This is a genomic window from Janthinobacterium sp. P210005, from assembly GCF_036231865.1.
GTDB lineage: Bacteria > Pseudomonadota > Gammaproteobacteria > Burkholderiales > Burkholderiaceae_D > Janthinobacterium > Janthinobacterium kumbetense.
The window spans coordinates 1-55,534 of record NZ_JAZARC010000001.1 but is presented as its reverse complement, the minus strand read 5'-3'; the positions used below and the strand labels follow the sequence as shown (position 1 = coordinate 55,534).

The 55,534-nt window shown below is 64.6% G+C and carries 53 protein-coding genes (1 of these 53 cut by a window edge); 28 read left to right on the top strand and 25 right to left on the bottom strand.

Features of this window, described 5'->3' with window-relative positions:
- The 7 genes in view from VPH40_RS00265 to VPH40_RS00235 are tightly spaced (at most 56 nt apart) and all read left to right on the top strand, a layout consistent with a single transcriptional unit that may run on beyond the window.
- Positions 1 to 453, top strand: the 3' portion of a protein-coding gene (locus tag VPH40_RS00265; RefSeq protein WP_251349230.1) for a flagellar basal body-associated FliL family protein. 15 nt of this gene lie to the left of the window's left edge; only the last 453 of its 468 coding nucleotides appear in the window; its start codon lies off the left edge, out of view; its stop codon occupies positions 451 to 453.
- Positions 454 to 486: 33 nt separating this feature from the next.
- On the top strand, positions 487 to 1,230 hold the full coding sequence (locus tag VPH40_RS00260; RefSeq protein WP_077403148.1) for a FliA/WhiG family RNA polymerase sigma factor: 744 nt from the start codon (positions 487 to 489) through the stop codon (positions 1,228 to 1,230).
- A 56-nt stretch (positions 1,231 to 1,286) separates the two neighbouring features.
- Positions 1,287 to 2,201, top strand: a complete 915-nt coding sequence (gene motA / locus VPH40_RS00255) for a flagellar motor stator protein MotA (RefSeq protein ID WP_034757817.1) — start codon at positions 1,287 to 1,289, stop codon at positions 2,199 to 2,201.
- Positions 2,128 to 3,189, top strand: coding sequence for a flagellar motor protein MotB (locus tag VPH40_RS00250; protein WP_289898372.1), 1,062 nt, complete (start codon positions 2,128 to 2,130; stop codon positions 3,187 to 3,189). The genes motA and VPH40_RS00250 overlap by 74 nt, the downstream gene beginning before the upstream one ends.
- Positions 3,190 to 3,205: 16 nt before the next feature.
- Entirely contained in the window at positions 3,206 to 3,496 is a 291-nt protein-coding gene (gene flgM, locus VPH40_RS00245; protein ID WP_034757812.1) for a flagellar biosynthesis anti-sigma factor FlgM, read from the top strand.
- Positions 3,493 to 3,933, top strand: coding sequence for a flagellar export chaperone FlgN (gene flgN / locus VPH40_RS00240; protein ID WP_099664388.1), 441 nt, complete (start codon positions 3,493 to 3,495; stop codon positions 3,931 to 3,933). Before flgM ends, flgN begins: the two co-directional genes overlap by 4 nt.
- Positions 3,920 to 4,672, top strand: coding sequence for a glycoside hydrolase family 73 protein (locus VPH40_RS00235; RefSeq protein WP_180278555.1), 753 nt, complete (start codon positions 3,920 to 3,922; stop codon positions 4,670 to 4,672). Before flgN ends, VPH40_RS00235 begins: the two co-directional genes overlap by 14 nt.
- 5 nt (positions 4,673 to 4,677) lie before the next feature.
- Here VPH40_RS00235 and flgA read toward each other — a convergent pair whose 3' ends face one another.
- Positions 4,678 to 5,325, bottom strand: coding sequence for a flagellar basal body P-ring formation chaperone FlgA (gene flgA, locus VPH40_RS00230; protein ID WP_328572298.1), 648 nt, complete (start codon positions 5,323 to 5,325; stop codon positions 4,678 to 4,680).
- A gap of 254 nt (positions 5,326 to 5,579) precedes the next feature.
- Here flgA and flgB point away from each other — a divergent pair, with 254 nt between their 5' ends.
- From flgB to VPH40_RS00170, 12 genes are all read left to right on the top strand, one after another.
- Entirely contained in the window at positions 5,580 to 5,942 is a 363-nt protein-coding gene (gene flgB / locus VPH40_RS00225; protein WP_034758109.1) for a flagellar basal body rod protein FlgB, read from the top strand.
- Between the two features lie 8 nt (positions 5,943 to 5,950).
- Positions 5,951 to 6,367 carry a flagellar basal body rod protein FlgC gene (flgC, locus tag VPH40_RS00220; protein ID WP_034757795.1) on the top strand — a complete coding sequence of 139 codons (417 nt, stop codon included), beginning with the start codon at positions 5,951 to 5,953 and terminating at the stop codon, positions 6,365 to 6,367.
- A 3-nt stretch (positions 6,368 to 6,370) separates the two neighbouring features.
- Complete coding sequence (locus tag VPH40_RS00215; protein WP_099664390.1) at positions 6,371 to 7,024, top strand: flagellar hook capping FlgD N-terminal domain-containing protein; 654 nt, start codon at positions 6,371 to 6,373, stop codon at positions 7,022 to 7,024.
- Between the two features lie 58 nt (positions 7,025 to 7,082).
- Complete coding sequence (locus tag VPH40_RS00210) at positions 7,083 to 8,261, top strand: flagellar hook protein FlgE (protein ID WP_328572297.1); 1,179 nt, start codon at positions 7,083 to 7,085, stop codon at positions 8,259 to 8,261.
- Between the two features lie 26 nt (positions 8,262 to 8,287).
- Positions 8,288 to 9,016 carry a flagellar basal body rod protein FlgF gene (locus tag VPH40_RS00205; protein ID WP_099664392.1) on the top strand — a complete coding sequence of 243 codons (729 nt, stop codon included), beginning with the start codon at positions 8,288 to 8,290 and terminating at the stop codon, positions 9,014 to 9,016.
- Positions 9,017 to 9,048: 32 nt separating this feature from the next.
- Positions 9,049 to 9,837: a flagellar basal-body rod protein FlgG gene (gene flgG / locus VPH40_RS00200; RefSeq protein ID WP_171985002.1), complete on the top strand. Its 789-nt coding sequence runs from the start codon at positions 9,049 to 9,051 to the stop codon at positions 9,835 to 9,837.
- A gap of 11 nt (positions 9,838 to 9,848) precedes the next feature.
- The gene (gene flgH / locus VPH40_RS00195) at positions 9,849 to 10,511 is read left to right on the top strand and encodes a flagellar basal body L-ring protein FlgH (protein ID WP_180278556.1); all 663 of its coding nucleotides are present in this window, start codon (positions 9,849 to 9,851) and stop codon (positions 10,509 to 10,511) included.
- A 9-nt stretch (positions 10,512 to 10,520) separates the two neighbouring features.
- On the top strand, positions 10,521 to 11,633 hold the full coding sequence (locus tag VPH40_RS00190) for a flagellar basal body P-ring protein FlgI (RefSeq protein WP_070219890.1): 1,113 nt from the start codon (positions 10,521 to 10,523) through the stop codon (positions 11,631 to 11,633).
- The gene (locus VPH40_RS00185) at positions 11,630 to 12,022 is read left to right on the top strand and encodes a flagellar biosynthesis protein FlgJ (protein ID WP_369812162.1); all 393 of its coding nucleotides are present in this window, start codon (positions 11,630 to 11,632) and stop codon (positions 12,020 to 12,022) included. Before VPH40_RS00190 ends, VPH40_RS00185 begins: the two co-directional genes overlap by 4 nt.
- An 81-nt stretch (positions 12,023 to 12,103) precedes the next feature.
- The gene (gene flgK, locus VPH40_RS00180; protein ID WP_099664394.1) at positions 12,104 to 13,465 is read left to right on the top strand and encodes a flagellar hook-associated protein FlgK; all 1,362 of its coding nucleotides are present in this window, start codon (positions 12,104 to 12,106) and stop codon (positions 13,463 to 13,465) included.
- A 10-nt stretch (positions 13,466 to 13,475) separates the two neighbouring features.
- Positions 13,476 to 14,387, top strand: a complete 912-nt coding sequence (gene flgL, locus VPH40_RS00175; RefSeq protein ID WP_099664395.1) for a flagellar hook-associated protein FlgL — start codon at positions 13,476 to 13,478, stop codon at positions 14,385 to 14,387.
- A 5-nt stretch (positions 14,388 to 14,392) separates the two neighbouring features.
- The gene (locus tag VPH40_RS00170; protein WP_251349175.1) at positions 14,393 to 15,436 is read left to right on the top strand and encodes a hypothetical protein; all 1,044 of its coding nucleotides are present in this window, start codon (positions 14,393 to 14,395) and stop codon (positions 15,434 to 15,436) included.
- Here the strand turns inward: VPH40_RS00170 and VPH40_RS00165 are convergent.
- The 3 genes from VPH40_RS00165 to VPH40_RS00155 all read right to left on the bottom strand — a co-directional run bounded on the left by VPH40_RS00165 (position 15,433) and on the right by VPH40_RS00155 (position 19,162).
- Entirely contained in the window at positions 15,433 to 17,598 is a 2,166-nt protein-coding gene (locus VPH40_RS00165; protein WP_328572296.1) for a putative bifunctional diguanylate cyclase/phosphodiesterase, read from the bottom strand. The genes VPH40_RS00170 and VPH40_RS00165 overlap by 4 nt on opposite strands.
- Positions 17,599 to 17,716: 118 nt before the next feature.
- Positions 17,717 to 18,562: a DUF5672 family protein gene (locus tag VPH40_RS00160; protein ID WP_251349177.1), complete on the bottom strand. Its 846-nt coding sequence runs from the start codon at positions 18,560 to 18,562 to the stop codon at positions 17,717 to 17,719.
- Between the two features lie 144 nt (positions 18,563 to 18,706).
- On the bottom strand, positions 18,707 to 19,162 hold the full coding sequence (locus VPH40_RS00155) for a hypothetical protein (RefSeq protein WP_289915618.1): 456 nt from the start codon (positions 19,160 to 19,162) through the stop codon (positions 18,707 to 18,709).
- Between the two features lie 182 nt (positions 19,163 to 19,344).
- Between VPH40_RS00155 and VPH40_RS00150 the strand changes: the two genes are divergently transcribed.
- The gene (locus VPH40_RS00150) at positions 19,345 to 19,812 is read left to right on the top strand and encodes a PACE efflux transporter (protein WP_099664399.1); all 468 of its coding nucleotides are present in this window, start codon (positions 19,345 to 19,347) and stop codon (positions 19,810 to 19,812) included.
- Here the strand turns inward: VPH40_RS00150 and VPH40_RS00145 are convergent.
- Entirely contained in the window at positions 19,788 to 20,669 is an 882-nt protein-coding gene (locus VPH40_RS00145; protein ID WP_099664400.1) for a LysR family transcriptional regulator, read from the bottom strand. The two genes, VPH40_RS00150 and VPH40_RS00145, sit on opposite strands and share 25 nt — an antisense overlap.
- Before the next feature lie 74 nt (positions 20,670 to 20,743).
- Between VPH40_RS00145 and VPH40_RS00140 the strand changes: the two genes are divergently transcribed.
- Positions 20,744 to 20,947 carry a DUF3460 family protein gene (locus tag VPH40_RS00140; RefSeq protein WP_099664401.1) on the top strand — a complete coding sequence of 68 codons (204 nt, stop codon included), beginning with the start codon at positions 20,744 to 20,746 and terminating at the stop codon, positions 20,945 to 20,947.
- A 25-nt stretch (positions 20,948 to 20,972) separates the two neighbouring features.
- Here the strand turns inward: VPH40_RS00140 and VPH40_RS00135 are convergent, their stop codons facing one another.
- Complete coding sequence (locus VPH40_RS00135) at positions 20,973 to 21,722, bottom strand: YcbK family protein (RefSeq protein ID WP_435526471.1); 750 nt, start codon at positions 21,720 to 21,722, stop codon at positions 20,973 to 20,975.
- A 125-nt stretch (positions 21,723 to 21,847) separates the two neighbouring features.
- Entirely contained in the window at positions 21,848 to 22,681 is an 834-nt protein-coding gene (locus VPH40_RS00130) for an EAL domain-containing protein (protein ID WP_289898379.1), read from the bottom strand.
- A 234-nt stretch (positions 22,682 to 22,915) separates the two neighbouring features.
- Between VPH40_RS00130 and VPH40_RS00125 the strand changes: the two genes are divergently transcribed.
- Positions 22,916 to 23,728 (top strand): class II glutamine amidotransferase, encoded by an 813-nt coding sequence (locus VPH40_RS00125; protein WP_328572295.1) that lies wholly within the window; start codon positions 22,916 to 22,918, stop codon positions 23,726 to 23,728.
- A gap of 66 nt (positions 23,729 to 23,794) precedes the next feature.
- Here the strand turns inward: VPH40_RS00125 and VPH40_RS00120 are convergent, their stop codons facing one another.
- The gene (locus VPH40_RS00120; protein WP_099402317.1) at positions 23,795 to 24,325 is read right to left on the bottom strand and encodes a GNAT family N-acetyltransferase; all 531 of its coding nucleotides are present in this window, start codon (positions 24,323 to 24,325) and stop codon (positions 23,795 to 23,797) included.
- 462 nt (positions 24,326 to 24,787) lie between these two features.
- On the opposite strand from VPH40_RS00120, the gene VPH40_RS00115 reads away from it, so the two are divergent.
- Positions 24,788 to 25,843 (top strand): sulfate ABC transporter substrate-binding protein, encoded by a 1,056-nt coding sequence (locus VPH40_RS00115; RefSeq protein ID WP_099664405.1) that lies wholly within the window; start codon positions 24,788 to 24,790, stop codon positions 25,841 to 25,843.
- Positions 25,844 to 25,905: 62 nt separating this feature from the next.
- On the opposite strand, the gene VPH40_RS00110 is transcribed toward VPH40_RS00115, so the two are convergent.
- Positions 25,906 to 26,406: a hypothetical protein gene (locus tag VPH40_RS00110; RefSeq protein ID WP_328572294.1), complete on the bottom strand. Its 501-nt coding sequence runs from the start codon at positions 26,404 to 26,406 to the stop codon at positions 25,906 to 25,908.
- Between the two features lie 175 nt (positions 26,407 to 26,581).
- Here VPH40_RS00110 and VPH40_RS00105 point away from each other — a divergent pair, with 175 nt between their 5' ends.
- On the top strand, positions 26,582 to 26,800 hold the full coding sequence (locus VPH40_RS00105) for a TOBE domain-containing protein (RefSeq protein ID WP_034757699.1): 219 nt from the start codon (positions 26,582 to 26,584) through the stop codon (positions 26,798 to 26,800).
- 51 nt (positions 26,801 to 26,851) lie between these two features.
- On the opposite strand, the gene VPH40_RS00100 is transcribed toward VPH40_RS00105, so the two are convergent.
- From VPH40_RS00100 to VPH40_RS00090, 3 genes are read right to left on the bottom strand one after another with little or no spacing between them, the layout of a single operon-like run.
- Positions 26,852 to 27,280 (bottom strand): DsrE family protein, encoded by a 429-nt coding sequence (locus VPH40_RS00100; protein WP_305059971.1) that lies wholly within the window; start codon positions 27,278 to 27,280, stop codon positions 26,852 to 26,854.
- 42 nt (positions 27,281 to 27,322) lie between these two features.
- The gene (locus VPH40_RS00095; RefSeq protein WP_251349182.1) at positions 27,323 to 28,072 is read right to left on the bottom strand and encodes a LytR/AlgR family response regulator transcription factor; all 750 of its coding nucleotides are present in this window, start codon (positions 28,070 to 28,072) and stop codon (positions 27,323 to 27,325) included.
- On the bottom strand, positions 28,069 to 29,310 hold the full coding sequence (locus VPH40_RS00090; RefSeq protein ID WP_328572293.1) for a sensor histidine kinase: 1,242 nt from the start codon (positions 29,308 to 29,310) through the stop codon (positions 28,069 to 28,071). Before VPH40_RS00090 ends, VPH40_RS00095 begins: the two co-directional genes overlap by 4 nt.
- 416 nt (positions 29,311 to 29,726) lie before the next feature.
- Between VPH40_RS00090 and VPH40_RS00085 the strand changes: the two genes are divergently transcribed.
- Complete coding sequence (locus VPH40_RS00085; protein ID WP_099668125.1) at positions 29,727 to 30,605, top strand: serine hydrolase; 879 nt, start codon at positions 29,727 to 29,729, stop codon at positions 30,603 to 30,605.
- On the opposite strand, the gene VPH40_RS00080 is transcribed toward VPH40_RS00085, so the two are convergent.
- Entirely contained in the window at positions 30,606 to 31,538 is a 933-nt protein-coding gene (locus tag VPH40_RS00080) for a DMT family transporter (protein ID WP_328572292.1), read from the bottom strand.
- 109 nt (positions 31,539 to 31,647) lie between these two features.
- Here VPH40_RS00080 and VPH40_RS00075 point away from each other — a divergent pair, with 109 nt between their 5' ends.
- Positions 31,648 to 32,547 carry a LysR family transcriptional regulator gene (locus VPH40_RS00075; protein ID WP_328572291.1) on the top strand — a complete coding sequence of 300 codons (900 nt, stop codon included), beginning with the start codon at positions 31,648 to 31,650 and terminating at the stop codon, positions 32,545 to 32,547.
- Positions 32,548 to 32,554: 7 nt separating this feature from the next.
- Here the strand turns inward: VPH40_RS00075 and VPH40_RS00070 are convergent, their stop codons facing one another.
- Positions 32,555 to 34,477, bottom strand: coding sequence for a methyl-accepting chemotaxis protein (locus VPH40_RS00070; RefSeq protein WP_328572290.1), 1,923 nt, complete (start codon positions 34,475 to 34,477; stop codon positions 32,555 to 32,557).
- Between the two features lie 198 nt (positions 34,478 to 34,675).
- Between VPH40_RS00070 and VPH40_RS00065 the strand changes: the two genes are divergently transcribed.
- On the top strand, positions 34,676 to 35,338 hold the full coding sequence (locus tag VPH40_RS00065; RefSeq protein ID WP_251349187.1) for a thiol:disulfide interchange protein DsbA/DsbL: 663 nt from the start codon (positions 34,676 to 34,678) through the stop codon (positions 35,336 to 35,338).
- Between the two features lies 1 nt (position 35,339).
- Here VPH40_RS00065 and recD read toward each other — a convergent pair whose 3' ends face one another.
- The 5 genes from recD to VPH40_RS00040 all read right to left on the bottom strand — a co-directional run bounded on the left by recD (position 35,340) and on the right by VPH40_RS00040 (position 48,559).
- Complete coding sequence (gene recD, locus VPH40_RS00060) at positions 35,340 to 37,313, bottom strand: exodeoxyribonuclease V subunit alpha (protein ID WP_328572289.1); 1,974 nt, start codon at positions 37,311 to 37,313, stop codon at positions 35,340 to 35,342.
- On the bottom strand, positions 37,303 to 40,986 hold the full coding sequence (recB, locus tag VPH40_RS00055; protein ID WP_328572288.1) for an exodeoxyribonuclease V subunit beta: 3,684 nt from the start codon (positions 40,984 to 40,986) through the stop codon (positions 37,303 to 37,305). The genes recD and recB overlap by 11 nt, the downstream gene beginning before the upstream one ends.
- Positions 40,983 to 44,402 carry an exodeoxyribonuclease V subunit gamma gene (gene recC, locus VPH40_RS00050; protein WP_328572287.1) on the bottom strand — a complete coding sequence of 1,140 codons (3,420 nt, stop codon included), beginning with the start codon at positions 44,400 to 44,402 and terminating at the stop codon, positions 40,983 to 40,985. Before recC ends, recB begins: the two co-directional genes overlap by 4 nt.
- A 75-nt stretch (positions 44,403 to 44,477) precedes the next feature.
- Positions 44,478 to 47,525 carry a CHASE domain-containing protein gene (locus VPH40_RS00045; RefSeq protein ID WP_305051604.1) on the bottom strand — a complete coding sequence of 1,016 codons (3,048 nt, stop codon included), beginning with the start codon at positions 47,523 to 47,525 and terminating at the stop codon, positions 44,478 to 44,480.
- Between the two features lie 143 nt (positions 47,526 to 47,668).
- Positions 47,669 to 48,559 (bottom strand): LysR family transcriptional regulator, encoded by an 891-nt coding sequence (locus VPH40_RS00040; RefSeq protein ID WP_251349192.1) that lies wholly within the window; start codon positions 48,557 to 48,559, stop codon positions 47,669 to 47,671.
- 108 nt (positions 48,560 to 48,667) lie between these two features.
- Between VPH40_RS00040 and VPH40_RS00035 the strand changes: the two genes are divergently transcribed.
- Positions 48,668 to 49,660 carry a cyclase family protein gene (locus VPH40_RS00035; protein ID WP_328572286.1) on the top strand — a complete coding sequence of 331 codons (993 nt, stop codon included), beginning with the start codon at positions 48,668 to 48,670 and terminating at the stop codon, positions 49,658 to 49,660.
- Position 49,661: 1 nt separating this feature from the next.
- Here the strand turns inward: VPH40_RS00035 and cobA are convergent, their stop codons facing one another.
- From cobA to iolE, 6 genes are all read right to left on the bottom strand, one after another.
- Positions 49,662 to 50,426, bottom strand: coding sequence for a uroporphyrinogen-III C-methyltransferase (gene cobA / locus VPH40_RS00030; RefSeq protein WP_305061572.1), 765 nt, complete (start codon positions 50,424 to 50,426; stop codon positions 49,662 to 49,664).
- Between the two features lie 14 nt (positions 50,427 to 50,440).
- A complete protein-coding gene (locus VPH40_RS00025) occupies positions 50,441 to 51,619 on the bottom strand; it encodes a CmpA/NrtA family ABC transporter substrate-binding protein (RefSeq protein WP_289913942.1) in 1,179 nt (392 codons plus the stop codon).
- A gap of 157 nt (positions 51,620 to 51,776) precedes the next feature.
- Positions 51,777 to 52,415, bottom strand: coding sequence for an ANTAR domain-containing response regulator (locus VPH40_RS00020; protein ID WP_099664422.1), 639 nt, complete (start codon positions 52,413 to 52,415; stop codon positions 51,777 to 51,779).
- Positions 52,416 to 52,491: 76 nt separating this feature from the next.
- Positions 52,492 to 53,991 carry a CoA-acylating methylmalonate-semialdehyde dehydrogenase gene (locus tag VPH40_RS00015; RefSeq protein WP_328572285.1) on the bottom strand — a complete coding sequence of 500 codons (1,500 nt, stop codon included), beginning with the start codon at positions 53,989 to 53,991 and terminating at the stop codon, positions 52,492 to 52,494.
- Between the two features lie 13 nt (positions 53,992 to 54,004).
- Positions 54,005 to 54,799, bottom strand: coding sequence for a 5-deoxy-glucuronate isomerase (iolB, locus tag VPH40_RS00010; RefSeq protein WP_328572284.1), 795 nt, complete (start codon positions 54,797 to 54,799; stop codon positions 54,005 to 54,007).
- Positions 54,796 to 55,534 (bottom strand): myo-inosose-2 dehydratase (iolE, locus tag VPH40_RS00005; protein ID WP_328572283.1); only part of this gene is annotated, 739 nt, incomplete at its 5' end. The genes iolE and iolB, both read right to left, overlap by 4 nt.

The following is a 55,534-nucleotide window of genomic DNA, read 5'->3' as shown; positions in this document are numbered from 1 at the left end:
ATAGGCGGCTTTGTCGCCGTGGCCGTGCTGGCCGCCGGCGCCGCTGGCGGCGCCATGTGGTACCTGGCCAAGCCGGTTGCCGGCCATGCCGAGGTGGCCGAAGCCAAGACCCCGCCGCCGGCCACAGGCAAGAAGGCGCGCAAGTTCCTCACGCTGGACAAGGTCATCGTGATGCTGCGGCGCGGCCCCGGCGAAGGTGAAACGCATTACCTGTCGGCCGACCTGGTGATCGCCACCACCGAGGAAAAGGAAAAGCTGACCAAGGACCACTTGCCGCTGATGCGTTCGATCGCCGTCAGCACCCTGTCGAGTTTCCCGATGGACAAGGCACAGACGATGACGGTGGAGCAATTTGCCGAACAGATCAACAAGGCCTTCAATGTCAGCTATGAACGCGAACAGATGGAAAAACCGTTCACCGAAGTCATGGTCGGCAAGCTGATCATTGAATAAGCCAACACGCCAGCCGACCTAGTGGGAGATCCCTTGGCCTATGTAGAGCAATACCAGGAAGCGTATGGCGCCGGCGAATATGCCGCCGCCAGCGCTTGCGCGGCAGTGCTCAGTGTTGCCGAAGAACAACAACATCTGGTGGCGTACTCCCCTTTGGTGAAACGCATCGTGCGCCAGCTCAATTCGCAGGTGTCGGGCGCCATCGACCGCGACGACATGGAACAGATCGGCCTGATGGGCTTGCTCGAAGCCTTGCGCCGCTACGGCGTGCCGGACCAGTCGTTCGGCAGCTATGCCAGCCTGCGCATCCGCGGCGCCATCCTCGATGAATTGCGGCGCCAGGACTGGCGTCCGCGCGCCGTGCGCCAGGAAAGCCACCGCCTGCGCGACAGCGTGCGCGCCCTGACCCGGCGCCTGGGGCGCGAGCCGCTGGAAGCGGAAATCATGGCGGCCCTGAAGCTGACGCCGGAAGCCTTCCAGGAGTACCAGCTGGCGGAAAACGCCGAGCTGATCGCCAGTTTTGATGAAGTGCTGCAGGAAAGCCTGGGACAAGCCGACAGCGCACCGAGCCCGGAAGAGCAATTGATGGTGCGGCGCAGCCTGGAACAGGCGCTGCGCACGCTGGACGAACGGGAACAGCGCGTGATCCAGATGTATTACGAATTCGAACTGAGCTATAAAGAAATTGCCGCCGTGCTAGACCTGAGCGACGCCCGCGTCTGCCAGTTGAACAAGACGGCGCTGGGCAAGATGAAAACCATGCTGCAAGACGCATAAGTTTCAGCACTATCCATCAAATTGACGCAGCACAATGACGCAGAAAGGCAGTTGACATGGTAATTATCGGTATCTTAATCGTGATGGGGTGTGTATTCGGAGGCTTCGCCCTGATGGGCGGCACCGTCCACGCGATCTGGCAACCGGTCGAGTTGATCATCATCATCGGCGCCGCCGTCGGCGCCCTGGTGCTGGGCAACCCCAAGCATGTACTCGGTGAAATGCTGCACCAGATGCGCAAGATCGTCACGCACAAGAAGCAAGGCTCGGAATTCCAGCGCCAGTTGCTGCTGCTGATGTATGAACTGCTGCAAACGGCCGCCGGCGGCCTGAAGGCGCTCGATGCCCACGTCGAGGCGCCGCGCGAAAGCGCCCTGTTCCAGCGCTATCCGCTGGTGCTGGAAGAGCCGAAGCTGCTCGCCTTCATCGTCGACAACTTCCGTTTGATGGCGATGGGCAAGATCAACGCGCATGAGCTCGAAGGCGTGCTGGAGCAGGAACTGGAAGCCATCCACGACGAATTGCTGCAACCGTCGAAATCCTTGCACAAGATCGCCGAAGCCATGCCCGGCTTCGGTATTCTGGCCGCCGTTCTGGGCATCGTGATGGCCATGAATTCCGTGGCCGACGGCGCCGATGCGGCGGAAATCTCGGAAAAAGTGGGCGCCGCCATGGTCGGTACCTTCATCGGCATCTTCTTCTGCTACGGCGTGCTCGATCCGATGTGTAACATGATGAAACAGCTGGTGGGCGAGGAAGGCTCGACCATGGAATGCGTGAAGGTCGTGCTGGTCACGCACGTGGCGGGCAAACCGCCCCTGCTGGCCATCGATGCGGGCCGCCGCCTGGTGCAGCTGAACATCAAGCCTAGCTTCGCCCAGCTGGAAAGCTGGATCAATGCGCTGGAAGATGGCGGCGCCGAACAAGAGCAAGGCCAAGGCCGGGGAGGCCGCCGTGCTAAAGCCGCATGAGAAACATGAACAGGCCATCATCAAGCGTGCCGGCCGCAAGCACGACGACGATGGCCATGGCGGCGCCTGGAAAGTAGCGTTCGCCGACTTTTGCCTGGCCCTGCTGTCGCTGTTCCTCGTGCTGTGGCTGATGGCCGCGCGCGAGCAGCAGGCGATGAAGGAAATCATGATGGATGCGTCGGCAGGCAGCCGCCAGGGCGAAGGCCAGGGCGTCATGCCGGAACAGAAAGGCGGCCCGCGCGGCAGCCTGATCGAGCGCTTCCCCATGCCCCGCAAAGGCACGGGCGACACGCGCACGGAAGGCAAGCAGATGCAGGACGGCAAGGCCGGCACCGCGCCGCCCAACCAGACCAAGGTCAGCTACCAATCGCCGGAAGACTTGCTGAGCCTGTCGCGCGCGCTCGATAAGCTCAGCGATGAAGCGGGATTGAAGAGCAATTTGCAATCCGTGATCACGCCGTACGGCTTGCGCGTCATGCTGCACGACACGGACAAGCAAGGCATGTTCGTGCGCGGCAGCGCCGTGCCGACCGACCGTTTCCGCAAGCTGCTGCGCCAGATGGGCCCCGTGTTTGCGCAAATGGATAACCAGATGCTGATCGTCGGCCACACCGATTCGATGCAATACGCCAATACCGGCTATGAAGGCTTTTCGAACTGGACCCTGTCGGCCAACCGCGCCATGTCGGCGCGCGCGCAATTGTTGATCGGCAGCATGAGTCCGGACAGCGTGCTGCAAGTGGTCGGCATGGCCGACCGCGCGCCGCTGGACGTAAAAAACGCCAGCGCCGGCATCAACCGCCGCATCGAACTGTTAATATTGACGCGTGGCCAGGCTGACAGCATCGCCGCCATGTTCGGCATGGCCGGACAAAAGCCGCAGGGCGAAGAATTGCAAGTGGGCGAACCGGACTCGGGCACCTTGCAGCGCCTGCGCGAGAAACTGGGCTTGCCCGCAAAGAAGGAGCGGGATGAGCATGCAAATTAAGGGCAAGGGACAACGTATGAAAATCTCCTCCGGCAATACCGGTGCTGCCGTACGCAGCAGCGCCGTCGCGCCGGCCGAGGCGATCGCCGAGAACGCGGGCGCCGCCGGCGCCATGGGCGGCTCGTCGGCCGGGGCGGAACTGCAATCGGCCGTGCTGCAACCGGCCATGGCCGCCCTGCGCGCCATGCCCGAAATCGACCATGAGCGCGTGGCCATGCTGCGCGATGCGCTGGCCAAGGGCGAATTGCCGTTCGATCCGTCGAAACTGGCAGGCTTGATCCAGCGTTTCCACGGCGGCGAATCGTGACCGCGCCGCGCAAGGGCATCACGCGCCAGGAAGCCATGCGCCGCGTGCTGCAAGGCATGAAAGACGACAGCATCGGCTATGCCGCCCTGCAAACCGTGCTGGAAGAGCAATTCCAGGCGACCTTGCACCATCAGAGCGCGCAATTGACGGCACTGGCCGACCAGGTCATCGCCGCCGTCGAGCCCCTCGATGCGCGCCGCCGCCAGCGGGTCAGCCTCGTCACTGCCCTGCTGGGCCCGCAAGGCGATATGCCGCAATTGTTTGCGTTATTGCAAGATGACGCGCGCACCACCGCCGAGCGCGACTGGGCTGCGCTCGAGCAGATGGTGCTCGAATGCAAGCGCCTGAATGCCCGCAACAGCGATTTATTAACAGAGCAGTACAGCATCATGCAGCGCGTGCTGCATGGCGAGGAAGATACGTATGCGCCAGGCTGATTTTTCACAGATGGGCGCCATGGCCGCCACGCCGTCGACGATGGCGACGAATGCCGTGCAAAGCAATATGCACGCAACCCCTGCCACGGCAGGCGCCGGCAGCTTCAGCAGCGTATTCCGGCAAGTACAGGGCGAAGTGGCCCGCTTCATCGAACAGGGCGGCGGCAACGCCACCAGCCTGAACCCGCAAGGCCGTGCCTACCTGGAGCAGAGCCAGCCCGTCAATGTGCTGGGCAGCATCAACCAGGGCGGCGAGATCGGCGAAACGCAGCAGCAATTCCTCGCCTCGATCAAGCCATGGACGCAGGAAACGGGCGCGCGCCTGGGCGTGGCGCCGGAAATCGTCGCCGCCCACGCGGCGCTGGAATCGGGCTGGGGCCAGCGTCCGCTGCGCCAGGGCACGGGCGCGGACACAAATAATCTGTTCGGCATCAAGGCCGGCGGCAAATGGCAAGGCGACGTGGCCAGCAATGTCACCACCGAATACGAGGCGGGCAGCGGCACGGCCCTGAAGAAAACGGAACGTTTCCGCAGTTATCCGGACCAGGCCAGCGCCTTCCGCGACTATGCGCAAGTATTGCTCGACAATCCCCGCTACCGCGCCGCCCTGAACACGGGTAGCGACGCGGGCGCTTTTGCGCAAGGCCTGGCGCGCGGCGGCTATGCCACCGACCCCAACTACGCCGCCAAACTGACCCAGCTGGCGACGCGTCTGCAGCGCACGGCCGCCGCCGAGTAGTTTCCTTAACGGCCGGGAAGTTCGGCCGGTTCCACCACGCCCGCATTGACCACCCTGGCACGTATCACTGTGCCGCTGGCGGCGTTGCGCACGCGAATCACCTCGCCCAGCGCGCCCGGATCCAGCGCTTCGCCGGCCATGCTCACTTCCACCTGCTCCTTGCGGGCCACGATATTCACCGCACTGCCCCGCTTGATCAACACGGGCGACGCCAGTTGCCCTTGCCGCAACACTTCGCCGGCACGCAAGCTGCGCCGGCTCGACAGGCCAACGGCGCCGGGCAAGGAGGAAATACTGTCCGGCACCATCGTCACGTCGCGCCGCGCCAGGGTCACGTCGCCCGCCTGCAACGGCGTATTCGCCGTCACTGGGGCGCTCGTCACCGCGACCTGGGCCGTAATGCTGCCGCGCGCCAGCATTTCATAGCGCCAACCGTTGCTTCCAGGACACACTGCCACGAAGCGCATGCGCTGCGCCGAACGGCTGTCCGCCGTTTCCAGCGCGACGGGCGCCGCGCACGCCGGCACGGGGCGCGTGCTTTTGACCACGGCCACTTGAAACTGCGGTTCCAGCAGTCCCGCCGAGGCTGCTTGCTGCACCAATTGCTCGCGCGCCAATTGTTCCACACGCGAAAATATATTGTCGGCTGGCAATTCTGCGCATCCTGCACTACTATATAGGCTGGTCAGTAAAAAGAGGCCCGGAAGCAGTATGTGACGACATTGCGCCTTGTTCCACATCACGGAATAGTTCTCAAAGTAAATCATTGCTAACCTTAATCAAAGATACTGAAGCGGCATGACCTTACCATGCGTCAACATGACCAGGCTGGGATTTTACCTCTGCACCACCTATTTTCTGGCCCGAACCGCAAAAAGCACGATCGAATTCAACACAAAGGATGACCATGGGGATTAATTTCAAGGATGCGCTGGGCGTGCACGCCGATGCACTCGCGCTGCGTGCCGACCGTACACGCGTACTGGCCGCCAACATCGCCAATGAAAACACGCCCGGCTTCCAGGCCATGGACATGGATTTCGGCAGCGCCCTGCAGCAGTTGCAGGACAACGAGGCGGGCCTGCTGTCGACCGATGACGATGCCAGCGCCCTGTACCGCGTCCCCTACCACCCTAGCCGCGACGGCAACACCGTCGAAATCGGCGTCGAGCAGGCGGCGTTCTCGCAGAATGCCACCGACTTCCAGACCAGCCTCACTTTCGTCAACATGAAACTGAAGGGTCTGTCCAAGGCCATTTCCGGACAATAAGGATCAGCATGAGCTTCCAGGACATTTCCAAGATCGCCGGTTCGGCGATGGCGGCGCAAACCGTGCGCCTCAATACCATCGCCAGCAACCTGGCCAATGCCGATTCCGTTGCCGGTTCCGAAGGCGAAACCTACCGCGCGCGCAAGCCCGTGTTTGCGGCCGTGATGGACGGCCCGGGCGCCAGCGGCGCCGGTGGAAGAGTACAGGTACTCGACGTGGTGCAAAGCGATGAGCCGCTGCGCAAGGTCTATGAACCGGGCCACCCGATGGCCAATGCCGATGGCATGGTGTTCTATCCCAACGTCAATCAGGTTGCCGAGATGACCGACATGATGTCGGCGTCGCGCGCGTTTGAAACAAATGTCGAAGTTCTGGGCCGCATCAAGTCGATGCAGCAATCGCTCCTCAAATTAGGTGAAGCATAATCCATGGAAACCAACCTCTTTACAAATAACACCAGCGGCAGCAATAGCAACAGCAATGCCGTCAAGTCGCAAAGCAATGCCACCCAGGATATGTTCACCAAGTTGCTGGTCGCGCAGATCAAGAACCAGGATCCCCTCGCGCCGACCGATCCGAGCCAGTTCGTCAATCAATTGACGCAGCAGGCGCAGACGGAAGCGATGCAAAACCTGTCGGCGCTGACCAGCGCCAATGCCAGCGTGCTGCAATCGATGCAAGTGCTGGCCCTGGGCGCGCAAGTGGGTTCGGAAGTCATGGTCAACACTGAAACGGTCCAGCTCGACAAGAGCAAGGTCAGCGGCACCATCGCGCTGGCCGCCAGCACCACCAAGACCACCGTGACCCTGAAAGGGCTGGACGACAAGGAATACAAGATCGAACTGGGCGCCAAGGCGCCCGGCACGGTGCCGTTCACCATCGATCCCGTGGCCTTGGGCTTGCCTGCCGGCACCTACAGCATGACGGTCAGTACCAGCGGCGCTGAAAAACCAACGGTCGACATTGCAGGCAAGCTCAACAGCGTGCGCCTGTCGTCCAGCGGCAGCATGATTTTGAGCGTGTCGAACCTGGGCGAAGTCAACCCTGGCGCGATCACCGGCTTTAACGGCAAGACGGCCTGATCCGCTCGCCCCTTCGTTTCCTGCACACTAATCTCGTCCTTCACTAAAGGAAGTCAACATGAGTTTCGACATCGCCCTGTCCGGTATCCAGTCCATCAACCAACAGTTGAACAGCACCAGTAACAATATCGCCAATGCCGGCACCTACGGTTTCAAGAGCAGCCGCGCCAACTTTTCGGCCATGTACGCCGGTTCGCGCGCCACGGGCACGGAAGTGGGCTCGATCACGCAAAGCATGTCGCTCAATGGCGGCGTGCTGAACACGGGCCGCGCGCTCGACGCGGCCATCGATGGCCGCGGCTACTTCGTCACGCGCGATGCGCAAAACACCATGACCTACAGCCGCGTCGGCATCTTTTCGGCCAGCAATGAAGGCAAGCTGATCGATTCGAACGGCCGCCTGGTGCAGGGTTATGCCGCCGTCAAGGGCAGCACCACCCTGGGCACCATGGGCGACATGAACATTCCGACGGGCCAGATTCCCGCCGTGGCGTCGACCAAGCTGGCGTATGCCGCCAACATGTCGTCCGAATGGACCATCAAGACCCCGGCTTTCGACAAGACCAATGAATTGAGCTACAACAGCGCCAAGTCCTCGATCGTCTACGATTCGCTGGGCGCCAAGCACTCGGTGGGCCAGTACTTCGTCAAGACGGCAACGGGCGTGGACGTGCACTACACCCTCGACAACGCCGATCTGGGGACGGTGACGAGCATGACCTTCAATACCTCCGGCAAGCTGAACCTGGCCGCACCGGTCAACCTGGCGCTGGGCACGCCGACAGGCGCCGCGCCGCTGTCGATCGCCATCGACTACACGGGCACCACCCAGTTCGCCGGCGAAGCGACCACCTCGACCGACCGCGCCGACGGCTATGCCTCGGGCACCTACACGGGCGTGGAACTGGCCGATGACGGCTCCGTCGTGGCGAAATACACGAACGGCCAGAAGCAAAGCATCGGCGTGATCGCCCTGGCCACCTTCCCCGACGAAGGCGCATTGACGGCCGTCAACGATACCAGCTGGGTCGCCTCGACCACTTCCGGCACCGCCATGTATGACCGTCCGGGCGTCGGCATGGCCGGCAAACTGACGACGAGCTCGCTGGAACAGTCGAACGTCGACATCACCTCCGAACTGGTGGGCCTGATGACGTCGCAGCGTAACTACCAGGCGAACTCGAAGGTCATCTCGACCGAGAACGCCATGCTGCAATCGCTGATGCAAGCGCTGTAATCCACGATACGCAAAGGTAAAGAGCAATGGATGCGCTGATTTATACCGCCATGAGCGGGGCCGACCGTGCCCTGCGGGCACAGCAGGTACACGCCAACAACCTGGCCAACATCGAGACGGGCGGCTTTCGCGCCAACCTGGAAGTGTCCACTGCCCAGCCGTTGCAAAACGGCTATGGCTACGACGACCGCCACATGACGCAGACGCAGTCGAGCGCCGTCGGCACGCGCACGGGCGCCATCAAGGAAACGGGACGCGAACTCGACGTGGCCGTCACGGGCCCCGGCTTTCTTGCGGTGCAGTGGCAAAACGGCGAAGCCTACACGCGCGCCGGCGCCATGGATCTCGATGAAACGGGTGCGCTGACCATCAATGGCCGGCCCGTGCTGGGCGAAGGCGGCCCGATCACGATTCCCGAGCACACCAGCCTGTCGATCGGCAGCGATGGCACGATTTCCATCCAGGTGCCGGGCACCGCGCAAATGCAGACGGTCGACAAGCTCAAGCTTGTCAACGCCGAAGCGGGCGAGCTGACCAAGAACGAGGCGGGCCTGATCGTGGCGCGCAGCGGCGAAGACTTGCAGGCCGATCCGGCGGTACGCATCCGCGACCGCCACCTGGAAGGCAGCAACGTCTCGGCCGTCGAGGAAATGGTCGCCACCATGAGCCTGAACCGCAGTTTCGAGATGCAGATGAAAGTATTCAAGGCCAGCGATTCCATGACGGAATCGGGCAACCGCCTGCTGGGCGCTTGAGCCCCACGCCAATCAATTACTAGGAGCAACACATGAATCCAGCAATGTGGATCAGCAAGACCGGCGTGCAGGCACAAGATGCCAAACTGCAAGCCATCGCGAATAACCTGGCCAACGTCAACACCGTCGGTTTCAAGCGCGACCGCGTCGTCTTCGAAGACCTGTTTTACCAGGTCGAGCAGCAGCCGGGCACGCAGCGCGCCGACAACACCCTCTCGCCTTCGGGCGTACAGCTGGGTAACGGCACGCACATGGTCGGCACGCAAAAGGTGTTTACCACCGGCAGCCTGCAAACGACGAGCCGCGAATTCGACGTCGCCATCACCGGCAACGGCTTCCTGCAGGTGCTGCGCCCGAACGGCGAAGCGGCCTATACGCGCGCCGGCCAGCTGGGCATCAATGAAAACGGCGTGATGGTCAACGCCCAGGGCCTGCCCCTGGTGCCGCAGATCACCGTGCCGAACAACGCCACGGCCATCACCATCGGCGAAAACGGCATGGTCACGGCCACCGTCCCGGGCAATGTCAACGGCACCCAGCTGGGCCAGCTGAACCTTTCCAGCTTCGTCAACCCGACGGGCCTGCTGGCACTCGGTGAAAACCTGTTCCAGGAAACGGCATCGAGCGGCACGCCGACGGAAGGCCGTCCCGGCGAAGGCGCCCTGGGCAAGCTGAAGCAGTTCGCGCTGGAAGGCTCGAACGTGCAGGTGGTCGAAGAGATGGTCGACATGATCGCTGCCCAGCGCACCTATGAAATGAACACCAAGGTGCTGTCGGCCGCCGACAATATGCTGCAATACCTGGCGCAAGCGGCACGCTGATGACAGTCGCCATGAAAGCCACGGCAGCCATGCTGCTGGTATTGATGGCCGGTTGCGCCAGCCAGCCGGCCGCGCCGGTGGCACCGAGCTTTTCCGATACGCCGCTGCCCGTGGCGCCGCGCAGCGCTGCGCGCGGCGGCGTGGCCGGCGGCGTGTTCAATCCCGATGCAAGCCTGGATCTGATCTCGGACAGCCGCGCCTTCCGCGTCGGCGACGTCGTCACGGTGGCGCTGCAGGAAACCACGCAGGCCAGCAAGAAGGCGGGCACCTCGTTCAACAAGGGCTCGTCCGTCGGCGTGAAGGCGGCCAATATCCTCGGCAAGACCCTCCCCAAGACGGGCGTCGACCTGTCGGCCGACCGCAACTTCGCCGGCGACTCGACCAGCACGCAGCAAAATGCGCTGTCCGGCGCCATCACCGTGATCGTGCAGGAAGTCCTGCCGAACGGCTTGCTGCGCGTACAGGGCGAAAAAACCCTGACCCTGAACCAGGGCGAGGAATTCGTGCGCCTGCGCGGCTACCTGCGCGCGGCCGACATCGATTCCAGCAACCAGGTCTCGTCCTTGCGCATTGCCAATGCACAGATCGCCTATTCCGGCCAGGGCACCCTGGCCGAAGCCAATACACCAGGCTGGCTGACGCGCTTCTTCGTCGGCCCATGGATGCCGTTTTAAGGTGACCTCATGAAATTTCGTTCCGCCCTGCCCCTGGCAGCCATGCTGGCCGCGCTCTCCGGCTTTGCCCTGCCCGCCAGCGCCGCGCAAGTGCTGCGCAACCTGGTCAGTATCGAGGGCGTGCGCGACAACCCGCTGGTCGGCTACGGCCTCGTCGTGGGCCTGAACGGCAGCGGCGACACCACCCAGGTGAAGTTTTCCAGTCAGTCCGTGGTCAACATGCTCAAGCAGTTCGGCGTGAAGATGCCGGACGGCGCCGAAGCGAAAAGCAAGAACGTCGCCACCGTCATGGTCAGCGCCGTGTTTCCACCAGGATACCGCCGTGGCCAGGCCATCGACGTCACCGTCTCGTCCCTGGGCGATGCGAAAAGCTTGCGCGGCGGCACCCTGCTGCTGACGCAATTGCGCGCAGCCGACAATGAAACGTATGCGCTGGCGCAAGGCAACGTCGTCGTCGGCGGCCTGAACGCCACCGGCAAGAGCGGCTCGTCCGTCACCGTCAACACGCCCACCTCGGGCCGCATTCCCAACGGCGCCAACATCGAGCGCGAGATCCTCAGCGATTTCTCGACCAAGCCGACCGTCACCCTGAACTTGCGCCACCCGCATTTCGAGACGGCCATCAATATCGTCGAAGCCGTCAACCGCCGCTTTGGCGCCGTCGCCACCACGCGCGACGCCACCAGCGTGGAAGTGCTGGCGCCGGAAAACCCGACCCAGCGCGTGGCCTTCATGGCCAAGCTGGAAGCCTTGAGCGTCGACGTCGGCGTCGATACGCCGAAAGTGGTCTTCAATTCGCGCACGGGCACCGTCGTCATCGCCGAAGGCTTGCGCGTGAAGGCGGCCGCCGTCACGCACGGCTCGCTCAAGGTCGTCATTTCCGAAAGCTCGGCCGTCAGCCAGCCTGCGCCATTCGGCCGCGGCCAGACCACCGTCACGCCGCAATCGAAGGTGTCCGTCGACCAGGGCAACGGCAATATGTTCAAATGGCCGGCCGGCGCCAAGCTGCAATCGATCATCGACGTGGTCAACAGCCTGGGTGCTTCGCCCGATGACATCATGGCAATTTTACAAGCCCTCGACCAGGCTGGCGCCATCGAAGGCGAACTGGTGGTCATATGATGAATATCAACGACAGCAGCAGCGCCCTGCCCTCGGCGCTCGACGACCGCTCCCCTGCGGCCGCCACGCCGGCCGACCCGCGCTATGCGGCTAAGGCCACCGAGGCGGCCGTCAAGTTCGAAGCATTCTTCATCTCGCACATGCTGCGCCAGATGCGTTCGGGCACGCGCGAGATGGCGGGCGAAGACAGCGTCTTCAAGGACCCCATCAACAGCGACATGCTGGAAATGGCCGACAACCTGGTGGCCGACAAGATGGCTGGCCAGCGCGCCTTCGGCATCGCCGACGCCATCCTGCGCCAGCTGCTGCCGGCGGCCGGCGCCCCCGTGGCCGCCAAAAGCACTGTCAATACCGACAATATTGCGGCACCGCTTAATAAATCCGTCTGAAGCGTCGCCTGTACAAGGTAACAACGATTCAATGCTTGCCCACCCGCACGCGCCACACTCTTCACGAAAGAAACTTGCCCAATGAGCATCATCAGCAATGCATTGTCAGGCAGCATCGCCGCCCAGGCCGCACTCAATGCGGCCAGCCAGAACATCGCCAACCTGCAAACGGCGGGCTACACGCGCCAGGGTGTGTTGCTGTCATCGCTGGGCGCCACCGCCGGCGTACGCTCGGCCGGCAATGGCGTGGAAGTGTCCGCCTTGCTGCGCTTTGCCGATGCATATAAAAGCCAGCAAATGTGGCGCGCCGCGTCCGACCAGGGCGCCCGTTCGCAGACCCAGCCTTACCTGACCCAGCTCGAGCGCGTGATGGGCGACGATGCTTCCAGCATCAGCAACGGCATCGACGGCTTTTTCGCCGCCCTCAACGCCTCGGCCGTCGACCCGACCTCGACGCCGCTGCGCCAGCAGATCATCACCTCCGCCGACTCCATGGCGCAGCGCTTCAACAGCATCAGCACCGTGATGGGCAACCAGTTGCTGTCGTTGCAACAGCAACGGGCAGCGATCGTGCCGCAAGCCAATACCACCCTGGCCAATATCGCCGCGCTGAACCAGCGCATCAGCACGGCCACGGCCTCGGGCACGAACGTGTCCTCGCTGATGGATGCGCGCGACCAGCTGATCGACGGCCTGGCCTCGCAAATGGGCATCGACGTCCTCGACCAGCCGGACGGCTCGCGCAATATCGCGCTGAAATCGGGCCAGCCGCTGGTCATCGGCAGCCTGGCCGGCACCTTGACCAGCAGCATGACGAACACGGGCGACCAGGTCCTGAGCCTCGATTTCGCCAAGTCGTCGTACAACCTCGATCTGGTCGCCATCGGCGGCCAGATGGGTGGCCTGGGCGAATTCGAAAAAAATACCCTGAAACCGCTGCAGCAATCGCTGCAAGACATGGCTACCCAGCTGACCAGCAAGGTCAACGCGCAACTGGCCCTGGGCAAGACCATGGCTGGCACATCCGGCGGTCCCCTGCTGGCCTACGCGAATGGCAAGCTGAGCATTACCCCCGGCTTCAACGCCAAGGACCTGGCCCTGTCGTTGACAGGCGCGGCCGGCGACAGCGGCAATTTGCAGGAATTGATCAATATCAAGAATCAACCGATCAGCGTCAGCTGGGTGGGTTCCGTCCTGATGAGCGATGCGGACACGCAGCTCGTCGGCAAGCTGGCCATCTACAGCCAGCAGAACCAGGCCCTGCTGAAGACTTCCAACACGGTGCGCGCGCAAGCCATCGACGACTGGAAGTCGACCAGCGGCGTGAACAAGGACGAGGAAGCGATGAACCTCGTCGAATTCCAGAATATGTACCAGGCAAACATGAAAGTCATTTCCGTGGCGAATACCTTGTTTGATGCCACTTTGCAAATGATGGGTTAAGGAGAAGATCATGCGTGTCGCCAGCAGCCAGTACCAATCACTGATTAATATTTCTCTTCAGCAAAATCAAGAGCGCATCAATTACCTGACCCAGCAGATGGCTTCGGGCTTGCGCATCCAGCTGCCATCGGACGATCCGATCGGCAACGTGCGCATTTCGCGCCTGACGCGCGAGCAAGCCATGGTCACGCAATACCAGGACAATATCGCCACGGTGAAAGTGCGCCTGCTGAAAAACGAAAACTATCTGACCAGCATGGTCACCGACATGGGCCAGGCGCGCGACCTGCTGGTGTGGGCCGCCGACGGCGGCAATGCGCCGGATGACCTGAATGCGATGACGCAATCGCTGATCGCCATGCGCGACAGCGTGCTGTACACGGCCAATCTGAAGGACCAGGAAGGCCGCTACATGTTTTCCGGCACGGATACCGACAAGCCGGCCATCGCGTTCAATCCCGCTGCGGCCCCCGGTTCGCGCTACACGTACAACGGCAACACCGCCACGCAGACCGTGGTGGTGGGCAATGGCGTGACGCAGGCGGCCAACGTCGACGTGGACAAGCTGGAAGTGTGGCTGAACAAGATCGACCAGGCCATCGATACGCTGGGCAAGCCTGGCGTCAGCCCGAACGACCCGGCCGTGCGCAGCGTAGTGGGCGCGGCGCTCGATGGCACCGATGACGGCATGGATTTACTCTCTGGCAAGATCGCCATCTTTGGCGGCGCGCAAAACATCCTGACCACGCTCTCCGGCAACCTGGCCAACGTCTCGCTGTCGAACGACATGGCCTTGTCCGACTTGAAGAAGACCGACATGGGCGCGGCCGCCATCGAGCTGAACGGCTACCAGACGGCCCTGCAGGCAACATACAAGGCGTACGCCAAGGTTGGCACCCTTTCCCTGTTTGATCTTCTCTGACCATCATGCAAATCGTTCAGACTTCCTCCTCGTCCGGCGTCAATGCCAAAGGCGCCGGCACAGCCCGCGTCGTCGATGACGCGTCCGCCGCGGTCAAAAGCGGCGCCAGCGCGCGCAGCGAGGCGCCGGCGGCGAGGAGTTCGACGGCGAGCCTGCAGCGTGGCCTGAGCAACTGGGATCACCAGCTGCAGGGAGAAATTTCTAACGCGCAACAAACCCTCGACTACCTGGACCGCAGCAGCAGCCAGTTGCAAGCGCTGAAGAGCGAACTGGCGGCCAAGCTGGCCGCGCGCCAGGGCCGCGAAGGACAAGTCGAGGCCAGGGTACGCCAGTTCAGCAATACCTGGCGCCAGCGCGCCAGCGCCTCGGGCGGCACGCTCGACGCACAGCTCAGCTATACGAGCCCGCAGGCGGCGCAACAGAACTTCAGCATCCGCGGCCTGACCATGGCCAGCCTGCAGGAAGGCCCGCAGGAAGTGCTGGCCTTTTCCGTCGGCGGCGCGAACCAGGCCTTGCGCTCGGTCAACATCGAACCTGGCTTGAGCCAGAGCGAAATCGTTTCCCGCTTCGACCGCGCACTGATGCCGTCCGGCATCGGCGTCAAGCTGGGCGAGAACGGCGAACTGGTGTTCAGCACCTCGGAAGCGGCCTGGGCCAACGTGCGCGACAGCCTGTCCGTGCGCGGCAGCGGCATCCGCTACCCGACCGGCCAGATGAGCCGCGTGCGCACGGATGCAGAACCTGCCGCCATCGCCCCGGAAGAATGGAATACCGGCGACACGGAAGCCCTGCGCGCCACCTTGCAGCAAGTGGTGCAGGCGCTGGCCCAGTTGCAGGCGGCGCGCAGCTCCGTCAGCCTGGCCCTGGCGCAAGCGACGGGACGGGTGGCCCGCGCGCAACCGGTGCAAGTGCATGTCAGCATGGATACCTTGGCGGAAAACTTCATGGAAAAAGCCCGCCAGCCCGGCTATGAATCGCTGCTGGCGATCAGCTCCGCGCTGGTCGGCATCAGCCGCGAACGCGTCGTCGCGCTGCTGGGCCTGGATTAGAAGCGCCGGCCCGCGGCCAGCATTGCACTCAGCTGCTCCACAGGCACCGCGCCTGAAAATACATAACCCTGCGCATAATCGCAACCGGCGGCCCGCAGCAACTCACGCTGCGCGGCCGTTTCTACCCCTTCCGCCACCACTTTCAGGCCCAGCCCCTGCGCCAGGCTGATGATGGCCGCGCAGACGGCCGGCGCCGCGCCTCCCGCCCCCAGTTCCCGTACCAGCGAAGGGTCGAGCTTGAGTACCTCGAGATCGCCCCGCTTCAGGCAAGCCAGCGAAGTGTTGCCGGCGCCAAAGTCGTCGAGCGCCAGCGCCAGGCCCATGGCGCGGAACTGGCGCAGACGGTCGGCCACCGGGCGCGTCTCGTCGAGCAGCACCGCTTCTGTTGCCTCGATGACGATGGCGCCCGGCGCCAGGCCCGCCCGCGCCAGCGCGTTGCCCCAGTCCTGGTAGAGCGCGGCATCGCAGCGAAATTCCACGGCCGACTTGTTGATACAGATCTGAAACACGGCGCCATGCGCCGCTTGCCACTGCCGCGCCTGGCTTACGACCTGGCGGAAGACCCACTCGCCGATATCGATGATCAGGCCGTTGGCCTCGGCGAAGGCGATGAAATCGGCGGGCAGCAGCAAGCCGCGCAGCGGATGGCGCCAGCGCAGCAGCGCCTCTGCCCGCTCGATGCTGCCATCGCACAGGCGGATGATGGGCTGGTAATGCACTTCGAACTGGTCCTGCGCCAGCGCCAGGCGCATCTCGCGCACCGTCGCGCGGCGCAGGTCGGCCGCCTGCTGCAAGGCCGGCGTGAAGTAGCTGTAGCCGTTGCGCCCTGCGCTCTTGGCCGCATACATGGCCTGGTCGGCATGCCGCAGCAAGCTGTCCGTGGACTCCGCGTCGGCCGGATACAGCGCCACGCCCACGCTGGCCGACACGTGCGCCGTGTCGCCGTCGAGCACGAAAGGCAGGGCCAGCGCCGTCGTCAGCTCCTGCAGCACGCGCTCGATGCCGCCCAGCTGCCGCACGCCGGCCAGGATGACGGCGAACTCGTCGCCGCCCAGGCGCGCGACCGTATCGCTGGCGCGCACCCGCTCGCAGATGCGCAGCGCCGCCTGGCGCAGCAGCATGTCGCCCTTCTCCTGGCCCAGGCGGTCATTCACCAGCTTGAAATAGTCGAGGTCGATGAACAGCAAGGCCAGGCAACCGCCTTCGCGGCTGGCGTGGCGCACCTCGTGCTGCAAGCGGTCGAGCAACAGGTGGCGGTTCGGCAAGCCCGTCAAGGGGTCGAAATTGGCTTGCCGCCAGAGGCGCTCGGACGCCGTGCGCTGCACCGTGATATCGCTGACCAGCGCCAGCGCCCCCAGGTAGGCGCCGCCGGAGTCGAAGATGGGATTGGTGGCCAGGGTGGCCCACAAGGTGCTGCCGTCACGCCGCAGGAACTTGAATTCGTGGCGCTCGACGATGCCATCCTGGCGCCGCGCAATGTTACGCTCCAGGATGGCGCGCCCCTCGTCATCCATGAAGGCGGCCAGCGGCTGGCCCAGCATATCCTCGATCTGGCAACCGAGCATCTGCGCCATCTTCGGATTGACAAAGCTGGTCAGCGCCTGCGCATCGATTTCCCAGATGCCCTCCTCGGCGCTGTGCACGATGCGCCGGAAACGCTCTTCGCTGCGTTCCAGCGCGGCCAGCTTGCCTTCGGCCTGCTCCAGCACCAGGCACAGCGCCTGGCCGTTCGGATCGGCGCTGCCCAGCAGGCTGACGGGCAAGCCGGCCTCGCGCGCGCCGGGACGCCGCCGCACCTGCAGCTGGATGCGCTCGGGCTCGCTGCTATTGAGCACGCGCTGCACGAATTGCTCGAAATCGTGGCGGAACGCCTCGTGCACATACGAACGGAACAGCACGTGGCCAAGGCGCTCGCGCACCAGGCCGAACAATTCGGCCGCCACCAGGTTGACTTGCACGATCACGCCATCGAGACCGAGCACGAAATAGGCGACGGGCGCCAGCAGGTATAAATCGTTGAAATAGGCTTGCTCGCGCTCGGCCTTCACCCGTTCCGGGCTGAAGACGCCATCGTCAAGCAAGGGAGTGGCCGGCCACGGCACGGGGTCCTGGCCATGCAGGGAGGAATCAGGAGCTGAAACCGCATGCGGTGTATTGTCCATGGCTATCCTTTGCACCACCGCCCAGGCGATCAGGCGGATGCTGTCCCGAGACTAGCATGCGCAAGGCTCAGTGTCGAGCGATGCATGGCGGCAGCCGGCGCGGCAGCCGCCCAGACGGCTAGGCGCGCGGCGACGCTGGGCGCGAGCGGGCGTGCGTGAGCGCGTGCATGCCTGTACGCAGGGCAAGCAGGCAGGCATCGCCGAATAGCGCCGCGCCGCCATTGATGCGCCGGCGCAATATCCGGGCCGCCATCCGGTAGCGGCCGGAGCGGTACAGCTGCTTGATCAGCCCGCGCGCGGTTGGCGCATGCATTATGGCATCGTCGCACTTGCGCAGGTAATCGGTCAGTTCCGTGTCGTCCAGCACTTCGCCAAAGTTGAAAAAACCATGGAAACCGAACGTGGGGCCGGCCGGCATGATGCCTTCGAAGGCAAAGCTGGAAGCCAGGCCCGCATCGGCGAACCGCACGCCGAACTCCTCGCGCAGCCGGTCGCCATGCAATTCGCAGATCGCATAGTCCTCAGGATGGGGTTGCGTAATGGCCAGCTGCGGCAAGATGTCATACAGGCGCCGCGAACGCAGCGAGAAGCCGCCATTGCCGACGGCCACCGGGCGATGCGACCACGGTGCGCCGATATAATCGCAGTCGAGGAAAGCGCTCTGCCATTGACGCGCATCAACGATGAAACTGTCCCACTGCATGACGAGCGCATGCGTGCCGCTGAAATGGGCGCCGAGCTCATGCACCATGAATGCCGAATACGCTTCCACGCTCTCGATGGGGGCGATCAGCACCTGGCGTATATGCGGGGGCAAGTCATGCAGGCGGGAAGTGAACAGCAGGCATTCCTTGAAATCGGCGCCGGCCAGGCAGCGCTCGATGGCAAAACTGGCCAGCTCGGGATAACGCGTTTCCACGCACACCAGGCTGATGTCGCGGAGGTCCAGCTTGTCTTTATGCATTACAGGCTTTTCATCGAATGTAGGCGGAAGGCATGCCAGGCGCGGGCATGGCATATTTTGCAACGCCCGCATGATACAGCGCAAACGGGAGCGGGACAAGTGGCATGGAGCATGGCCGCCCGGCCCGGGCGGCGCGCGAGCGGCTCAGCGGCCCATGCCGCGCCGGCGCAAGCCGAAATCATGGCCCACCACCAGCAAGGTGCTGGCCACCAGGCTCGACAGCCCCACGATCAGCTGGATCAACTTATCGTCAGGCAAGATCCACAGCGCCCCATCCGGCGTCTCGCAACCCGTGGCTGCGCTGATCAGGGGAGAGACCCAGGCCGCGTCCGGCGTCACGTCGAGCACGACGGCGCCGTCGGCGCTCGTCTGCATATAGATATCGCCCCCTTCGGCCAGGGTAAAGCAGATGCCCACGCCCGTTTCCGTGGCGCGGATATTGTCCTGCATGCTGCGGTTATGTTCTTCGATCCACACTTCCACGTCGTACGGCGTTTCCAGGTGCTCCCACGGACGGGGACGGAAACGGGGACGTTCGTCCGCGCCGGCGGGGGTATCGGCGGGGGTATCGGGGATGTTGCTGTCTGCTGCGCCTTGCATGCTCGTTGACCTTTTCTGCGGTGATGCGGCGGGACCGGTTGCCTGCCAGCCGCCATTATCCACCGTTCGCGCCACGCACGGTATTCCCACAACGAATCCATCAGAAAAACTGACAGCTATCGACTTCAAACATCAGAACACCTGACTTAAAATATGCGCCATCTCTTCTTTACAGGCTTTACATGCAAGGCATCAAACGCAAAATCGTCTACGTCACCGCCTTTGAAATCATCGGCATGGCCATTTCCACGGCCTGGCTGACCCTGCTTTCGGGCGAGTCGCCCACCAGCACGGGGCCGCTGGCGATCATGATCACCACCATCGCCGTGATCTGGAATCTGCTCTACAACACGGCCTTCGAATACTGGGAAATCCGCCAGGTGTCGCGCACGCGCACCGTCTGGCGCCGCATCCTGCACGCGATCGGCTTCCAGATCACCCTGGTCATCTACCTGATCCCGCTGATCGCCTGGTGGCTCGATATCAGCTTGTGGCAAGCGTTCGTGCTGGACTTCGCGCTGATGCTGATCATCCCGTGCTACAGCTTCATTTTCAATTACTTCTTCGACGGCCTGTTCGGCGTGCCCCTGTCGGCGCAGCAGCCGAAGGAAGAAGCCACTGACGTTCAAGCTGCTTCGCTGAGCAACTGAAGAAAGGACCGCGCCGCCATGCCCAGCGGCCGGTCCTTCATCCACACCAGGTGGATGGGCACGACCAGGCCATTGCCCGTATTCTTGAACGCTACGCAACGCACCCGCCCCGCCGCCAGAGAATGCTGGATGGCCGAGGCGGCAAAGTTGCCCCATCCCAAGCCCGCTTCCACCATGGCCAGCGCCATCGGCAAGCTGTCCGTGCGCCAATAGGACAGCCCCACTACGGGGCGCGCATCGGCCAGGTCGAGTTCGCGGCTGGCGACGATGATCTGGCGCAAATTCACCAATTCCTCGATATACAAGGGCTGACCCGCCGCGCTGGGCGGATGCTGGGTGGAAATAATCGCCAGCAAGGCATCGCTGCCCACCAGCTGGAACTGTTCTTCGTGATTGATGCGCCCGCCTGCGAAAGCCATGCAGGCGCTGATGCGGCCCCGGTGCAGCATGTCGAGCACATCGTCCTGCGGCGCCGTCAGCACTTCGATGTCGAGCAGCGGATGGCGCTGCGACAGCGCGCGCACGGCGGCCAGGAAAGGCGTATGGTCAAGCTCGGCCGCGATGCCCAGCGAAATGCGGCTTTCCAGTCCCTGCGACAATTCCTGCACGTGCAGGTGCAACTGTTTCAACTGCTCGGCGATGAGGCGCGCGTGGGGAAGCAGGGCCAGCGCGGCCGGCGTGGGCACGGCTTCGCGCGCGCCCCGGTCGAACAGGGTGATGCCCAGTTCCGCCTCGATATTGGCCATCGCCATGCTGACGGCCGACGGCGCCCGCCGCAAGGCGCGCGCGGCGGCCGAGAACGAGCCGCCGTCGACGACGGCCAGGAACAGTTCGATGTTATGGCTGGAGAGTTTCATGGGAAGCTGGAAACGGGCGGCGCTTTTCCGCCGCTGGCGATAGAATGAAAGAAATGTCAACAGCAGGAGGAGCCATGACTCGTCCACTTCCCTACCGCCGCGGCGGCTATGTCTCGGAATTCACGCGCTTCATCGACGGCTATCTGCGCGAGCATCCCGAGGCGCAAGCGAGCCAGCGCCTGGGCTGGCGCATTTACTGGGAACGCCCCGTGAATTTCGACGCATGGCGGCGCGCCGGCAACGACAGCGTGCCGGAACCGCCGTATCACTATGACTAGCGTGACTAGCGCTCAGTGCTAACGCTTAACCCTTCCAGGTGCGCTGCAGGCCCGTATCCGCATGGATCCAGCCGCCACGGGGGCCGGAGCGGTAATAGAAGCCCACGCCGCCCTGCTTGAAGCTGCGCACGAGCGAACCGAGCACTTCCGCGTTCAAATTCGCCACGCGGATGTCGGCGGCGCGGCCCGAGATGTGCAGCGACTGGCGCGCGGCCGGCACGCCCGCTTCGCGCAGGCGGCTGTTCGACTCGGCCGTGCGGTAGCCCGACAAGATTTCCAGCGGCTGTTCGATGCCGTAGCGGGCCACGAACGCCTGCGTGCCCCACAGGGTTTCCAGCAGTTTCGGGTCGATGGGCGCCGTCTTCTTGCCGTTCACGTCGCGCAGCAAGTGGCACAGTTCCTGGTAGGCGGAATCGATGACTTCGCCATCTTTCCAGTACAGCAACCTGGCTTTTTCATTGCTGGCCGGACGCACCACTTCCAGGGTGCGGGGCTTGAGCCAGAATTCCAGGTCCAGCGCCTGCGCGTCGAAGATGTCGGGAGGCGGTTCCATCTCGGTGATGGCCGGGCGCTGCTGCGAGGTGATCGAGCGGTCGATGCTGGCCAGTTGCGTCGGCTGGGGCGGCACGCCCGTACGCGGCGCGCGCGGCTTGGCGCTGGCCGAAGCGGAGGCGGGAGCGGCCGTGCGCGAGGCGCAGCCGATGAGAGGAGTGGCAACCAGGCCCAACGCGGCCAGGCCCATACCGTGGTGTAGAAAATTTCTGCGCGATGCCATAGTCAGTCCAATATAACGATGGGAATACTATAGCGTATTGTGCTGCGAAGAAAAACCCTCATTTTCTATCGTCTCTGCCTGTTTCTCACGTATTTTCCGCTGAGCTGGCTTAAGCGGGAAACCGCTCACGCGGCGGCGCCGGCGGCCGCGTCCTGCTTTGCCTGCGCCAGCGCCGTCAATGGCTTGTCGAGCAGATAACCCTGGGCCACGATGGGCAAGCCCGTGATGGCGGCGACGCGCTGCAGCGCAGCCAGCGCGGCCGGCGTGTCGAGGCGCTTGAAGACGACACGGATTTTCGCCGCATGGCACAGGGTGACGAAGCTGGCGACGGCCTGCTCGTCGCTGAGGTTTCCCGCGTCGAGCTTGAACGCATGCGGGTGCAAGCGCTCCAGCATGCCCGTGGCCTCATGCACGCTGGCCACGTTGATGGCCAGGCGGAAACCATTGCGCCGGTAATTGTCGGCCACATAGTTGAGCAGCCAGCCCTGGTTTGGCGTGACCGTCGGCAACTGCAGCACGATGCGCTCGATGGGCAAGCCCAGCGCGTCGAGGATGCGCTGGAAGGCGTGGCCGTGATTGCTGCTGACGGCGCTCAACAGGCGGTCATGCACGTTCAGGTACAGGTCGGCCTGCTCCGCTTCCGCCTGCCGGAAAAAATTAATGGCGTGCAACATGCGGCACAGCCGGTCCAGCTCCACGGATTCATCGTCGCTGGCCGCATGGTCGAGCAAACGCCACAGCGACAAACCCTCGTCCGCCTTCGACACGCTGCGCGCCAGGCCCTCGAACGCCACCAGCTTGCCGCTTTCGAGTTCGCGCAGCGGCTGGAAGGCGCTGGTCATGGTGCAATTGAAAAAGCGCCCCAGCGCCCTGCCCTCCCCGTCGAGCCAGACGCTGGTGCCGGCCTGGGTTTGGTGCGACAAACGGGCCAGGTAGTTTTTCAGGACGGGAAATGGCATACGTGCTCCTTCATCGGGCTGCGCCAGCTGCCCTGATGGGGAAGGCGGCGCCAAAGTGTGCAGAGTAAGGCAGCGCCAACCAAAGGAGAACGAATGGTTTCGCCATTTGATATGCGTCCAGCATATATGGCCGCAACAACGGACAGCGCATAACGATAGTCGGAAACATTCGTTCCGGCGGCCTGTCCCGGCCTTTACTGTGGGCGTGTACCGATACCATCAGGAAGGGCCGCCATGTGCCAGTTACTCGCAATGAACAGCAGCAAGCCAGCGGCGCTGGGATTTTCCTTTGCCGGCTTTGCCGAACGGGGCGGACGCACGGACGAGCACCGCGACGGCTGGGGCATCGCCTATCATTCCAGTAGCGGCTGCACCTTGCTGACGGATCACCTGGCGGCCATCGATTCGCCGCTGGCGGCCCGGGTGCAGCAGCATCCCGTGAAAGCGAAAAACATCGTCGCGCACATCCGCAAGGCCACGCAAGGCCGCATCGCGCCGGAAAACACGCACCCGTTCGCCCGCGACCTGTGGGGCAAGACCTGGTCCTTCGCCCACAATGGCGACTTGAAAACGTGGCGCGCACCCGCCAATGCGCACTACCACGCCAGCGGCGACACGGACAGCGAACAGGCGTTTTGCCACTTGCTGGCCCGCTTGCGCACGCAGTTTCCCCTGGGCGAACCAGCGCGCGCCGACTTGCGCGCCGCCATCGGCGAAGTGGCGCGCGAGATTGCCGCGCACGGCACCTTCAATTTCATCCTGTCGGACGGCGAACTGCTGTTTGCCCACTGTTCCACGCATTTGCACTATGTGATCCGCGAATACCCGTTTTCCGTGGCGCAACTGATCGACTGCGAGCGCAGCATCGACTTTCGCCAGCATAATCACCTGGACGACCGCATCGCCGTCATCGCCACGCATCCATTGACGCAAAACGAGGATTGGCTGGCGTTCGCGCCCGGCGAACTGAAACTGTTTGCCTGCGGCACCTTGCTGCCGGCAAACGATAGCGCGCAACAAGGCGTGTATATCCAGATCAGTTACTGAAGGGAAATATTCAAAGGGAGGAAATGGCCCGCCGCCGGATGGGCGGGCTGAGGTGCAAGACCGGCGTCAGGCCGAATTGCAGTTGCAAAAGCGCTTGCGCTTGGGGTCGCCGCTGGCGATGCCTGCGGGGTCAATCTGTTTCCAGCAAAAAATCGTTTCCACGCCATACGGCGAGCGCACATTGCCCGCCTCGACATACCCTTGCTTGACGAAAAAGGCCTGGCTGCTGGCCGTGCTGTGCAGTTGCAGGGCCTTGATGCCCCACTCGCGCGCCTGCGCTTCCAGCTGCTCCACCAGCGCCTTGCCGGCGCCGCGGCCTTGCGCCTCGGGCAGCAGGTAGCACAGGGCCAGCTTGCCGGCGCGCGTCAGCAAGCCGACGCCGACGACGGCGCCCGCCTCGACTGCGACCAGCGAAAAATTGGTGGGCGACGCGAACCAGCACGCCACCATCTGCGGTGTTTTATTACCCAGCCAGGCTTCCAGGATGGCCGGATCGTCCCGATGATCGAGGCTGCAGCATTCGACGATGGAGCGTCGTAATACGTTGCACGCCTCGAAAGCGTCGGTCGATGTTGCAATACGAATTTCAAGACTCATGTACGCTCACAAAATATTCCAGTTGCCGATGCAGGCGGTTTTACCCCTGTATCGTGCGATTCGACTATACACCAAGCGGCGCTTTCGGGTTTTTTGCCGCACGCCACGGACCGGTTTTGCCTATGGCGCCATGCGTGCAGACTAAGTGCTGATGCGCATCTTGCCCACGAATGTTTCCAGAAATCGATATATGTTTTTTAGCGCAAACGGGAATCGAATCTAAGAGCCTATCCCCGCAGGGAGCGTCTTCTGCTGGCAGCGCATCAGGAGCGCGGACAAGGCGTGAGGAGGACGCGTGGCGAGCCACGCGACGACGAGCAACGCAGTCCCCGCTTCTGAGGGGCGCCAGCAGGGGATGTATTCATCTGCTGGGATAGGCTCTAAGCATATTACGAAAAATTCGTTTCTTTTCCGGCCGGAATTTTAGACTATGTCTATCTATTCTCACAACAAGAGTTCAACATGACCCATTCCAACGCCGTATCGACTGCCGCAGCAACGCTCACCCAACGCTCGCGCCGCTGGTTCCTGGCCAGCGCCCTGGCCGCTTCCGCTGCCGCCATGAGCCTGCCGATGGCCGCCAGCGCCGCCGAACCGGTGGTCTTGCTGAACGCGTCCTACGACGTGATGCGCGAACTGTTCAAGGACGTGAATCCCGCATTTATTGCAGATTGGAAAGCCAAAACGGGCGAAACCATCACCATCAAGCAATCGCACGGCGGCTCCAGCAAACAGGCGCGCTCCGTCGCCGATGGCCTGGAAGCATCCGTCGTGACCATGAACCAGGCCAATGACATCGACATTCTCGTCGACCGCGGCCTGGTGGTGGCCGACTGGGCAAAGAAATTCCCGAACAATGCGGCGCCGTTCTACTCGACCATGGTGTACCTGGTGCGCAAAGGCAACCCGAAACACATCAAGGATTGGGACGACCTGGCCAAGCCCGGCATCAAGGTCATCGTGCCGAACCCGAAAACCTCGGGCAATGGCCGCTACACCTATTTGGCGGCGTGGGGCTATGCCGTGAAAAAAGGCGGCAGCGAAGCGCAGGCGCGCGAGCTCGTTACCAAACTGTTCAAGAACGTGCCCGTGCTCGACGGCGGCGGCCGCGGCGCCACCACCACCTTCACGCAGCGTGAAATCGGCGACGTGCTGGTGACGTTTGAAAACGAAGTGCAATTGGTGCGCGCCGAATTCGGCGACAACTTCGAAGTCGTGTATCCAAGCATCTCCATCCTGGCCGAGTCGCCGGTGGCCGTGGTCGACAAGGTCGTCGACCGTCGCGGCATCCGCAAGGAAGCCACGGCTTACCTGCAATACCTGTACTCGGAGCCAGGCCAGGAACTGGTCGCCAAGCACTATCTGCGCCCCCGTTCGGCGGCAGTGGCGAAGAAATACGCAGCCAGCTTCAAGCCGATCACCCTGTTCACCATCGATGACGTCTTTGGCGGCTGGAAACAAGCGCAAAAGAAACATTTTGACGATGGCGGCGAGTTCGACAAGATTTATCAGAAGTAAGCTTGCGCCACATCAATAAAAAAACCGGGACGAGTCCCGGTTTTTTTATTGCCGCCGCCGCGTCACTGCTTTTTCAGCAGCAGCTTGAATTGCGGCAGCCAGCGCCCGTCCACCAGCATCTCGCTGGCCGCCTCGTAGGCATCGCCCGACGGCGTCCAGCGCACGCGGTACGTCAGCGCCTTGCCGCTGGCGCCCACGTATTGCGTGGCAGGAAAATCGAGGCCGCCGTCCGCCGGCAGCATCGTGCCGCGGCTGTAGCCGCCGCTGTTTTCCACATACAGAAAGGCCACCTTGCCTTCGGCGGCGTCGTGGTAATACGTGGTTTCGCCCACGTAGTCGGGCTTGCCGGGACTGCGCACCGTGTGCACGTCGCGCAGCATCCGGCCGCCATACAGCCACTGGAAACAGTGCTCATCCGTCTGCTTACCACCAGGAAACTCTCCCTTCCAGCAATGCCCGGCCAGGAAAGCCATCGGCTGCAGGGCAGCGACCGGTTGCGCCACTGCGGCAGAGGTGGGCAACAGCAGGGGCAATAACAGGAACGACAGCAAGCATGGACGCATGGCAAACCTCCGCGTGGATAGACGGACGAGTATAGGCGAATAATATGCTTGCGGCGGCATCCGCGCACCATTTCCGCATATCGATATGCGCATCGATTCGTGGTCAAAAGCGCGCGCGCGCCGTACTCTGGCCATGTCGCGCCGCACGGCGTATTACGGGTACAAAGGAAATATCATGGCTATCTCGGAAGTGAATGTACGCAACCAGTTTCGCGGCAAGATCAAGGAAATCATCTTTGGCCCCGTGGTGTCGGAAGTGGACGTGGAAACGCCGCACGGCATCGTCACGTCGGTGATCACCTCGCGCTCAATCAAGGACCTGGACCTGAAAGTGGGCAGCGAAGTCATCGCGCTGGTGAAATCGACGGAAGTGTCGATCGCCAAGATCCAGTAAGCATCGCCTGTCCATGCGCCGCGCCGTTGCCATCTGGCAACGGCGCGTACGTCAGGGCTTGATATACACATAACCTTCCTGCGCCTGCAGGCGGCTCAATTCGGCCACGCCCGACGGCACGATGACGGCTTCGGGCAGCACGCGCTGGCGGTCGATATTGCGTCCTTGCAAGGTGTTATTGCAGACGCGAAAACTCACTCCCCGCTTGACCAGCTCGCGCACCGCCACGTCATACGGAGTGCCCTGCTTGTCGATGGCGCCGTCGAGCAGGAAGTCGATGCCGGGGCCGTGGGCGACCAGCACGATGGTCGCCTGCGGGCTGGCATCGAGGTGGTTGCGGATGTTCCTCAGCGCAGCCGTGGCATTGCTGGCGTCATTAACGTGATACACGACCTTTTCCTCCTTCTGCGCCCCGTGGGCGGCAGTACAGGAGAGCAAGGAAAGAAGGATGGCGGCGAACCAGCGGCGTAGAATTGTCATGAAAAGTCCATATGGTGGCAGATTAAAAACATTGCCATCATATCAATCCCTGAACAAATAGGTAAACGTGCGGCTGACGGGCAGCTTTTCCGTGCTGCCGCGCAGCAGCACCTGCATGCGCTCGGCGTCGATGCGTTCGGCCGCCTCGATGGCTTTCACGTTGACCATGGTGCCGCGGTGGATTTGCCAGAACTGTGCGGGATCCAGCCCGCCCAGCAAATCCTTCAGCGGCGTGCGCACCAGCGCTTCCGAGCCGGCCAGCACCACGCGTGTGTATTTGGTGTCGGCCTGGAAGAACAGCACGTCGTCGATGTCGATCAGGCGGATCTGCTTGCCTACGCTGGCCTTGATCCATTTCAGTTTTTCGCGCGGCGGCGCCGGCAGCGCCGCGCGCAGCGACTGCAGCAGATGAGCCATGTCGGCCGGCTGGGCGCCCAGCTTGTCGCGCAGCCGGGCCAGCGCCCGCTGCAAGCGCTCGGCCTGCACGGGTTTCAACAGATAATCGACGGCGCCCGCGTCGAAGGCGTCGACGGCATACTGGTCATACGCGGTGACAAATACCACGTGCGCCCGCGTGCCGATACGCTCGGCCACTTCCAGGCCCGACAGGCCCGGCATGCGGATGTCGAGGAAGACCACGTCCGGCTCATGCTCGAGGAAACCGTCCCAGGCATCGTTGCCGTTTTCCGCCACCAGCACGATGCGCGCCTCGGGCCAGGCCAGCGCCAGCATCGTTTGCAGGCGCTCGCGCATCAGGGGTTCGTCTTCGGCGATCAGGATGGTGGCATTCATGCGGCGGTTTCCTTCAAATCCATCGGCAACACGATTTCGGCGAGCACGCCCGCTTCCTCGCCATTTTGCACGTGCACGCAGGCAGCGGCCGCGGCCAGCTGCAGCCGGCGGCGCACATTTTCCAGGCCCAGGCCGCCTCCGGGCGCACTCGCGGCGCCCAGGCCCACGCCGCTATCCTGCACGCGCAAGCGCATGGCGCCGTCCCCGTCCAGCACGGCCGAGACGACGATCTCGCCGCCCCGCAGCGATGGCTCGATGCCATGCTTGATGGCGTTTTCCACCAGGGTCAGCAAGATCATGCTGGGCACTTGTATCTGCGCCAGGCCGGGCGGCAAGTCGAGGCGGAAGGACAGGCGCGCGCCCAGGCGTACCTGCATCACTTGCAGATAGGCTTGCACCACGTCGAATTCCGTTTGCAGGGGCACCTGGTCGGCGCGCATCTCGGCCAGGCTGGCGCGCAGGAAGGCGATCAGGTTGGCCGTCAGCGCGGCCGCCTGCGCCGCCCCGTGGGCGCCCTGCTCGGCCAGCTGCTGCACGGCGCCCAGGGTATTGAACAGGAAATGCGGTTCGATTTGCGCGCGCAGCAGGCGCAGCTGCGATTCGCTCAGTTCGCGCGCCAGGCGGTCGCGCTCGGCATCCTGCTGCAGTTGCAGGGCCAGCGCCTCGTACTGGCGGTTGCGCCAGAGCACGACGATAGTCATCGGCACCATATACACCAGCCCGGCCGTCAGCGCGGCCCAGCCGCCCACGCGCGCGCCCCGCTCGAGCGCCACGCCGATGGAAGCATGACCTTCCAGCATGGCGCGCAGCACGCCGATCGCCACACCGGCCAGGGCCGGCACCAGCAGCAGCAACAGTACCTTGAGCTTGCGCTGCGCCAGCTTGCGGTAATTGAACCAGACCCCCAGCACGCCCCAGGCCATCGCCAGGCCCAGGACATTGCTGAACACCACAGCCTTGGCCCAGCCGACCTTGTCGGGCAGCAGCAAATGCAGCACGACGCCGATGCAGCTGAACAGCAACATCAGCCTGGCCGCCGCCAAGTAAAAGCCGGCGCCCCGGTACTTGAGCATGAAGGCGTGGAATTGCTGGCGCTCGATCGGCGTCAGGGTGATGAGCCGCAACGCCACCCAGCGCCGCCAGCCAGGCGGCAACTGGGCCGCCGTGTCCGGATGCGCAAGCACCCTGAGGGTTTCATCGTCGTAACAGCGATACCATCCGGCAAATTTTTCCCACATGCTGCGTTCTCCTTGTCGTGTCAATCAGGCATGAACGCAGTCTACGGCGCCCCTGTTGCAGGGCATAGCGTGGGGCGACGAAGCACGAAGCGGCAGGCATCAACGACGAAGCGCGCGGCGCCTGCCGGACCATGGCTGCCAATATTGCTGAAATAATACGAAGTTTCCAAGACGAAATCAATAATCGCGCAACAATTTTCACTACGGCAAGAATAGCCCCGTTTATTTGCCAAATTGGCCGCTACACAGCCTGTGGCGCCCTTATCCCGTAGACATCGCTTGATCTTTAATGGTATTGTTTAAGCTTGGCAAATATTGCCTCCGAGATACACGCCGCGTCCCTGCGCGGCCCGCTTCCGGATTTGCGCGCAGCGCCCACGATGGCGCCCCAAAACTGCTTTCCCACATACAATCCCATGCTCAAAAAAATGTTCGCCGCGGTGCTGATGACGCTTTCGACAGCGGCCATCGCCGTGCCCTTCGGTTCCCAGTCGATCCTGGTGGTCGAAGACGGCACAGGCAAAGTCTTGCTTGAAAAAAATTCCAACGTGGTGGTGCCCATCGCCTCGCTGACCAAACTCATGACGGCCATGGTCGTGCTCGACTCCAAGGCGAATATGCAGGAAGAGATCAGCATCGACCGCGAGGATGTCGACACCTTGAAGCACAGCACCTCGCGCGTGCCCGTGGGCGCCACCCTGAGCCGCCACGACGTGCTGCAACTGGCGCTGATGTCGTCCGACAACCGCGCCGCCGCCTCGCTGGCGCGCACCTTCCCCGGTGGCCCGACGGCGTTTGCCGTGGCCGTCAACGCCAAGATCAAGGCCCTGGGCATGCGCCAGACCGTGATCGAGGAACCGACGGGTTTGTCGCCGAACAACCAGTCGACGGCGGCGGACCTCGTCAAGATGGCCGTGGCCGCCTCGCATTACCCGGAAATCAGCCGTATCACCACCGATTCGAAGGACGTGATCCAGATCAAGGGCCGCGACGTGGAATACCACAACACGAACCGCCTGGTGGGCGCCAAGGGCTGGGATATCGGCCTGTCGAAGACGGGCTACACGAATGAAGCGGGCCGCTGCCTGATCATGCGCATCAAGTCGGCCGGCAAGTTCGCCACCATGATTTTGCTCAACGCGCGCGCCAATTCCGTGCGCGCCATGGACGCCGTCAACATCCGCCGCATGCTGGCGGCCGAGAACGGCATCGAAGAACCGAAGGTGATGCGCGCTTCCGTCAGCCGGCACAAGAAGGCGCCGGCGAAGCCTGGTAAACGCCGCCGCGCAAAATAGTTATTTCGCTTGCCGGTTGGTCATCACCACGCCGGCAATCGTCACCGCCCCGCCCACCAGCATCGAGACGAGCACGGGTTCGCCCAGCAACCCCGCCGCCAGCACGATGCCGAACACAGGCACGAGGTTGTTGAACACGGCCGTGCGCGACGGGCCCAGCGCTTTCACGCCTTCGTAATACCAGACAAAGCCGATCACCGTGCCGAACACGCCCAGGTAACCGATGGCGGCCCACACTTGCCAGCCAAAGCTGTGCCACGGCACGGTCGGGAATTCCACGGCCGCCCCCACCAGCAAAAAGGCCAGGCCCCACATCGATGCATACGTGGTGGCGGCAATCGGAGACAAGCCCTTCAGCGCGACCCGGCCGATCAGGGTGTAGGCGGCCCAGCTGGAAATGCCGCAGAACATGAACACTTCGCCCATGCCGATGCCGCCGCCCGTCCCGTGCAGCACGCCGGCCAGATCGCCGCGCGTGATGACGATGGCCGTGCCGCAAAACGCCAGCATGATGCCGAGCCACTTGAAGGAACCGAGCCGTTCGCGGAACAGCATGGCCGAGGCCAGCGCCGTGACGATGGGATTCAGGGCTACGAACAGGGCCGTGCGTCCCGCCGGCATGCGCGACAGGGCCGCCAGGAAGCACAGGTTATATAAAAAGATGCCCGTCAAGCCCAGGGCCGCCGTCGTCGCCAGCTGCTTGCGGTCCAGGCGGGGCAAGCCCCCTTCCAGTTTCCAGGCCAGCACGAGCAGCAACAGCACGGCCACGCCGAAGCGGCCGCTGGCGGCCGTCATGGGCGGCATCTGCTGCGCCAGCACGCGCCCGGCGATAAAGGTGCCGCCCCAGAACAGGGCGACGAAGATCAGTTTGATGTAGACGAGCGGCGACTGCACGGCGAGCAGCGGAGCCTGGGGTACGGCGGAAGAAGACATGGGATATCCTGTAAAGCCGCTTGTGCGGCGAGTGGTGTGCGTATATATTAATACTAATATCAACTCATGAAATAATGAGTAAATACTCATAACTCAACAAAACCACACCATGACCTTCACGCAACTGGAAATTTTTACCCTGGTGGCCGAACTGCACGGCTTTTCCGCCGCCGCCGCGCAGCTGGGCATCAGCCAGTCGGCCGTCTCGCATGCATTGAAGGCGCTGGAAAAGGAGATGGGCGTGGACCTGATCGTGCGCCACCAGGCCTCGGCCGAACTGACGGACGTGGGCCGCCAGCTACTCGTGCGCGCGCGCGAAATCCTCGGCCTGTCGGAAGCCATGCGCCAGGAAGCGGCCGACGTGCTGGGTCAGCGCCAGGGCAGCCTGCGCATCGGCTCCTTCGGCCCGACGTCTTCCTTGAATCTGCTGCCGGCCATCACGGCGCAATTCCGCCTGCGCTATCCGGGCATCGACCTGCGCATCGACGAAGGCGCCGACCATGAGGTGGTGCAGTGGATACGCGAGCGCAGGGTCGATGTCGGCTTCGTCGTGCTGCCCGACGAGCGTTTCGACACGGCGCCGCTGGTGGAAGACCAGATGATGGCGCTGGTGCCGCGCAGCCATGCGCTGGCCGGCGAAACCGCCATCACCCTGGCGCAGCTGTGCGAGGGGCCGTTCATCATGTCCGAGGCGGGCTGCGCCTGCCTGATCGAACCGCTGTTCGCCAACGCGGGCTTGCAGCCGCACGTGCCCTACCGCATCAGCCAGGTGATCACCATCCTCGACATGGTCAGCCGCGGCGACGGCCTGTCCATCGTCGCCGAACTGGCCCTGCCGCAGCGCCTGCGCGAGCAGTATCCGGAGCTGGTCGCCCTGCCGCTCAATCCGCCCGTCAGCCGCAAGGTGGGCCTGGCCGTGCGCGACCGGCGCCAGAACACGCCGGCCACCAACGCCTTTTTCGAGGTGGCCAGGCAGATGGCGCCGACCCTGGCGCCCCGGCGGGTCTAAACACGACTTAAAAAGTCTCCCACTCCTCGGACTGTTCCGTCTTGCGGGCGGCCGCCTTGGCGACAGGACGGCTGGCGATGCGCTGCACGACAGGTGGGCGCGCCACCGGTTTGACAGGCGCCGGCGCCTGCCCCTCATCGAGCTTGAACACGCCCACCACCTGCGCCAGGGTGCTGGCCTGGTCTTGCAGGCTTTCCGCGGCGGCGGCCGCCTCTTCCACCAGGGCCGCATTCTGCTGCGTCACCTGGTCCATTTGCGCGATCGCCTGGTTCACCTGCTCGATGCCGGAGCTTTGCTCGGCGCTGGCGGCCGTGATCTCGCCCATGATGTCGGTGACGCGGCGCACGCTGTCGACGATTTCCTGCATCGTCGCTCCCGCCTCGTCGACCAGGCGCGCGCCCGAATCGACCTTGCCCACCGAATCGTCGATCAGCAGCTTGATTTCCTTGGCCGCGCCGGCGGAGCGTTGCGCCAGGCTGCGCACTTCCGTGGCCACGACGGCAAAGCCACGTCCCTGCTCGCCCGCGCGCGCCGCTTCCACGGCCGCATTCAAGGCCAGGATATTCGTCTGAAAGGCGATGCCGTCGATGACGCTGATGATGTCGACGATCTTCTTCGACGAATCGTTGATCGAGGCCATGGTATCGACCACCTGCGCCACCACTTGCCCGCCCTTGCTGGCCACGCCGGACGCCGATTGCGCCATCTGGTTGGCCTGGCGCGCATTGTCCGCATTCTGTTTCACGGTGCTGGTCAGCTCTTCCATCGAGGCGGCCGTCTCTTCCAGCGAACTGGCTTGCTGTTCCGTGCGCGACGACAGGTCCTGGTTGCCGGCGGCGATTTCCGAGGACGACACCTTCACCGATTCGCTGGCCGTGCGGATTTTCACGAGCACGGCGGCGATCTTGTCGATGAAGCGGTTGAAGGCGCCGGCGATCTGCGCCAGTTCATCCACGCCGGAAGCGTCGAGGCGGCGCGTCAGGTCGCCTTCGCCCGAGGCGATATCGTCGAGCGCATCGCGCACCAGTTCCAGGCGCTTGAGCATTTTAAAGACCAGCAGCGACAGCAGCAGCGCCGCCAGCCCCGTCAGCAGCGCGGCCGTGACGGTGGCCGTCGTCAGCATCGTCTGCAACGCTTGCATGGCTTCCTGCTGGTCCAGCACCACGGCCAGCAGCCAGTCGGTGCCCGCCACGCGCGTGACATACAGCTTGCCGTCACGCTCGTTCAAGCGCACGGCATCGCTCGTGCGCGTGCTTTCCAGGCGATTGACCTGCGCGGCCGACAGCGCGGCATCGAGTTTCGCCAGCGGCTGCAGGCTCAAGTCCTTGTTCGCATGGGCGATGATGGTGCCGCTCTGGTCGACGAGGAAGGCAAAGCTGTGCGGCGTCGGCTTGATCGCCACCACGTTGGCGATCACCGTATCGAGCAGCACGTCCGCGCCGGCCACCCCGCTCGGCGCCTCTTTCGGCCCGACGGGTGCCGTGAACGACACCACCAGCTTGTGGCTGGCCGCGTCCACATACGGCGGCGTGAGCATCGGCACGCCCGCCTTGACGGTGTCCGTGTACCAGGCGCGCGCCGTGGGATCGAAATCGGCCGGGCGGCCCGGATGGGTAAACACGGAGCGCTTGTCCGCGTAGCCGATGAACACTTCCGCAAAATCGCCGGCCTTTTCCGCGATCTGGAAGGCGCGCAGCGGATCGGGCGTCTCGGCGGACATGACGATGGACACCATGACCTTTTTCTTGCCATCGACCCATTGCGCCAGCACGGCCGACTGGCTTTGCAGCAGTTGCTGCATCTGCTGGTCCGACGACGCCAGCATGCTGCTGCGCGTGGTGACGTAATTGGCGACCGACAAGGCCAGCATGGACAGCACGACGATGGCCACGCAAATGAGTACCAGCCGCGTGCGAAGGGAAGACAACATGATGGACTCCTGGTTTTGATGTTAATGGAATGACACAGCGTTTTCGCCCTGCCACCCTGCCTTTGCATTTTCACACAAAAATTGGAACGATATTATCCAATATTCGGAATAATAAACATTCATTACATCAAAGCAACACCATCCAACATTGACGTCCTATTATGATTGCCTTATAGTTAATTTTTAAAGGGAGCGTCCATGCGTTTGCACCAAGTCATCCTGGCCTGCGCCAGCTTCGCCGCCGCCGGCGCCTTCGCCTCGCCGCAAGCGCCCGTGCCGGGCGCCGATTATCTGGTGCTGGCCACGCCGCAACCGGCACAGGCGGCGCCTGGCAAGGTGGAAGTGATCGAATTTTTCATGTACCACTGCCCCGCCTGCAACGCGCTGGAGCCTAGCCTGGCCCGCTGGGTCAAGGAGAATGCCGCCAGCGTGTCTTTCCGCCGCATCCATTTGCCGCACACGCCGGCAAATGATCCGGAAGCGCATTTGTTCCTGACACTGGAAGCGCTGAAGAAGGAAGAGGCGCTGCACGCGCAAGTCATGCACACCTGGCACGTGGAACGCAAGCGCCTGGCCAGCGACAGCGACAACCTCGATTGGGCGCTGAAAAATGGCCTGGACAAGGCCGCCTTCGAAGGCGCCTACCAGTCGTTTGGCGTGCAGACCAAGCTGAAAAACCTGCCCCGCCTGGCCGCCAGCTACCAGGTCGACAGCACGCCCACCCTGATCGTGGGCGGACGCTACCTGACCAATCCATCGATGGTCGCCGGCGCCAACCCGGGCTTGCCGCGCCAGGGCGTGGAGCAGGCGACCCTGCAAGTGGTGCAGGCGCTGGTGGCGAAGGCGAAGCTGGCGAAGTAAATCAGCCGATCAAGCCCCGCAGCCCGCTGGCGCGCTGCGTGCGGCGCAAGATCGCGTCGAACAGCACGGCCTGCGTGGGCGAGACCAGCGTAAAAAAGTCGCGCGCGCGCGTGATGCCCGTGTAGACCAGTTCGCGCGCCAGCATGGCGCCGCCTTCCTGCGGCAGCACCAGCACCGTGTGGCGGAATTCCGAGCCTTGCGACTTGTGCACCGTCATGGCGAACGCCGTCTCAACGTGGCGCAAGCGCGTGGCCAGCACGCTGCGCACGTTCTCGCCTTCCAGGAAATACACGCGCAGGGAGCCGGGCCGCGCAGGGTCGCGCAAGGTCAGCCCGATATCGCCATTGAACACGCCCGTGCCGTAATCGTTGCGCGTGACCATCACGGGACGGCCCACATACCATTCGCTGCGGCGTATCAGCCCTTCCTTTTCCAGCCGCAGCTCGATGGCCGTGTTCAGGCCCGCCACGCCCCACTCGCCCTCGCGCACGGCGCACAGGATGCGGAACGCTTCAAAAGCGTGCAGCACGGCGCGCACCCAGTCGTCGTGCTGCGCATAGCCCTCCTCGCCCGCATTCACCAGTTCCAGGTAGGGCTGGTAGCCGCCCGGCGCGTCGCTCCTGCCGCGCAGGGCCAGGCGCAGCACCTCGTCCGGCTGCGCGGTCACGCTCCACGCCAGCTGGCCGCCGCTCTCGCCGGCGAAACAGGCCTTGGCCAGATCCGGCCTGCCGCCGTTCACGGCCAGCGCCAGCTCGCCGATCGGACCGCTGAAACGGTGGCTGTGACGCAGCATCACCGTTTGCTGCGCCAGCGCGCCCGCCGCTCCCGCAAAGGCAGGTGGAATGGCCACGCCGCTGGCCGCCTGCGCATACGCGATGGTGTCGGCCGTATAGCCGCCCGCCTGCGCGTCGTGGCACAAGTCGCCCAGCACGGCGCCCGCTTCCACGGACGCCAGTTGATCCTTGTCGCCCAGCAGGATCAGGATCGCCGTGGGCGGCAAGGCGTCGAGCACGGACGCCATCATTTCCAGGTGCACCATCGACGCTTCATCGACGATCAGCACGTCGACCTCGAGCGGATTGCCCGCGTGGTGGGCAAAGGCGCGCGTATCGGGCCGCGCGCCCAGCAAGCTATGCAGGGTGCGGGCCGCGCCCATGCGCCGCGCCAGTTCCAGCAGGGGCAAAGTTTCCCCGACCTTTTCCGCCAAGCCGCTCAGTGCCTTGTCGATCGACTGCTTCAGCCGCGCGGCCGCCTTGCCCGTGGGCGCGGCCAGCGCGATGCGCAGCTGCTCCGGCTGCGGCGAGACGGCAAACAGCAGGGTCAAAAGGCTGGCTACCGTGTACGTCTTGCCCGTGCCGGGACCGCCCGTGATGATCGCCACCTTGCCGCGCAGAGCGACGGCGCACGCCACTTTTTGCCAGTCCGGGCCACCGTCCCGGGTCGGCTGGTCGAACAGGATGTCGAGCCATTGCCGCACCTGCGCCAGCGGCGGCGTGTTCAAATCCTGCGCGCGCAAGGCGATTTTCCCGCCCACCAGGGTCTCGTCGCGCCAGTAGCGGCGCAGGTACAGGCGGTCGCCATCGAGCACCAGCGGCTGGCGCACGTCGGCGGCGCCCACCAGCCACACCTGCGGCGCGCGGGCCAGCAGCACGCGCCAGCCAGCCGTGCTGTCGGGCAGCGGGCCGGAAACGGCCAGCACACCGTGCCACAGCTCCTCGCTCCAGCCCAGCAGCTGCGACGGTTCGCCAGCCAGGTCAGCCAGCATCAGACAGCTGTGGCCCCGCCCTTCCAGCTCGGACAGCACCACGCACGCCACGCCCACGGCGGGAGCATGCGGCGCATGCTCGTCCAGGCTGGCGATGAAGCGGGCAAAGGCGGCGCTCAGGCGGCGCAGGTGGCCCGCTTCGGCAACGCCGTCAAAGTGGGTCAACAAGGCGTCCATCTGCAAGGCATCCATCTGCTCATTATGCTGCATGGTGTTCCGTTTCTTCTAACAGTTGATCGAGGCCGTCCAGCAGTTCCAGCTGCGGCGCCAGCCAGTAGCAGCCATGCGTGTCCGCATTCGCGATACCGCGCAGGAACAGGAAAATGGCGCCGCCCAGGTGTTCGGCCGGGTCGTACGCGTCGCCGAGGCGGCTTTTCAGCAGCCGGTGCAGGGCCAGCATGTAGATGGCGCCCTGGATATCGTAGCGGTGCTGCGCCATGCCGGCCGCCAGCGCAGCCGTGTGATAGGCCGCGTCGTTGGCGCCCAGCGCATTCGACTTGTAGTCGAGCACCCAGTAGCGGCCATCCTGTTCGATGACCAGGTCGGCAAAGCCTTTCAGCATGCCGTGCAGCTGGCGCCGCGGCAGCACGGGACGCGGCGCGCCGTCGAGCAGCAGGCGCGTGCACAGCTGGTCGAGCGCCCCCGTGGACAGATGTTCGCTGGGGAACCAGAACTCCATCTCGGACAGGGTGCTATCGAGCTGCGACAGCGACGCATCGAGCAGCGGCAGCGGCGTGAGCGCGATTTCCCTGAGCCAGGCGATGGCGTCTTCCTGGCGGTGCCCCCAGCCGGCCCGCTCGCAGCGCGCGGCCAGGCGCGTGTCGAAGTGCGCCTCATGGACGCTGTCAAAACCTTCGCTGCCCATCCACTCGAGCTGCTCGTGCAGGAAATTGCCGGGCACGGAGCCGCGCGGGAAGCGGTGCCATGGCGCGTCGCCCGTCTGCAGTGGCGAGGTCGCGGGCACGCCCGTTCCATCTTCGAGCAGGGTTTCTTCCAGCGCCCGCTGCGGCACGTGCGAGGCCGCCACGGCGCCGATCTGGCGCGTCAGCGACGTGAAGCTGCCCACCGACCAGTCGCGCTCGAATTCGCCCGCGAACACGGGAGCGGGACGCAATTCAGGACGCCGCTCGACCCGGTCCAGCACCGTGCAGGCGTCGGGCTGCGCCAGGGAAGTCACGTAGATGGCGTCGCAGTCGCCCGCGACCTGCTGCCAGCGCAACAGCAATTGCTCCGCCGGCAGCTTGTCGCCGCCCGTCAGCAGGTAGCCAAGCGCCGATTCGTGCAAGGTGTTCTCGCCCGCCTTGCGCGCCGCCTGGGCGGCCACGCCCAGCCACAGGAAGTGGCGCGCGCGCGTCAGCGCCACGTATAGCAGGCGCAAGTCTTCCTCGATGCGCGCTTCCTCGACCGCCGCCATGGCCTCGTCGGACAGCGACAAGTCGAGGCGGCGTTCGCCTTTGTCATCCGCATAGTCGAAGAAACTGCGGTTGCGCTTATCCACCTTGCGCGCCGTGACGGCAAACGGCAGATACACGAGCGGGTATTCGAGGCCCTTGGATTTGTGCACGGTGATGACTTTCACCAGCTCCGCATCGCTTTCCAGGCGCAGCACGCGCTCGTCGCCGCCCTCGCCTTCGCCGGCGATCTGCTCGGCCAGCCAGCGTATCAGCGCCTGTTCGCCATCGAGCTGGCGGCTGGCCGATTGCAGCAGTTCGGCCAGGTGCAGCAGATTCGTCAAACGCCGCTCGCCGCCCGTCTGCTGCAGCAGCATGGCGGGCAATTGCAGCTCGTGGATGAAGCGGCGCAGCATGGCCAGCACGCCCTGGCGCTGCCAGATCAGGTGCAAGGCCTTCAGTTGCTCGACCCGGCGTTCCCATTCCAGTTCGTCGCTGGACAGGCGCGCCAGTTCGCCCAGCGACAGGCCGATGGTGGGCGTGGCAAACGCGGCGCGTGCCAGTCCCCCGTCGAGGGGATTGGCCAGCGCCGCCAGCCAGCGCAGCACGTCTTGCGCTTCCTCGCTGTCGACGACGGAATCCTTGTCGGACAGGTAGACGCTGGCGACCCGGCGGCGCGCCAGCGCGCGGCGGATGGCCGCCGCTTCCTTGCGGTCGCGCACGAGGATGGCGACGTCGGCCGGCTGCAGGCGCGTAAAACCATCGGGGCCATCGAAACCGGCTTGCGCATCGCCCAGCATGGCGACGATGTGCTCGGCGCAGTGCTGCGCGAAATACTCGCGGTAGCTGTCGCCGCGCAGCCCTTCATCGCTGGCGCAGGCGGCCAGCAGGGCCGGCAGCGGGCCGCCGGCGTTCACCAGGTGCTCGGCGCGGCCCTTGGCATCGACGGCTTCGAACGGCAGCGGATTGTCATTCCCTTTGCGGTAGCGGAAGGCACCAAGCGGTACTTCGTCGCGCTCCGCGTGCAGGAACAGCTGGTTGACGGCCGCCACCAGCGGCGCCGTCGAGCGGTAGTTGGTGCCCAGCTGGTAGTGGCGGCCGGTCGTCGCGCGGCGCGCCGCCAGGTAGCTCTGGATGTCGGCGCCGCGAAAGCCGTAGATCGACTGTTTCGGGTCGCCGATCAAAAACAGGCCCAGCGCCGGATCGTTGTCGGCGATGCGGTACAGCAGGTTGAAGATCTGGTACTGGGCCGGTGCCGTATCCTGGAATTCGTCGACCATGGCCAGCGGATACTGGTCGATGATGCGCTGGCGCAAGGCCGCGCCATTCTCGCCGGCCAGCGCGTCGTGCAGCCGCTGCAGCATGTCGGCAAAGCCGAACTGGCGCGACTGGCGCTTCAACTGGTCCATGCGCCGCGCGATGGCCGCCGCCGCATGCAGGTGCAGCTTGTGCGCCAGCGGCGTCAATGCGGCCAGGGCGATCCCCAGCGCCTCCGTATGCGCGAAGCACTCGGGCACCTGCGCCGTGAAACTCTTGGCAAACGCATCTTCGATGCCGAACGGCGTCAATCGTTCCCACGCCTTGGCCGTGATGGCCGGCAGCAGCAAGAGCGGGTCGTGCGCCCACTTGCGCAAGCCGTCGAACCACTTCGCCAGGTTCTCCGGCTTCATCTTGACGCCGTTGAAACACTTGGGATTGGCGGCGCGGTGGTCGTTGATCCAGGCCGCCATCTGGTCGACGCGCTCGACCCAGCCCGCCTTCAGGCTGGCCAGCTGCGCAGCCAGCGCCCGCTGTTCGCGCGAGATCAGGGCGGATAGCGGTTCTTCGTCGGCCATGCCCATGATGTCCGCGCGGCGCGCCAGCTCGCGCGCGCCCTTCTTCAGCGCCCCCACGTCGGGCCAGCAGGCCAGCAGCACGTCGAGCGCCTGCGGCGGCAAGGGATAGACTTGCTGGCGCCAGTAATCGTGGGCCGCATCCTCGAACAGCGCTTGCTCGTCGCTGACCAGCTCTTCGTCGAACAGGCTGCCGCTGTCGAACGCGTGCTCGCGCAGCATGCGCTGGCACCAGGCGTCGATGGTGAAAATGGCCGCTTCATCCATCGTCTCGGCGGCCAGCATCAGCCGGTGCGCGGCCTTTTGCCGTTCGCTCTCGTCGGGATAGGACTCCAGCAAGGCGTCGAGAAACGGGTCGCTGCCGCCGGATTCAATGCCAAATTCGTGGCGAAACTCATTACGAAAATAAGCTGCCGCCTCGATCAAGCGCTCGCGCACGCGGTTCGACAATTCGCGCGTGGCGGCGCGGGTAAATGTCATCACGAGGATGTCGGCCGGCAGCAGGGGACGCGTGAAACGGCTGTCGTCGTCGCCATGCCCCAGCACGAGCCGCACGTACAGCGCGGCGATGGTCCAGGTCTTGCCCGTGCCGGCCGAGGCCTCGATCAGACGCGAGCCATGCAGGGGGAACGCCAGGGGGTTGAGCAGATGGCTCGTCATTGTTCTTCTCCCGCGCCGTCATCGGGCGCGCTGATCGGGTCGATGGTGATGTGTTCTTGCAGCCAGTCGGCCAGCGGGCCATACAGCTCCCGCGTGCAGTCCTGCCACGCTTCCTCGGCGGCCAGCGCGGAAAACTCGGGCCACAGGCGCGCCAGGCACAGTTCATCGCGCTCGCCCGAGATATCGAAGCCGCCATCGTAGACGGCGCGCGGGTCGCCCTGCTGCACCAGCGCCAGCCCCGTCTTGCACGCCGTGGGCAGCGGATGGTTCATGCCTTCGCGCCACAGCGCCAGCAAGGTGGCCAGCGCGACGCGCGAAGCGGCCGGATCGAGCGGCGCCATGCTGACGATGGCGTCGCGCGCCACCAGGTAGCCGGTGACGGGGAAGCCGAGGGCGGCGGCGGCCAGCTGGCGCAGCCACATCAGCATCAGCTTGTCGCCGCGCGCCTGGCCGCCCTTGTCCGTCACCTTCGAGGAAATCTGCATCAGCCACGCCGTGTCCCGCCCGTTGCTGCACAATTTGTCGAGCCAGTCGTCGATCTGCACTTCGCCAAACGGCAGGTTGATGGCGCGCTTGTCGGCCGCGTACGGGAACGAGGCGCGCAAGGACAGCCACGCGCTGCGCACGGGCACCAGCGCCTCGACCAGTTGCGTCTGCACTTGCTGGCCGATCAAGCCGATGGGCAGCACGCCTTCGCGCGCCAGCTTGGCTGCGCGCGCTTCCAGGCTGGCGCGCACATCGTCCGCCGCTTCCAGGGCGCCGCCGTCGTCCAGCATGGTGTCTTCCAGCAGATAGCGCTCGAGCGCATTCAGGCCGAACGGCTCTTCATCCTCGCCCAGCATGGCGGCGTCGGCGAAATACACGCTGAGGCGGCGGCGGAAAAAGTATTTGACGGGCTGGCGCAAAAAGCTGGCCAGCTCGCCCAGCTTCAGGCGGGTGCCGGGATCGAGCTCGTAAGGGCCCAGCGGCAGCACGGCGGCCTGCGCATCCGCATCGGCATGCGCGACACGCCATTCGCGCGCATAGGTCAGCAAGCCATCGGCCTCGAAATAGCGGCGGCTGAACGGCTGCAGCGCATGCTCGGTGGTCAGCGATACCAGGTGCCGGTCCAGCGACCAGCCGGCGGCCAGGTAATCGCGCAGCTGCGATACCAGCACGGACGGCGGCTGCTCGGAATTGTCGCGCACATTGCGCCCCACCCAGCTCACGTACAGTTTGTCGCGCGCGGCCAGCAAGGCTTCCAGCATCAGATAGCGGTCGTCGTCGCGGCGCGAACGGTCGCCCGGGCGCGCCATGCCGGGCAGCGCCAGCAAGTCGAAATCGGCCTTCTGCGCGCGGCGCGGGAAATCGCCATCGTTCATGCCCAGCAGGCACACGACGCGGAACGGCACGGCGCGCATCGGCATCAGGGTGCAGAAAGTCACGCCGCCGGAGACGAATTGATGGTTCAGGGTGGGCTCGTCCAGCGCGCCCAGCCACGCCACGCGCAGCACGGACAGCGGCACCGGCTCGACGAAGCCCGCGTGTTCGCAGGTTTCCAGCCAGCCCTGCAAGGCGCCTTCGAGCTGCGCCAGGGTCAAACGGTCGCCCTCGTCGTCGGCGTCGAAAAAAGCAGCCAGCAGCGCGCGCGCCTGCACGCCCCACTCGGCTGGCGTGCGCGCGCCGGCCAGCACGGTGCGCCAGTGCAGCAGCGCCTCGACCAGTTGCGCCAGCGAGCCCGCCAGCGCCGCATCGAGGCCGCCCACTTCCGCATACGGTTCGATGCCGCCAAAGCTGGCGCCACTGCCGCTGGCATAGCCGAGCAGCATGCGCCGCACGCCGAAGATCCACGCATTCTGTTCCCCGGCCGCACCCAGCCCCAGGCCGGCGCGGTGTTCCTGGTCCAGGCCCCAGCGCACGCCCGCCCCTTCGATCCAGGCGCCCAGGGTGGCCAGGTCGTCCGGCTGCAGGCCGAAACGTGCCGCCAGCGCGGGCACGTCGAGCAAGTCGCGCACTTCGCTCTGGCGGCAGCGCTGCTGCGGCAGCTGCAGCAGCCACTCGAGCGCGACGAGCAGCGGGTTGACGCTGCGGTCCTTCACGTCGCCGATCTCGAACGGGATGAAGCGCTCGTCATTGCGCCGGTACTGGCCGAAGACGGCGTGGATGGCGGCCGTGAAGGTGTCGATGTCGGGCACCATCACCACCACGTCGCGCGGGCGCAGGCCCGTTTCGGCGCTGTGCGCGAACATGGCCAGCAGCTGGTCGTGCAGCACTTCCACTTCGCGCTGCACGCTGTGCGCCACGTGAAATTCGATCGAACGGTCGGCCGCATCGGGCGGCGTTTGCTCGTGTTCGGCCAGCGGGCGCAGTTCGCGGATGGCCACCTGCACCTGCTGCAGCAGGGTCTCGCCCGTTTCCTCGCCAAACAGGTCGATGCGCAGGCTGTCGTCGCGCCCCTCGGCTTGCGCGTGTTCGTCGAACTCGTCGAGCATGCGGATGAAATCGCGCCCTTGCCTGCCCCAGCTGGCCAGCAGCGGATGGCTGTGCGCATGCAGCGCTTCGAGCGGGATTTGCGCAAGGTCGGTGCCGTTGCGCTGCCGCTGGCGCTTGTTTTGCGCGCGCAGCAAGTCGCGCCCGTCGATGATGTCGCCCCAGTAGAACTGGCATGGATTCGGCACGGCCAGCACCACCTGCGTGTAGCGCGCCAGCGCGGCCAGCGCCTGCAAGGTCTGGTACGGCAAGGCCGACACGCCGAACAGCACGACGCGGCGCGGCAGCTTGCCGGCAGGCGCATCGCCGGCGGCAATCGCCGCCAGGAAGGCGTCGTGGATGTCGGCGCGGCCCGTGTCGCGCTCGAAAGCCTCGACGTCGGCAGCCACGGCGCGCCACAACTGCGCCTGCCAGCGCTGGTCTTCCTTCAAGACGATAGCTTCGCCGCGGGCCGTGCGCAGCTGGTCGCGCCCCGCCGCCCAGTCGGCCAGCCAGTCGGCGCGGTAGACCTGATACTGGTCGAACAAGTCGGCCAGGCGCTCGGCCAGCTGCAACCGGCGCTCGCTGTCGCCATCGGCAAGGAAGTAGCGCAACGGCGCGAAGACCGGCTCGGCCAGCAAGGACGGCAACAGGCGCATCAAACGCCAGGTCAGCGGGGATTTATCGAACGGCGACACGCGCGGCACGCGCTCGCGCCCCAGCATGCCCCGGTAGCTTTCCCACAGCAGGCGCGCCGGCAGCGCGATGCGCGTGGCGGCGCACACCCCCATCTCCTCGGCCAGGGCGATCTTCAGCCATTCGGCCACGCCGTTCGACTGCACCAGGAAGATATCCGTTTCCAGGGGGGCCAGCGGATGCTGGCGCAACCACTGGAAGACGGCGGCGCGCAGCTGTTCCAGCTGGTTGCCATGCAGGATGAGGAGGCCGGGCGTGACGGGAGTATGCATGCTGATCCGATGGGTTGCCGCGTCTCGGGCCGGGTGGCCGGAGACGTCAAACGCGTATTATCGCCGCTGCCTGCGTCAGGGGGCGTCGCTGGCGGCAAATTCCACGGAAATTTGTTCCGCCACCTGCGCCAGGGCCGGCCCCAGGGCCGTCAGCAAGGCGCGCGCCTGTTGCAGGTCGCCGCCAAGGCGCAAGCCTTCGATCGACGCGCACAGGCCGGCAAAGGCATGGGCGCCGACGGCCAGCGCCGACGATTTGCTGCGGTGGCCCAGGTCGGCCAGGCGCCCCAGGTCTTCCAGCGCCATGGCTTGCTCCATTTCGGCGATGCCGTCGCGCGCCGTGTCGAGAAACAGCTGGGTGTATTTGCGCATCTTCACGGGGTCATTGCTGAACGTGAGCGCCAGGGTGGCCAGGTCGAGGATGGCCGTATCACGCAAGTCCGGCGAGGCGGCCGATGGCGGCGCTTTCGGCACCGCCACCAGCCTGTCGCCCGCGCGCGCATGACCGATGCCGCCAATCCCGCCAATCCCGCCGCGCAGGCGAAACCATTTCGCCAGCAGGTGGAACAGCAGATTCGGGGCGATCGGCTTGGTCAGGAATTCGTCCATGCCGGCCGCCAGGCAGCGGGCGCGGTCTTCGCTGCCCGCATTGGCCGTCATGGCGATCACCAGCAGGCCGGCAAGCTGCGGGTCGGCGCGGATGCGGCGCGTCGCCTCGAAGCCGTCCATCTCCGGCATCTGCACGTCCATCAGCACGCAGTCGTAGCGCCGCTGGGCCAGCAATTCCAGCGCTTCGCGGCCATTACAGGCGACGCAGACGGTGGCGCCGGCGTCTTCCAGCAATTCGCAGCCCACCTGCTGGCTGAAGACGTTGTCTTCCACCAGCAGGATGGATGCGCCGCGGATCACGCCCAGCACTTCCGGCTCCACTTCGGCGATGCGCTCGTCGCTGGCCTGCGCACTTTTCTCCAGGCGCGCCGTGAACCAGAAGGTGCTGCCCAGGCCAGGCTGGCTGTACACGCCCACCTTGCCGCCCATGAGCTCCACCAGCTGCTTGCTGATCACCAGCCCCAGGCCGCTGCCGCCATACTTGCGCGTGGTCGACGGGTCGGCCTGGTGGAAGGAGCGGAACAGCTGCGCCACCTCTTCCTGATTCATGCCGATGCCGCGGTCCTGCACTTCGAAGCGCAGCATGCCGTGGCTGCCCCGCTCCTCGGACTGGCGCACGCGCACGAAGATGCTGCCATTGTCGGAAAACTTGATGGCGTTGCTGGTCAGGTTCAGCAAGACCTGCTCCAGGCGCAGCGGGTCGCCGCGCCAGCGCTGCGGCAGCTCCGGCGCGATATCGAACTGCAGCGCCAGGCCCTTGACGGCGGCCGCGTCGCCGAGCTGGCTGGCGATGTTCGCCAGCAGGGTATCGAGACGGAAGTCCAGCACTTCCAGTTCCAGCTTGCCCGCCTCGATCTTGGAAAAGTCGAGGATATCGTTGATCAGGCCCAGCAAGTGCTGCCCCGAATGGAATATCTTCTGCAGATAGTCGCGCTGGCGCGCATCGGCCACGGATTTCAGCGCCAGGTGCGCCATGCCGATGATGCTGTTCATCGGCGTGCGGATTTCATGGCTCATGTTCGACAGGAAGTCGCTCTTGGCCTGGCTGGCCGCGTCGGCCTGTTCCTTCAGGCGGTGCAATTCCGTCACGTCGGTGGACAGACCGATCAGGCCCGTGACGGGACCGGGCAAGCCCAGCGGTACCTTCACGCTCCACAGGTGATGCACCTGGCCCTGCGCATCGACGAAGCGCTCCTCGCCGACGAACTTGGCGCCGCTGTCGAACACCTGGCGCTCCGTGCGCTGCACGGACGCCGCCGCATCGCCGAGCATCAATTCGCCATCCTGGCGGCCGATCAGCTGCTCCACCGAACGGCCCAGTATCTTCGCCGTGCGCGCATTCACGTAGCGGTAGCGCAGGTCGGCATCCTTCATGTAGACGTAGGCGTCGACGCTGTCGAGCACCGTATCGAGCAGGGTGCGCTGCGCCACCGCGTTGCGGCGCGAACGGTACAGGGTAAAGATGTAGCCATAAATGAGCAGGGTGCCGGCCACGCCGACGGCCAGCGCCAGCCACGGGAAATAGCGGTCGAAGGGACTGTACAGCTCCGCCTTGCGCACGCGGAAATGGGCTTTCCACAGGCCGCCCTGGTACGCCACGGGCAGCACCTGGTCGAAATAGTCGGCATCGCTGCCCGGTTGCGGCGGCGTCGCCGCCAGGTCGCCGTCATCGTTGAACAGCAGGCGGTCCTGCGGCGTGATGCGCAGGGCGCCATCGGCGGGCGTCGCGTCGGCAGCGCTGTACAGGGTCAGGTGCAGCGGCTCCAGGGCGCTGCGTTCGAGCGCGCTGTGCACCAGCTGCGCCACGCCAAAGCCGATGCCGACGGAACCCTGATAGGCGGCGCGGCGCTCGGCCACGCTGCCTTGCGGCATGCCGTTGCGGTACACGGGCAGGCGCATGCCCAGGCCCACGTGCGCGGGCGGCCCCTTGATCATGATCACCTGGCCAGACGCGCTGACTTCGCCGCTGTCGCGCGCCTGCGCCAGGGACTGCGCCACCAGCGGGTTGGCGCCGATATCGACGCCCATGCGTTCGGCCAGCAGGGAATCGGGTTCCAGATAGGTGAGCACCGCGTATTCCGGCCGCTCCCCCGCGGGACGGATGGTGAAGGCGGGATAGCCGCGCGGCGCCAGGCTGGTGTCGCGGCGCACTGCCTCGATGAAGGCCGCGCGCTGCGCCGACGGCACGGCCACCGCGTAATTGACCGATTCGATGGCCGGGAACTGGCGCGCGATATCGAGGCCGGCCACGTAATCGTGAAACTGCCGGCGCGTCAGCTGCTCGCTCGTGCGAAACAGGGCTTCGAGACCGCGCAGCAGGTCGGAATAGCTTTTTACGCGCGTGATCAGGCTATGCTGGGCGCCATGCGTGAGGTTGTCGAAACGCTGTTCGGCATCGTCATCGACCGTGCGCGCCGCGCCCGCATACAGGGCGCCGCCCACCGCCAACGCCAGCAGCAAGCCCCCCGCCCATATCCTGATGCCTGATCCCGCCCCGCGCTTGCTCAAAGTGTGCATTGTCGATCGCTTATTCCGGTTTCCTTGAATGTGCGGCGCCCCGGCCGCCCAGCAAGTACGAGGATACTATCAAAGCCCCTGTGCGACGCACCTGTACATGAAAAAAAGCGCGTTCGATGGTTGCCCTGGAAAACACCTGGCGCCTAGGCACCCCGCAGCGCCCCGGCCAGGAAGTCGCAAAAGGCGCGCACCTTTTCCTGCACGTGGCGTCCGTCGGGCGTCAGGGCATACACGCCGCGCCTGGCCATGCCGTGCGATGGCAGCACGCGCACCAGGGCGCCGCTGGCCAGCAGCGGCGCGGCGACAAACGACGGCAGCGCGCCCACGCCGATGCCCGCCGCCAGCATGTCGGCCAGCAGCAGGCTGCTGTCGGCGGAAAAGCGCACGGGCAGGACGATGCTGCTGTTCCCTTCCGGGCCGTCCAGCTGCCAGACGCCGGGGCTGTCGGCCAAGCGGTAAGCCAGGCAATCGTGGCCGTGCAGGTCCTGCGCCAGCCGGGGCGTGCCGCGCCGCGCCAGATAGGCGGGCGATGCGCAAATCATTTGTTCGACATCGCCCAGGCGGCGCGCCACCAGGGACGAATCGGCCAGCGCGGCGCGGATGCGCAGCGACACGTCATAGCCCTCGCCCACCACGTCGCGCAGGCGGTCGTCCAGGGTCATCTCGATTCTCACTTCCGGATGGCGCGCCATGAAGACCGGCAGCAGCGGCGACAGCACCTTCAAGCCAAACGACAGCGGCGCATTCACGCGCAAGCGCCCCGCCACCTTGCCGGTGCAGCCGCGCGTGGCCAGTTCCAGCGCGTCGATTTCATCGAGCAGGCGGCAGCATTCCAGATAATAGGCGCGCCCGCCGTCCGACAAACTCATGCGCCGTGTCGTGCGCACCAGCAGCACCGTACCCAGATGCGCCTCCAACTGGCGCACCTGCTTGCTGATGGCCGCCGCCGACTGGTTCAGGTCCAGCGCCGCCTTGCTGAAGCTGTCGCGCTCGACCACCTTGCGAAACACGCGCATGTGCGCCAGGACATCCATGATTCTTTCCTTGCAGTTGAATATCTTATTATTTTATCGCTGATTATCATTGGAATTGAAAATAATATGATGGCGGCTTCTTCATTCATGTCACGCAAGGAGTACCCCATGTTCAAACCATCCGCCACCCTGGCCACCCTGTTGCTGGCGCTGCTGGCCGGCGTAGTGCAAGCCGCCCCGGCCACCGCCCTTCCCGAAGTGGGCATCAGCCCCTGGGGCCCGAAAGACGAGATCGGCAGCCTGAACCTGATGACGGCCGCCTCGCGCGCCGCCATCCTGGCCCGCATCGACGGCGGCAAGAGCTACGACCTGGCCGTCGATTTCTATGTCGGCATGCCCAGCTGGCAGGCGGCAGGCGACCCGCCCTACCAGATGTGGATGACGCACACGCCGAAGGGCAACGTGGTGGCCGACTCGATGAACGTGGGCGAACAGATGAACCGCCACGTCAGTTACACGGGCTCGGCCGTGTCCATGTATGCGCACATGGGCACGCATATCGACGCGCTCAACCACTTCGGCTTGAACGGCAAGATCTGGAACGGTTTTACGGAAGAGCAATACCTGGGCGACCGGGGCTGGACCGTGACGGGCGCGGAAAAACTGCCGCCCATCGTCGCGCGCGGCGTGCTGATCGACGTGGCCGTGGCCAAGGGATTACAGCAGCTGCCCGACAATTACCGCGTGACGCGGCAGGATTTGCGCGCGGCGCTGGCGCAACAGAAGGTGACGCTGGAAAAAGGCGACGTGGTGCTGATACGCACGGGCCGCATGCAGCACTATGAGCAGGCGCAAGCCTACATGGCGAACCCGCCCGGCCTGTCGCTGGACGCGGCGAAATTCCTCGTGGAAGATGGCGGCGCCATGGTGGTGGGCGCGGACAACCTCAGTTTCGAGGCGTTTCCCTCCGAAGTGACCGGCAATTACCTGCCCGTGCACACGTATCTGCTGGCGCAGCAGGGCACGCCCATCCTGGAACTGGTCGACCTGGAAGGCTTGTCGCGCGACAAGGTCTACCAGTTTGCCTTCATCGGCGCCTCGCTGAAATTCCGCGGCGGCGACGCGGCGCCCATCCGTCCCGTGGCCCTGCCGATCCGCTAAATCACACGGCCGCGGCCAGCAAGGCGCCATGGTCGTCCCAGGCATCGGCGCAGCGCACCACCTCGCCCACGACGATGATGCTGGGGCTGCCCAGGCCGCTGGCCAGCAAATCGTCCGGCAAGCGCTGCAAGGTGCTCAGCAGTTGGCGTTGCGCCGGCAAGCTGGCCGATTGCACCACGGCCACGGCCGTGCCGGGCGCCATGCCGCCAGCCAGCAAGCCGGCCTGGATGGCCGCCACCCTGGCCACGCCCATGTAGATGACGAGCGTCAGGCCGCTTTGCGCCAGCGCAAGCCAGTTCGGTTCGGACGCGCTATCCTTGCCGTGACCCGTGACGAAAATGGCGCCCTGGCTCCAGCCGCGGTGCGTCAGCGGCACGCCGATGCTGGACGGTGCAGCCAGGCCGCTGCTGATACCAGGGATCACCTCGACGGCCACGCCGTGGTTGCGCAGATAGGCGCGCTCTTCGCCGCCGCGCCCGAACAGATAGGGGTCGCCCCCTTTCAGCCTTACCACGTGCAGGCCGGCGCGCGCTTCAGCCAGCATCAGGCGCTCGATGAAGGCTTGCGGCGTGGAAGCACAACCGCCCCGCTTGCCCACCTCGACCACGCGCACGCCGGGCGCCGCATGCGCGAGGATGGCCGGATTGACGAGGTCGTCGATCAGCACCACGTCGGCCCGCGCGATGGCCTTCACGGCCTTGATGGTCAGCAAGTCCGGATCGCCGGGACCGGCGCCGACCAGGGTCACGCTTCCAAGTTGCGCCATGATGAACTCTCCAATCAGAAAAAATGGCCGATGGCAAACGATGCCGCGTACGCTTCCGGCGCGCTGCCGTCCCACACGACGCCGTCGCACAGGGTCGAGCTGCGCAGCGGTGACGACGGCAAGGGCGTGGCCGTCATTTCCGCCGCCTGACGGTACAGGTCGATGCGGTTGACTTGCCTAGCCACCGCCAGGTAATCGGGTTCGTCGCGCAGCAAGCCCCAGCGCCGGTGCTGGGTCATGAACCACATGCCGTCCGACAGGTAGGGGAAATTGACGGCGCCGGCGCCGTAAAACTTCAAACCGTGCGCCTCATCCCACGTCTTGCCCAGACCATCCTGATAATGACCGAGGATGCGCGGCGCCAGCGTTTCCTGCGGCGTATTCAGATAAGCAGGCTCGGCCAGGGTGGCCGCCATGGCCAGCCGGTTGGCATCGCTGGCGTCGATCCAGCGCCCCGCCTCGAGCACGGCGGCGATCAGGGCGCGACAACTGTTCGGATGCTGGTGCGCAAACGCGGCGCTGGTGCCCAGCACCTTGCCCGGATGGTCGGGCCAGATGGCGCCGCTGGTGGTGGCCGTCACGCCCACGCCATCGACGATGGCCTTGTAGCCCCATGGTTCGCCCGCGCAAAAGCCATCCATCTGCCCCGCGCGCAAGGCGGCCACCATCTGCGACGGCGGCACCGTCATCACGCGCGCGTCGCGCAGCGGATCGATGCCCTGCGCGGCCAGCCAGTATTGCAACAGCATCGCGTGGTTGCCGGTCGGGAAAGTATGCGCAAACGCAAAGGGCCGCGCCGCGCCGCGCATGTGCCGCGCCAATGTGGGGCCATCGTGGGCGCCCTCGCGCGCCAGCGCCGCCGACAGGGTGACGGCCTGGCCGCTGTGATTGAGATTCATCAATACAGCCATATCGTGCCGCTGCCCGCCAATACCCATCTGCACGCCATACACGAGACCGTACAACACGTGGGCAGCGTCGAGCTCGCCGCTATTCAATTTGTCGCGCACGCCGGCCCACGACATCTCCCGGCTCAGTTCGATCTTGATGCCGTATTTTTCATCCAGGCCCAGCTTTGAAGCCATCACCAGCGAGGCGCAATCGGTCAGCGGCAGGTAGCCGATGCGTATCGTCTGTTTTTCCGGCTGCAGTGGGCGCGTCGGGTGGGCATTGGCGCCCGCTTGCTGTGTCATACCATTCCTTGCTGATAAATACTGTTTTGCCGTGCCGACATGGGCAAGGTCATGCCCATCCAGCAGCAAGGACCGTGCCTGTGCATGCCCTGTCCCAGGCAGCTGGAAGCGCACCGGAATGGTGCACTGCACCAGCATGTGTCAGGAAATGGACGATTCATCCCAGCAAGTCCTCCACGTCGAGGATGCGCTGGGCAATGTCCGCCAGCTTGAGTTTCTTGTTCATTGCCATGCTGCGCAAGCGCTGGTAAGCCTGGTCTTCCGTCAAGCCGTGATGCGTCATCAACAGGCCCTTGGCCCGTTCGATCACCTTGCGCTCAAACAACTTGTGCCGCGTGTCGAGCAATTCGGCGCGCAATTTTTCTTCCTGGCGAAAGCGCGCCAGCGCCACGTTCAGCACGGGCAAGATGCGCTCGGCATGCAAGCCGGCCACGATATAGGCGGACACGCCGGCCGCCATGGCCGCATCGATGCTGGCCGTGGCGCCGTCTTCCGTAAACAGCACGATGGGACGGCGCTCGTCGCGCGTGGCGATGACGATGTGCTCGAGCACGTCGCGCGCGTCCGATTCGGCGTCGATGATGATGAGGTCAGGCTGCAGTTGCGCGATGCGCTCGGGAAGGTAAAGGTCGGCTGGCAGGGAGGCGACGATGTCGAAGCCCGATTCCAGCAAGCCGATGCGCAGGGCATTGCCGCGCTGCACCTGGGCAGCCAGGGCCGCATTCTCGTGCACGCCGTGCTCGACAATGGTGTTGACGACAACGATGCGCAAAGGCTGGGTACGGCTGGACGTCATGGGAGCGATCTGCAATGGCTAAACAATTAGCCATTGCAGTAAGCAAGAAGCGAACCAGCCGGTTTTACAGCGGATTTTACTTCAAGGTCGGCATGGCAAACTCGGCGCCCGCCGCCGTCGATGCCGGCCAGCGCTGCGTGACGGCCTTCTGTTTCGTGTAGAAGCGCACCGATTCCGGGCCGTGCGCGTGATGGTCGCCGAACAGGCTGCGCTTCCAGCCGCCGAAGCTGTGGAAGGCCATCGGCACGGGGATCGGCACGTTGACGCCTACCATCCCGACTTGCACGCGGTGCGTGTACTCGCGCGCCGTGTTGCCGTCGCGCGTATAGATCGCCGTGCCGTTGCCGTACTCGTGCGCGTTGACCAGGTCCAGCGCCGTGGCGAAATCGGGCACGCGCACGATGCAGAGGACGGGGCCGAAGATTTCCTCTTTATAGATCGTCATGTCCGGCGTGACGTGGTCGAACAGGCTGCCGCCGAGGAAAAAGCCCTGTTCATGGCCGGGCAAGACGAAACCGCGCCCGTCGGCCACCAGCTTGGCGCCTTCCTTGACGCCCGTGGCGATGTAGCCGGCAATTTTGTCCTTGTGCACTTGCGTGACGACAGGCCCCATTTCCGCCTGTAAATCCATGCCTTGCGTAATCTTCAGGGCCGCAATACGGGGCACCAGCGCCTCGACCAATTGATCCGCGACATTGCCCACCGCCACGACGACGGAAATGGCCATGCAGCGCTCGCCAGCCGAACCGAAAGCGGCGCCCATCAGGGCGTCGACCGTCTGCGGAATGTCCGCGTCGGGCATGACGACCATGTGGTTTTTCGCCCCGCCCAAGGCTTGCACGCGCTTGCCCTGCGCACAGCCGGTGGCGTAGATGTATTCGGCAATCGGCGTGGAACCGACGAAACTGACGGCGCGCACGTCCGGGTGGTGCAGCAAGCCATCCACGGCTTCCTTGTCGCCCTGCACCACGTTGAAGACGCCGTCCGGCAAGCCGGCGTCCGTCAACAGCTGCGCCAGCAGCAGGCTGGCCGACGGGTCGCGCTCCGACGGTTTCAAGACGAAGGTATTGCCGCAGGCGATCGCCATCGGAAACATCCACATCGGCACCATCACGGGGAAATTGAACGGCGTGATGCCGACGCAGACACCGAGGGCCTGGCGGATCGACCAGGCGTCGATGCCGCCGGCCACTTGCTCCGAATATTCGCCCTTCATCAGCTGCGGGATGCCGCAGGCAAATTCCACCACTTCGATGCCGCGCGTGACTTCCCCTTTGGCATCCGTGAACACCTTGCCGTGTTCGGCCGTGATCAGGGCCGCCAATTGATCCGCATGTTCTTCCAGCAACTCCTTGAACTTGAACATGACGCGGGCGCGGCGCAGGGGCGAGGTCTGCGACCAGGCGGGAAAGGCCGCATGGGCGGCGGCCACGGCCGCATTCAGCTCGGAAGGCGTCGCCAGCGATACTTTCGCCGTGACGGCGCCCGTAGCGGGGTTGAACACGTCGCTGGTGCGCTCGGAGCGCGACGCCATGGGGTTGCCACCAATAAAGTGGCCGATCATCGGGGTAGTCATTGTCTTGTCCTTGTTATTTCGTCATCAGCCAGTCATGGGCCGGGTCGTTTTTAAAGTGCCACACGCGTTTCGGGCCGGCCATCACGTTCAGGTAATAGCCATCGTAGCCATACGGCACGGTGACGGGGTGGTAACCCCTGGGCACCATCACCACGTCGTGGTTTTCCACGGCCATGGCTTCGTCGATGCTGCGGTCGTCCGTGTAGACGCGTTGGTACGCAAAGCCCTGCTCGGGATTGAGGCGGTGGTAATACGTTTCTTCCAGCGAACTTTCCAGCGGGATATTGTCGCTGTCGTGCTTGTGCGGCGGATAGCTGGACGAATGGCCGGACGGCGTGACCACTTCCACCACCAGCAAGCCATCGGCCTCGGCCGTCTGCGGCAGGATGTCGCACACATAACGGGTGTTCGCGCCCTTGCCGCGCACGGAACGCGTCATCGACTGCGGGTCGATCAGGCGCGCCGGGCGATGGGTCGTAGCCGGCGCACTGCACAGCGCCACTTCCGCGTCGCTCACGGCCGTGATGCCGACCGTGGTTTCCAGCGGCGCATACACGGCGTAGGGCGAGACGTCTTCAAACACGCTCTGGCGATTGCCGATGGCTTCCCAGGTCTGCCCGCCCGCCTGCACGGTGACCGTGCCCGTCAGCACGACGAGGCACAGTTCGCGGCTGCCCGTCTCCAAAGTCAGCTGTTCGCCTGCCGCCAGACGGTGCGCGGCGAAGCCCACGTGCGTCCAGCCGGCCGACTCTGGCGTCACTTCGACGATGGCCGAACCGGCCCTAGCCTTGACCAGCAGCGGGCTCATGCCGCCTCCCGTTTCAATCGCGGAATCGCGTCGACCAGGCGTGCCAGGTAATCGTGGCCCATCTTGGCGTACTGATAACTGGGGGCCACGGCCGGATCTTGCTCCGCTTCCACCACCAGCCAGCCTTCATAACCGTGCAGATACAGGCGCGTCAGGATGGCCGGAAAATCGATGCTGCCGTCGCCGGGCACGCTGAAAGCGCCATTGATGACGGCTTGCAGGAAACTCCAGTGGCCATTTCTCGCCAGCTTCACCACATTGGGGCGCACATCCTTGCAATGCACGTGGCAGATGCGATCGATGTGCTTGTTCAAGACCGCCAGCGCATCGCCGCCGGCAAAGGTGATGTGGCCCGTGTCGAACAGCAAGCCCACTTGCGGTCCCGTCAAGGCCATCAACTGGTCCACGTCCGCCGGGGTTTCCACGTAGGCGCCCATGTGGTGGTGGTAGGCCAGGCGCACGCCGTGGTCGAGCAAGTGTTTCGCAAACGCCGTCAATTTGTCCGCATAGTCCTGCCATTGCTGCGGCGACTGGAAGCGCGGACGTTTATACAACGGGCGGGCTTCGCCCTGGATGGCGTCCGCCACTTCGCCGTACACCATGACGGTGGCCCCGCTGTCGGCCAGCAAGCGCAGATGCGGCCCGACGGCGGCAATCTCCTCTTCCACGGACCGGTGCGCCAGCCGTCCCGAATACCAGCCGGAAACACAGGCGAGATGGTATTTGCCCAGCACG

What these genes read in the sequence shown, in the direction of transcription:
- motA (WP_034757817.1), top strand. Translation starts at nt 1,287, where the DNA reads ATGGTAATTATCGGTATCTTAATCGTGATGGGGTGTGTATTCGGAGGC.
- VPH40_RS00250 (WP_289898372.1), top strand. Translation starts at nt 2,128, where the DNA reads ATGCGCTGGAAGATGGCGGCGCCGAACAAGAGCAAGGCCAAGGCCGGG.
- flgM (WP_034757812.1), top strand. Translation starts at nt 3,206, where the DNA reads ATGAAAATCTCCTCCGGCAATACCGGTGCTGCCGTACGCAGCAGCGCC.
- VPH40_RS00235 (WP_180278555.1), top strand. Translation starts at nt 3,920, where the DNA reads ATGCGCCAGGCTGATTTTTCACAGATGGGCGCCATGGCCGCCACGCCG.
- flgB (WP_034758109.1), top strand. Translation starts at nt 5,580, where the DNA reads ATGGGGATTAATTTCAAGGATGCGCTGGGCGTGCACGCCGATGCACTC.
- flgC (WP_034757795.1), top strand. Translation starts at nt 5,951, where the DNA reads ATGAGCTTCCAGGACATTTCCAAGATCGCCGGTTCGGCGATGGCGGCG.
- VPH40_RS00215 (WP_099664390.1), top strand. Translation starts at nt 6,371, where the DNA reads ATGGAAACCAACCTCTTTACAAATAACACCAGCGGCAGCAATAGCAAC.
- VPH40_RS00210 (WP_328572297.1), top strand. Translation starts at nt 7,083, where the DNA reads ATGAGTTTCGACATCGCCCTGTCCGGTATCCAGTCCATCAACCAACAG.
- VPH40_RS00205 (WP_099664392.1), top strand. Translation starts at nt 8,288, where the DNA reads ATGGATGCGCTGATTTATACCGCCATGAGCGGGGCCGACCGTGCCCTG.
- flgG (WP_171985002.1), top strand. Translation starts at nt 9,049, where the DNA reads ATGAATCCAGCAATGTGGATCAGCAAGACCGGCGTGCAGGCACAAGAT.
- flgH (WP_180278556.1), top strand. Translation starts at nt 9,849, where the DNA reads ATGAAAGCCACGGCAGCCATGCTGCTGGTATTGATGGCCGGTTGCGCC.
- VPH40_RS00190 (WP_070219890.1), top strand. Translation starts at nt 10,521, where the DNA reads ATGAAATTTCGTTCCGCCCTGCCCCTGGCAGCCATGCTGGCCGCGCTC.
- VPH40_RS00185 (WP_369812162.1), top strand. Translation starts at nt 11,630, where the DNA reads ATGATGAATATCAACGACAGCAGCAGCGCCCTGCCCTCGGCGCTCGAC.
- flgK (WP_099664394.1), top strand. Translation starts at nt 12,104, where the DNA reads ATGAGCATCATCAGCAATGCATTGTCAGGCAGCATCGCCGCCCAGGCC.
- flgL (WP_099664395.1), top strand. Translation starts at nt 13,476, where the DNA reads ATGCGTGTCGCCAGCAGCCAGTACCAATCACTGATTAATATTTCTCTT.
- VPH40_RS00170 (WP_251349175.1), top strand. Translation starts at nt 14,393, where the DNA reads ATGCAAATCGTTCAGACTTCCTCCTCGTCCGGCGTCAATGCCAAAGGC.
- VPH40_RS00165 (WP_328572296.1), bottom strand. Translation starts at nt 17,598, where the DNA reads ATGGACAATACACCGCATGCGGTTTCAGCTCCTGATTCCTCCCTGCAT.
- VPH40_RS00160 (WP_251349177.1), bottom strand. Translation starts at nt 18,562, where the DNA reads ATGCATAAAGACAAGCTGGACCTCCGCGACATCAGCCTGGTGTGCGTG.
- VPH40_RS00155 (WP_289915618.1), bottom strand. Translation starts at nt 19,162, where the DNA reads ATGCAAGGCGCAGCAGACAGCAACATCCCCGATACCCCCGCCGATACC.
- VPH40_RS00150 (WP_099664399.1), top strand. Translation starts at nt 19,345, where the DNA reads ATGCAAGGCATCAAACGCAAAATCGTCTACGTCACCGCCTTTGAAATC.
- VPH40_RS00145 (WP_099664400.1), bottom strand. Translation starts at nt 20,669, where the DNA reads ATGAAACTCTCCAGCCATAACATCGAACTGTTCCTGGCCGTCGTCGAC.
- VPH40_RS00140 (WP_099664401.1), top strand. Translation starts at nt 20,744, where the DNA reads ATGACTCGTCCACTTCCCTACCGCCGCGGCGGCTATGTCTCGGAATTC.
- VPH40_RS00135 (WP_435526471.1), bottom strand. Translation starts at nt 21,722, where the DNA reads ATGGCATCGCGCAGAAATTTTCTACACCACGGTATGGGCCTGGCCGCG.
- VPH40_RS00130 (WP_289898379.1), bottom strand. Translation starts at nt 22,681, where the DNA reads ATGCCATTTCCCGTCCTGAAAAACTACCTGGCCCGTTTGTCGCACCAA.
- VPH40_RS00125 (WP_328572295.1), top strand. Translation starts at nt 22,916, where the DNA reads ATGTGCCAGTTACTCGCAATGAACAGCAGCAAGCCAGCGGCGCTGGGA.
- VPH40_RS00120 (WP_099402317.1), bottom strand. Translation starts at nt 24,325, where the DNA reads ATGAGTCTTGAAATTCGTATTGCAACATCGACCGACGCTTTCGAGGCG.
- VPH40_RS00115 (WP_099664405.1), top strand. Translation starts at nt 24,788, where the DNA reads ATGACCCATTCCAACGCCGTATCGACTGCCGCAGCAACGCTCACCCAA.
- VPH40_RS00110 (WP_328572294.1), bottom strand. Translation starts at nt 26,406, where the DNA reads ATGCGTCCATGCTTGCTGTCGTTCCTGTTATTGCCCCTGCTGTTGCCC.
- VPH40_RS00105 (WP_034757699.1), top strand. Translation starts at nt 26,582, where the DNA reads ATGGCTATCTCGGAAGTGAATGTACGCAACCAGTTTCGCGGCAAGATC.
- VPH40_RS00100 (WP_305059971.1), bottom strand. Translation starts at nt 27,280, where the DNA reads ATGACAATTCTACGCCGCTGGTTCGCCGCCATCCTTCTTTCCTTGCTC.
- VPH40_RS00095 (WP_251349182.1), bottom strand. Translation starts at nt 28,072, where the DNA reads ATGAATGCCACCATCCTGATCGCCGAAGACGAACCCCTGATGCGCGAG.
- VPH40_RS00090 (WP_328572293.1), bottom strand. Translation starts at nt 29,310, where the DNA reads ATGTGGGAAAAATTTGCCGGATGGTATCGCTGTTACGACGATGAAACC.
- VPH40_RS00085 (WP_099668125.1), top strand. Translation starts at nt 29,727, where the DNA reads ATGCTCAAAAAAATGTTCGCCGCGGTGCTGATGACGCTTTCGACAGCG.
- VPH40_RS00080 (WP_328572292.1), bottom strand. Translation starts at nt 31,538, where the DNA reads ATGTCTTCTTCCGCCGTACCCCAGGCTCCGCTGCTCGCCGTGCAGTCG.
- VPH40_RS00075 (WP_328572291.1), top strand. Translation starts at nt 31,648, where the DNA reads ATGACCTTCACGCAACTGGAAATTTTTACCCTGGTGGCCGAACTGCAC.
- VPH40_RS00070 (WP_328572290.1), bottom strand. Translation starts at nt 34,477, where the DNA reads ATGTTGTCTTCCCTTCGCACGCGGCTGGTACTCATTTGCGTGGCCATC.
- VPH40_RS00065 (WP_251349187.1), top strand. Translation starts at nt 34,676, where the DNA reads ATGCGTTTGCACCAAGTCATCCTGGCCTGCGCCAGCTTCGCCGCCGCC.
- recD (WP_328572289.1), bottom strand. Translation starts at nt 37,313, where the DNA reads ATGCAGCATAATGAGCAGATGGATGCCTTGCAGATGGACGCCTTGTTG.
- recB (WP_328572288.1), bottom strand. Translation starts at nt 40,986, where the DNA reads ATGACGAGCCATCTGCTCAACCCCCTGGCGTTCCCCCTGCATGGCTCG.
- recC (WP_328572287.1), bottom strand. Translation starts at nt 44,402, where the DNA reads ATGCATACTCCCGTCACGCCCGGCCTCCTCATCCTGCATGGCAACCAG.
- VPH40_RS00045 (WP_305051604.1), bottom strand. Translation starts at nt 47,525, where the DNA reads ATGCACACTTTGAGCAAGCGCGGGGCGGGATCAGGCATCAGGATATGG.
- VPH40_RS00040 (WP_251349192.1), bottom strand. Translation starts at nt 48,559, where the DNA reads ATGGATGTCCTGGCGCACATGCGCGTGTTTCGCAAGGTGGTCGAGCGC.
- VPH40_RS00035 (WP_328572286.1), top strand. Translation starts at nt 48,668, where the DNA reads ATGTTCAAACCATCCGCCACCCTGGCCACCCTGTTGCTGGCGCTGCTG.
- cobA (WP_305061572.1), bottom strand. Translation starts at nt 50,426, where the DNA reads ATGGCGCAACTTGGAAGCGTGACCCTGGTCGGCGCCGGTCCCGGCGAT.
- VPH40_RS00025 (WP_289913942.1), bottom strand. Translation starts at nt 51,619, where the DNA reads ATGACACAGCAAGCGGGCGCCAATGCCCACCCGACGCGCCCACTGCAG.
- VPH40_RS00020 (WP_099664422.1), bottom strand. Translation starts at nt 52,415, where the DNA reads ATGACGTCCAGCCGTACCCAGCCTTTGCGCATCGTTGTCGTCAACACC.
- VPH40_RS00015 (WP_328572285.1), bottom strand. Translation starts at nt 53,991, where the DNA reads ATGACTACCCCGATGATCGGCCACTTTATTGGTGGCAACCCCATGGCG.
- iolB (WP_328572284.1), bottom strand. Translation starts at nt 54,799, where the DNA reads ATGAGCCCGCTGCTGGTCAAGGCTAGGGCCGGTTCGGCCATCGTCGAA.